Origin of the sequence: Pseudomonas sp. MWU12-2029, assembly GCF_023242425.1 — a bacterium.
In the GTDB taxonomy this organism is placed as follows: Bacteria; Pseudomonadota; Gammaproteobacteria; order Pseudomonadales; family Pseudomonadaceae; genus Aquipseudomonas; species Aquipseudomonas kribbensis.
In genome coordinates, this window is record NZ_JALJDY010000014.1 from 1 (window position 1) to 57,671 (window position 57,671).

A 57,671-nucleotide genomic window follows, 5' to 3' on the forward strand; every position below is an offset into this window, starting at 1 on the left:
AGCACTGAGCTGGACATCGTTGCCGACCTTGAACATCTGATCGACATCCAGCGCGGTTCCCGTCCAGAACTGCTCGGCCCAGCGTTCATAGTTGTTGAGGCAGAGACGGAACTCCTGAAACAGTTTCTCGGCGTCGGGCTGGTCAGGGTTCAGCGCAGCGACCACCAGCAAACCGATGCTGTTGTTCAGTTTCAGGAGCCGATCAGATGGAAGCATTCGCAGTCACTCGCGCGCATCAAGGGGATGGCGCGAAACTTTGCGGGGGATCAAACAGGAAAGAAGTCAGGCAAGTAAGCGATGTCTGTAGGGCAATTCTCTAAATGCGATTCGGCGGACAACCGACATTGCCCGTTGCTCAACCTTGGCCGCGATCGTTATGCTGCTGAACCCTTTAATCAGATCCGAGCAGCGGTACCCGATACCGCCTGGGATGTTTTTGATAACGGATCCGATGATGAATGCACCGCTAAAGGCGTTCGGCCCGATCAAGGCCGTGATTTTCGATATGGACGGTTTGCTGCTGGACACCGAGGGCATCTACACCGAGGTCACCTCGCTGATTGCCGAGCGTTACGGACGCACCTTCGACTGGAGCATCAAGCAGAACATCATCGGTCGCGGTGCCGGAGATCTGGCGCGCTATGTGGTCGAAGCGCTGGATCTGCCGATCACCGCCGAAGAGTTTCTGGTGATTCGCGAGCCGCTGATGCGCGAGCGTTTTCCCACCGCGCAAGCGATGCCGGGTGCCGAGGAACTGATCCGTCACCTCAAGGCGCACAACATTCCGATTGCCGTCGGTACCAGTTCGTCGCGTCAGTCGTTCGGTCAGAAAACCACGTTGCACCGCGACTGGTTTGCGTTGTTCGACTTCATCGTTACCGCCGACGACCCGGAAGTCGGTGCCGCCAAACCGGCGCCGGACATTTTCCTCACCGCCGCTCGCCGTCTCGGTGTGGCGCCGGAAGATTGTCTGGTGTTCGAGGATTCGCCGTTTGGCGTGACAGCCGCGAAAGCAGCCGGCATGACCGCCATCGCGATTCCCGATGCCGCCATGGCCGATGAAAAATACGCACACGCCGACGGGATTCTTCGTACGTTGAAAGCGTTCACGCCGAGTGCCTGTGGTTTGCCGGCGCTGGACTGGGCCTGATCAAACCGCAAACATAAAAACGCCGCCCCTCTGTTAAAGGAGGGGCGGCGTTTTTCGTTATCGATAATCTGATCAATCAGGCGCCGAAACCACCGTCGATACTCAGGCTCGCACCGGTGATGTAACCGGCCTCCGGGCCTGCGAGGTAGGCGACGAAGCTGGCGATTTCCTCGGCTTTGCCGTAACGACCGACCGCCATGAGCGGAATCAGGCTTTCGGCAAAGTCGCCGTGGGCCGGGTTCATATCAGTGTCCACCGGGCCGGGCTGCACGTTGTTGATGGTGATGCCCCGTGGGCCGAGGTCGCGGGCCAGGCCTTTGGTCAGGCCCACCAGGGCGGATTTGCTCATCGCATACACGCCGCCACCGGCGAAGGGCATGCGGTCGGCGTTGGTGCTGCCGATGTTGATGATGCGCGAGCCTTCGCCCATGTGTCTGGCGGCTTCCTGACTGGCGATGAACACGCTGCGCACGTTAATTGCCAGGGTCTGGTCGAAGTCTTCCAGTTTGAAGTCTTCCAGCGGGGCGACGGCCAATACGCCGGCGTTGTTGACCAGAATGTCGAGGCGGCCAAAGGTTTCGACGGTGGCGTTCACGGCGTTGCGGATGGCGCTGGCGTCGGCGCTGTCGGCCTTGATCGCCAGGGCTTTGCCGCCGCTCGCGGTGATGCTGTTTTGCAGTTCTTCAGCCTTGGCGGCGGAGCTGACGTAGGTGAAGGCAACCGCGGCGCCTTCGGCGGCCAGGCGCTTGACGATGGCGGCACCGATGCCGCGAGAGCCGCCTTGAATCAGAGCGACTTTACCGCTGAGGTGTTGAGTGGTCATGTTCGATCTCCAGAAATTTCAAGGCAGGCTGCCTTGGTGTGGTGTCGAGTATCTGCCCCTCGCCACCGGGCGAGTAGACCGTGGTTGCTATAGTCTGTGTAAACCAAAAGTATGGAATGGCGGCCATGGAAACCTTCAGCAGTATCGAATGCTTCGTGCGTAGCGCCGAAGTCGGCAGCTTTGCCGAAGCCGCGCGTCGCCTGAGCCTGACACCGGCCGCCGTGGGCAAAAGCGTGGCGAAACTGGAAGCGCGCCTTGGCGTGAGGCTGTTCCAGCGTAGCACCCGAAGATTGACCCTGACGGAAGCGGGGCAATTGTTTCTGAGTGAGGTCAGCGGCAGCCTGACCACCATCCAGAATGCCGTGAGCAATCTGGCCAGCGCCGGCGGTCAACCGGCCGGCACGCTGAAAGTCAGCATGGGCACGGTGTTCGGCCGCTTGTACATCGTGCCGTTGCTGGGGGGATTCCTGACAAGGTTCCCGGCGATCAACCCGGACTGGCACTTCGATAACCGACAGGTCGATCTGATCGGCCAGGGTTTCGATGCGGCGATTGGCGGGGGCTTCGAGCTGCCCCAAGGGGTGGTTGCGCGCAGGCTGACGCCGGCGCATCGGGTGTTGGTGGCTTCGGCGGATTATCTGGATCGGCACGCGCCGATCAGCGAACCGGACGACCTCAAGCTGCACGAGGGCATCCTGATCCGCTCTCCGCAGACCGGTCGTGTGCGTTCCTGGCAGTTGACCCATCGCACCCGGCAACACAGCCCGTTGACCCTCACGGCGCGAATGACCATGAGCGATTCCGAAGCCGCCTGCGCCACGGCGGCGCAGGGATTGGGGATTGCGTTGGTGAGCATGCCGTTCGCCGTCGGCTATCTGGAGGCGGGAACGTTACAGCGGGTCTTGCCCGACTGGTACGTCGACGACGGCAACATCTCCATCTATTACGCCGAACACAAACTGCTGCCGGGCAAGACCCGGGCGTTCGTCGATTTCATCATCGAACAATTTGCAACCCAGGGGCTCGCCGAGCGGTTCAACGCGCAAAACGTGCTGGCCAGCCGATGATGGTTTTCGGCCGTGGGGTCGCATACGTCCGCACCTTGGACGTTGATAGCCCCAGTCGAACCAGCGATTCGGCGATGGTCACGGCAGCGGTGACGCCATCGATCACCGGTACGCCGGTACGCTGACGGATCTTTTCATCGAGCCCGGCCATGCCGCCGCAACCGAGGCAGATCACCTCGGCTTTATCCTGAGTCACCGCCAGTTCGGCCTGATGCACGATTGCTTCCAGCGCTCGCTGAGGTTCGTGTTCCAGCTCCAGAACCGCCAGGCCGCTGGCCCGCACCGAGGCGCAGCGATCCCACAGGCCGGACAGTTTCAGCCGATCCTCGATCAACGGCACGGTGCGATCGAGGGTGGTGACCACCGAATAGGCATGGCCGAGGAACATCGCGGTGCTGGCCGCCGCATCGGTGATGTCCACCACCGGAACGTTGAGCAATTCCTGCAAGCCTTCACGGCCATGTTCGCCGTAGCCGGCCTGGATTACTGCGTCGAACGGCTGGTCGTAGGACATCACCCGGTCCATCACGGCGATGGCGGCCAGATAACTTTCGAAATTGCCTTCGACTGAATTAGCCCCGAAGTACGGCGTCAGACCGACGATCTGGGTGCCGGGGGAAGCCACAGCCTGCGCCGAACGGGCGATGGCCTGGGTGATGGATTCAGTGGTGTTGACGTTGACCACGAGAATTCGCATGGGAAGTCCTTATTACGGTTGGTTCTGCGGCCCCGCGAAGGGCCGCCAAAAGATTCAATGGCTGACGTTGTCGACGGCGATGGCTTCGCCGTCCACGTCGGCGTAGTGCGGCTGGCGTTTGGCGACGATCAGATAAAGCATCCCGGCAATGCCGGCACCGATCAGCCAGGAGAAGGGCGAAACGCTGTGGAACCCCGGCACCAGCGCCAGGACGATGGCGATCAGCGCGGCCGGAATGAACGCCGCCACGGCCCGCAGATTGACCCCGCGGCTATAGAAATACGCGCCGTTCGGGTCTTCGCTATATAGCTGCGGCACGTGGATCCGGCCTTTGCGGATCAGCCAGTAGTCCACCATGATCACGCCGTAGAGCGGGCCGAGCAGGGCGCCGAGGCCGGACAGGAAATACACGATCACCAGCGGGCTGTTGTAGAGATTCCACGGCAGGATCAGCACGGCGATGGTGGCGCTGATCAGCCCGGCGCGGCGGAACGTCAGGTACTTCGGCGCCAGGTTGCTGAGCACGAAGGCCGGGGCGACGAAGTTGGCCATGATGTTCACCGCTACGGTGACGATCAGGAACGCCAGGCAGCCGAGTACCAGAAAGAAGGTGTTGGGGATCGAGGCGATGATTTCGGTCGGGCTCTCGATGATCCGGCCGTTGATCTGAAATTGCGCACCGCACAGCAGGACGGTGATCCCGGCGAACACCAGAATATTCACCGGCAGGCCCCAGAAATTTCCGATCTTGATGGTTTTGCGGCACGGCGAAGAACGGGCGAAGTCGCAGAAGTTGAGGATCAGCGTGCCGTAGATCGCCAGCCACAAGGCGCCGCCGGCAAAGATGTTGCGCCACATCTCGCCGCCGGTCAGCGGTTCGCGGATCGACCAGGCAATGGTCGCGTTGGCCTGGGTGTACATCCACCCGGCGAGGCAGGCGACGGTCAGCAGAATCACCGGCCCGGCGAAGGCTTCGTAGCGGCGGACCATTTCCATGCCGTAGGCCAGAATCCCCAGTTGCACGAACCAGATCGCCACGAAACACACCCAGCCCAGGCTCGACAGGCCGAGGATCGAGTTGTGGTCGTAGTCGGCGAAACCGGGATGAATCGCCGTGAGCAGCACGCGAAATACCACCGACGCCAGGTACGTCTGAATCCCGAACCAGGCGATGGCGATCACCGCCCGGATCAATGCAGGAATCTGCGCCCCGTGGATGCCGAAACTGATGCGGCTGATAACCGGAAACGGCACGCCGGTTTTCTGCCCCATGTAGCCGGACAGATTCATGAAGAAATACACCAGCGCCGCGCCGATCCCCAGCGACAGCAGAATCTGCCAGCCACCCAGGCCCAAGGCGTACAGACCGATGGCAAACGAATAGTTGGCGATGTTGTGCACATCGTTGGTCCACAGAGCAAAGATGCTGTATTTGCCCCAGCGCCGTCCTTCGACCTTGGTCGGTGCGAGGTCGCTGTTGTGCAGACGCGGGCTCAATTGCAGCGGTGCGGCGATGCCGTCACCGGGCACGGTGTGATCGAGGGTTGAGGAGGAGGGCAGATTCAGCGCGATGTTGTTGTTCGAAAGACTCGTACGCATTCCGGCAGGCTCCTGATGTTCGGGCCGCGATGACTGTGCATGAGCGCTCGGGCTCGGCAGATCTTCGTCGCGACGCTGAAACATCACTGGTTACGGGGCATCTGCAGCCTGTACGGGATAGGGCGCTTCAGGCTTGCGGATCGAAAGTGTGGGTTCATGTTTTGCAGTTTTGTATACAAAACATGTATGCACTTAAGCCAGATCTGTGCCAGCCAGCGATCTATGAAAACCACCACTGATTTCGAAAAGTTATTGAATGGCGCCAAGTCTTTGAAATAAGGACGATATAAATTGACCGTTTGAACAGGTATTTATTTTTCGGAAGGGATTTTGGCGGACGCCGGAAGGGATCGCTTTGGCAGCGGGATGTAACTTTTCAGGGCGCGGAAATGAAAAGTGCACACATAAATGGCACCGATGGTGACATTCGTGTGTACACATTTTTCATGTCTGGCAGAGACAACTGTGGGGCGAGCGGTTTACGCCTTGCTGATGATATTCCCGGCGTGCAACCCGCATTCTTTCTGGGTCGCTTCTTCCCACCACCAGCGGCCTTCGCGCTCGTGCTGGTTCGGCAGGACAGGGCGGGTGCAGGGTTCACAGCCGATGCTGATGAAACCGCGTTCATGCAGGCTGTTGTACGGCAGCTCCAGCATGCGGATGTAGCCCCAGATTTCCTCGCTGGTCATCTGCGCCAGCGGGTTGAATTTGTACAGGGTGCGCTCCGGGGTGGAGAACGCGCTGTCGATTTCCATCACCGCGACCGCGCTGCGGGTGCCCGGGCTCTGGTCGCGGCGCTGGCCGGTGGCCCAGGCTTTGACGCCGGACAGTTTGCGGCGCAGCGGTTCGATCTTGCGGATACCGCAGCACTCGCCATGGCCGTCCTTGTAGAAACTGAACAGGCCTTTTTCCTTCACGAACGGTTCAAGTTTCGTGTAGTCCGGCGAGACCAGTTCGATGTCGATCTTGTAGTGCTCGCGCACCTGATCGATGAAGCGGTAGGTTTCCGGGTGCAGACGACCGGTGTCGAGACTGAACACCTTGACGTTCTTGTTCAGCTTCCAGGCCATGTCCACCAGCACCACATCCTCGGCGCCGCTGAAAGATATCCACAGGTCATCGCCGAACTCGGCGAACGCGAGCTTGAGGATGTCCTGGGCGGATTTGTTGGCATAGGTCGTGGCGAGTTCCACGACGTCGAACGTTGGGCTCATCAGGGCGGCTTCCTACAGGTCGGTGGCGCTGGGCGCTCTATATGGCGGCGATGTTAACAAAAAGCAACGCCTGTCGGGGCGGCCTCTGCGTTGCACGGTCCGGGTCGAGCCGCTAGAGTTCGGGCTCGCTCGACTCAATAAACATTACAAACGGAGTGTCCTGTGGAAATTGCCTGTCTTGATCTTGAAGGAGTGCTGGTACCGGAAATCTGGATCGCCTTCGCCGAAAAAACCGGAATCGAATCGCTCAAGGCCACCACCCGGGACATTCCCGACTATGACGTGCTGATGAAACAACGCCTGCGTATCCTTGACGAACATGGCCTCAAGCTTTCAGACATTCAGGAAGTGATCGCCACCCTCAAGCCGCTGGACGGCGCGGTGGAGTTCGTCAACTGGCTGCGCGAGCGCTTTCAGGTGGTGATTCTTTCGGACACCTTCTACGAATTTTCCCAGCCGCTGATGCGTCAGCTGGGCTTTCCGACCTTGCTTTGCCATCGACTGATTACCGACGACAGCGGGCGGGTGACGAGCTATCAGTTGCGTCAGAAAGATCCGAAACGTCAGTCGGTTCTGGCCTTCAAGAGCCTGTATTACCGGGTGATTGCGGCAGGGGATTCCTACAACGACACCAGCATGCTGGGTGAAGCGGATGCGGGGATTCTGTTCCATGCGCCGGATAACGTGATCCGCGAGTTCCCGCAGTTTCCGGCGGTGCATACGTTTGCCGAGTTGAAGCAGGAGTTTCTCAAGGCTTCGAACCGCGATCTGAGCCTGTAAGTCATGCTGTGGCGAGGGCGCAACCGCCCTCGCCGCAAGCGTCAGAGGTTCTGCAGGGTTTCAAGCAGGACTCTGACCTTGGTAATCGACTCCTGATACTCCGCCTCCCAATCCGAATCGGCCACGATCCCGCCACCGCCCCAGCAGCACACCTGCCCATCCTTCACCAGCAGACTGCGAATGGCGATGGAGCTGTCCATCTCGCCGCGCACGTCCAGGTACAGCAACGAGCCGCAATACAAGCCGCGTCGAGTCGGCTCCAGTTCATCAATGATCTGCATCGCACGAATCTTCGGCGCGCCGGTGATCGAGCCACCGGGGAAGCTGCCGGCAATCAGATCCAGGGCATCGCGATCCACCGCCAGCTCACCGGTCACGCTGCTGACCAGGTGATGCACGTTCGGATAGCTTTCCAGGCTGAACAGCTCCGGCACCCGCACGGAGCCGATGCGGCAAGTGCGGCCCAGATCGTTGCGCAGCAGGTCGACGATCATAAGGTTCTCGGCGCGATCCTTGGGGCTGGCCAGCAGTTCGGCGGCGTTGGCCGCGTCTTCGGCCGGGGTCGCGCCACGGGGGCGGGTGCCTTTGATCGGGCGGGTTTCCACCTGACGCTGGCTGACTTTGACAAAGCGCTCGGGCGATAGACTCAGCACCGCGTTGCCGTCGGGCAGGCTCTGGAACCCGGAAAACGGCGTCGGGCAGGCCTCGCGCAATTTGCAGTAGGCCAGCCATGGATCGCCCTGGCACGGCGCGCGGAAACGCTGGGCGAAGTTGACCTGATAGCAGTCGCCGGCCTGGATGTATTGATGAATGCGTTCGAGCGCCTGGCGATAGTCGTCGGCCGAAAGGTCGGCGGTCATCGGCGTGTTCAGCTTGAACGGCGTCAGCTTGGCGGCCGCCGGTTGGATGAACAGATCGACCAACCGTTGTTTCTCGCTGTCGCTTACCGACGGATGAAACACCAACTGGCTGGTGGCTTTCTGGTGATCGCTGATCAACGCCCAGTCATACAGGCCAAAACGCGCATCCGGCAGTTGCAGATCATCCAGCGCCTGACTTGGCAGATTTTCCAGATGCCGACCGAAGTCGTAACTCAGGTAACCGATCAGGCCGCCGGCGAATGGCAGCTCGTATTCCGAAGGCAGCTGTGCCTCGCCGAGGCGCGCCAGATTGTCTCGCAGGCGTTGCAGGAAATCGTCGCCACGCTCGTCGGGCAACACCGCCAGTTGTTCCAGCGGCCACGCACTGAGAAGGTCATAACGGCCACGGTCGGCACTCGGTCGGCCGCTGTCGAGCAGCACGGCGCCGGGCGCATGGCGGATTGCCGCGAAATAGTCGGCGGGGTTGGCGCGGTAGGGCAGCGGGTGTACGGAACAGGTCAACATGGGCGGGGCAGATCGGCCATCGAGGCGGGGTGGGGATTGTAGTCCCCTCAGGGAATTGCTCCTAGAGGGGATGTCGGGGATTGGCAGATCGGGAGCAGGTAACGCGACTCAGCCTTCGACCACCGGAATATGCCCGAACAGTTCCTGAGCAAACGCTACCCGCTCTTCAACCGTTTCAGTCACGCCGCGGGTCTTGAGATCCTCCAGATGCGCTTCCACCGCATGGGTGCGCGCAGTCAGCCCGCAGTCATTGGCAATCTGGATATTCAGCCCCGGCCGCGCGTTCAGCTCCAGAATCAGCGGGCCTTTCTCCTGGTCCAGCACCATGTCCACGCCGATGTAACCCAGGCCACACAGCTCATAGCAACCGGCGGCGAGCCTCATGAAACCGTCCCAGTAGGGCAGTTGCACGCCGTCCACCGCGTTGGTGGTGTCCGGGTGTTTGGCGATGATGTTGTTCAGCCAGGTGCCGCGCAGGGTCAGGCCGGTCGCCAGGTCGACACCGACGCCGATGGCGCCCTGGTGCAGGTTGGCCTTGCCGCCGGACTGCCGGGTCGGCAGGCGCAACATGGCCATCACCGGGTAGCCCATCAGCACGATGATGCGGATGTCCGGCACACCTTCGTAGCTGATGCTCTTGAAGATCTGGTCCGGAGTCACCCGATATTCGATCAGTGCCCGGTCACGGTGGCCGCCGAGCGAATACAGGCCGGTGAGGATGCTGGAGATATGGTGCTCCAGCTCCTCGTGGGTGAGGATCTTGCCCGACACCGTGCGATAGCGACCTTCGAAACGGTCGGCGATGACGATGATGCCGTCACCGCCGGCGCCCTGGGCCGGCTTGATCACGAAGTCGTTGCGCCCGCCGATGATCTCGTCGAGCTTGTCGATTTCCTTCTCCGTGGAAATCACGCCATACAGTTCCGGCACATGGATGCCGGCCTTGATCGCGCGCTCCTTGGTGATGATCTTGTCGTCGACAATCGGGTACAGACTGCGCTTGTTGTACTTGAGCACGTAGTCCGCGTTACGCCGATTGATGCCCATGATGCCCCGGGCTTCCAGGGCCTTCCAGGTCTTCCAGAAACCGAACATCAGGCGTCAGCCTTCTTCAGGAAAGCCTTGAAGCGCACCAGTTCGGTCAGGCGATAACCGCGATAGCGACCCATGGCCAGCATGAAGCCCACCAGAATCAGCAGGATCGCCGGGAAGGTGAACACGAAGTACACCAGCTCCGGAACGGTCATGATCAGGTGCGCTAGGGACGCCGCGAACAGCGTGCCGATCGCCACTTTCAGCGCATGGCTGGCGCCGCGTTCTTCCCAGGTGATCGACAGGCGTTCGATGGTCATGGTCAGAATCACCATCGGGAACAGCGCCACCGACAGGCCGCGTTCCAGACCGAGCTTGTGGCTGAACAGACTGATCGCCGCGATCAGCACCACCACGAACGTCAGCACCACCGAGAGTCGCGGCAGCATTTGCAGCTTCAGGTGTTCCAGATACGAGCGCAGTGACAGTCCCAGCGCCGTGATCACGGTAAACAGCAGGATGCCGAAGCCCAGCTGCGTCTCGCGGAAGGCCAGGGCGATCAGCACCGGGGTGAATGTGCCGAGGGTCTGCAGGCCGACCAGGTTGCGCAGGATCAGGATCACCAGCACGCCGATCGGGATCATCACCATGATCATGAACGTCTGCTGGGTCTGCAGCGGCAGGCCGTACAGCGAGTATTCGAGGAAGTTGGCGTCGGTGTTTTCGTCGGTCAGCTTGGCCAGACGAATCGCGTTCATCTCGCTGTTGTTCAGGCTGAAGGTCACGTTGGCTTTCTTCGCGCCGTCGACGGTGATCAGGTTTTCATCGCCGGTCCACCACAGCAGGCGGTCGGTCGGCAGGCCTTGTTCGCCGGTTTCCGGGTTGAAGTACAGCCAGTCGTTGCCGTTGAAACTGCGCAGCCACAGTTCAGGGGTTTGCGGCTGATCGGCGACGAGGCGGATGGTGTGGACTTTCTCGACAGGAACGTGGGCGATGGACAGCAGCAGTTCAACGATTTTTGCCTTGTGGGCCGTCGACGGATCGCCCGCCAGCAGCAGTTTCACGTTGTCGTCGTTGGTGTTGTTGACACGTTTGATGGCTTCGCCGATGAAAGTTTCGACGTCGGCAGAATGCTGGCGGATCGGGGCGAGCAGGGCTTCGGCGGCGATTTTTTCCGGGCCTTCGATGGCCATGCTGTCGCGGAAAGTCGGGCCTTTGACCTTGGTTTTCTCGGCGGTGTAACGCTTGGTCAGCACCAGACGGTAATAAAGGGTCTGGTTGCCCTTGGCCCGGCGCGCCGACCAGGTGACCTTGCGGTTGCCGTCGACACGGTTGACCGCCACGCCATAGTTGTTGGAGATAAAGCTCTCATTGAGACTGACGTAATCGCGGCTCAGGGGCGGCACGAACATCTGGATCTTCACCGGATCCTTGGTGCTGGCGACGAACTCGACCTTGGCGTCGATGTTCCACAAGTCGTCGGTGGCGTCTTCGGTCACCGGAATGCCGAGCACGAAAATCTGATAGGCCGTAACCGAAACGCCCAGGAGCACCAGGATGGTGATCAGGATTTTCAGGTGGAAGGTTAGAGAACGCATGGAAATTACTCGGCGGTATGAGCGGCGATGGCGCAGGCGGGTTTGCCGGCAGCGTATTTAAGACTGGGATCGACCAGCGCATCGAAGCGTTTCAGCGCCTCGGAGCCGATCAAAAGCGGGTATTGGAACGCACTGCGGTCGGTCAGGTTCACTTCGATGCTGCGCATCGCCGAACCCATGCAGATATCCAGCTCGATCACCGGGCGTGCGGTGTACTTCTTGCCTTCTTCCGGGTCGTAGTCGCCGGCGCGGCGCTTGATCTTGCTGACCCGGGCCAGCGGCCGTTCGATCGGGTGTGAATGCGCGGCGTCGATGGCCAGGTAGAAACGCACCCAGGATTCACCGTTGCGCTTGAAGCGTTTGATGTCGCGGGCGCTCAGGGAGGCGGTTTTCGCCCCGGTATCGAGTTTCGCTGCCACTTCCAGGTTGATCCCGTCGAGGGCGGCGTACTCGTTGAGGCCGTACACAGTCTTTTCCCCCGCCACAGCCAGGCCGGGCAGGCAAAACAGATAGAAAAAGGTGGGGAAGGGCTTGAGTCTCATAAATCCTGGCGAGCAGCGTTCCGTTCTCGGTTCAGGGCCACGGCATCAGGAGATCCTGTCTGCGCGCGCCTTCGTGTGCCTATCAGCTTTTTATGACAAGCCGTGCAAGTGACTGGCAAATGCGGGCGGCATTCTAGCACGGTGGTTTTATGGCGCCAGCGCCCGAGCGGGTCTATAACCCTTGGGGCTGATATCCGGCGTTATTAGACGATTGTCGACAATATCCATTTATCCTTTGACTGACGCAGGCTGATTCGCTAGTTTTTGCCGCATTGGATTTGAAGGTGTCGACAATATGCTGGATCAACTCGATCCCCCGGTCATCAGCGGTGACGATTCGGAAACCCTGTCCGAAAACGTCTTCCGGCGTATCCAGGCCGCCATCGTCAAAGGCGAAATCGCCCCGGGCAGCAAGATCTCCGAGCCGGAACTGGCACGCACCTACGGCATCAGTCGCGGGCCGCTGCGCGAGGCGATTCATCGTCTGGAAGGCCAGCGCCTGCTAGTGCGCGTGCCGCACGTCGGTGCGCGAGTGGTCTCGTTGAGCCATGCCGAACTGCTCGAACTCTACGAAATCCGCGAATCCCTCGAAGGCATGGCCTGCCGTCTGGCGGCCGAACGCATGAGCGTCGAAGAAATCGACGAACTGCGCAGGGTGCTGGAAACCCACGAGCGCGATGCGGCGTTTCAGGCCGGCGTCGGCTACTACCAGCAGGAAGGCGATTTCGACTTTCACTACCGGATCATCCAGGGCAGCGGCAACCGCACCCTCACGCAAATGCTCTGCGGCGAGCTCTATCAACTGGTGCGCATGTACCGCATCCAGTTTTCCACCACGCCCAACCGCCCGCGCCAGGCCTTTGCCGAACACCACCGGATTCTCGATGCCATCGCCGACCGTGACGGCGAGCTCGCGGAATTGTTGATGCGCCGCCACATCGGCGCCTCGAAACGCAACATCGCCCGTCATTACCAGGACGGCGCCGACAATAAGACAGCCACTGAACGAGGTGAGTCATGAGTTCCAACAAGAGCACTCCAGGCCAGCGTTTCCGCGATGCGGTCGCCAGCGAACATCCGTTGCAAGTGGTCGGCGCGATCAACGCCAACCACGCGCTGCTGGCCAAGCGCGCCGGTTTCAAGGCGATTTACCTGTCCGGTGGCGGGGTGGCTGCCGGCTCCCTCGGCGTGCCGGACCTGGGCATCACCGGCCTGGATGACGTGCTGACCGACGTGCGTCGCATTACCGACGTCTGCGACCTGCCGCTGCTGGTGGACGTGGACACCGGTTTCGGCGCCTCGGCGTTCAACGTGGCGCGTACCGTGAAGTCGATGATCAAGTTCGGCGCCGCGGCGATCCACATCGAAGACCAGGTCGGCGCCAAGCGCTGTGGCCACCGTCCGAACAAAGAGATCGTCACCCAGCAGGAAATGGTCGACCGCATCAAGGCCGCCGTCGATGCCCGTACCGACGACAGCTTCGTGATCATGGCCCGCACCGACGCGCTGGCCGTTGAAGGCCTGGAGTCGGCACTGGATCGCGCCGCCGCGTGCATCGAGGCCGGCGCCGACATGATCTTCCCGGAAGCCATCACTGAACTGGAGATGTACAAACTGTTCGCCAACCGTGTGAAAGCGCCGATCCTGGCCAACATCACCGAATTCGGCTCGACGCCGCTGTACACCACCGAGCAGTTGGCCGGAGCGGATGTGTCGCTGGTGCTGTACCCGCTGTCGGCGTTCCGTGCGATGAACAAGGCGGCGGAAAACGTCTACACCGCGATCCGCCGCGACGGCACCCAGCAGAATGTCATCGACACCATGCAGACTCGCATGGAGCTCTACGATCGCATCGATTACCACACCTTCGAGCAGAAGCTCGACGCGTTGTTTGCGGCGAAGAAGTAAGCCGCAACCGTACTCCCTAACAAATTCAAGATTGGAGACAACAATGGCCGAAGCAAAAGTACTCAGTGGCGCCGGGCTCCGGGGCCAGGTTGCCGGGCAAACCGCACTGTCCACCGTGGGCCAGGCCGGAGCCGGGCTGACCTATCGCGGCTACGACGTGCGCGAACTGGCAGCAGACGCACAATTTGAAGAAGTGGCGTACCTGCTGCTCTACGGGGAGCTGCCGACCAAGGCCCAGCTCGCCGAGTATCAAGGCAAGCTGAGCAAGCTGCGCGATTTGCCGCAAGCGCTGAAAGAAGTGCTGGAGCGCATCCCCGCCGACGCCCACCCTATGGACGTGATGCGCACCGGCTGCTCGTTCCTGGGCAACATTGAGCCGGAGAAGGACTTCTCCGAGCAACGCGACAAGACCGACCGCCTGCTGGCCGCGTTCCCGGCGATCATGTGCTACTGGTATCGCTTCAGCCACGACGGCAAACGCATCAACTGCGTGAGCGACGAGCCGTCCATCGGTGGTCATTTCCTGCACCTGTTGCACGACAAGAAACCGAGCGAGCTGCACGTCAAAGTGATGAACGTCTCGCTGATCCTCTACGCCGAGCACGAGTTCAACGCCTCGACTTTCACCGCCCGGGTGTGCGCTTCGACCTTGTCCGACCTGTATTCCTGCGTCACTGCAGCCATCGGCTCGCTGCGCGGCCCGCTGCACGGCGGCGCCAACGAAGCGGCGATGGAAATGATCGAGCGCTTCTCGTCGCCGGAAGAGGCGATCAAGGGCACCCTCGGCATGCTCGAGCGCAAGGACAAGATCATGGGCTTCGGCCACGCGATCTATAAGGACAGCGATCCGCGCAACGAGGTGATCAAGGGCTGGTCGAAAAAGCTCGCCGACGAAGTGGGCGACAAGGTGTTGTTCGCGGTATCGGAAGCCATCGACAAGACCATGTGGGAGCAGAAGAAACTGTTCCCCAACGCCGACTTCTACCATGCCTCGGCGTACCACTTCATGGGCATCCCGACCAAGCTGTTCACCCCGATCTTCGTCTGCTCGCGCCTGACCGGCTGGGCAGCGCACGTGTTCGAACAGCGCGCCAACAACCGCATCATCCGTCCAAGCGCCGAGTACACCGGCGTCGAACAGCGCACGTTCGTGCCGATCGAACAGCGCTGACCGGGGAGGGCGCCGGTACAGGCGCCCCCTCTTTGAAACTACCGTGACCGAGTCCTGACCGATGAACACAGAATTTCGCAAGAACCTGCCCGGCACGCCGCTGGACTTTTTCGACGTCCGTGCGGCTGTCGATGCGATCCAGCCCGGCAGCTACGACACCCTGCCGTACACCTCTCGCGTGCTGGCGGAAAACCTCGTGCGTCGCTGCGACCCGGCCACGCTCACCGATTCCCTGAAGCAACTGATCGAGCGCAAACGCGATCTCGACTTCCCGTGGTTCCCGGCCCGTGTGGTGTGCCACGACATTCTCGGCCAGACCGCGCTGGTGGATCTGGCCGGCCTGCGTGACGCCATTGCCCAGCAGGGCGGCGACCCGGCGCAAGTCAACCCGGTGGTGCCGACGCAACTGATCGTCGACCACTCGCTGGCGGTGGAGGCAGGCGGTTTTGACAAGCAGGCGTTCGAGAAGAACCGCGCCATCGAAGACCGTCGCAACGAAGACCGTTTCCACTTCATCAACTGGACCAAGAAGGCGTTCAAGAACGTCGACGTGATCCCGCCGGGCAACGGCATCATGCACCAGATCAACCTGGAGAAAATGTCCCCGGTGATCCAGGTGCGCGACGGCGTGGCATTCCCGGACACCTGCGTCGGCACCGACAGCCACACCCCGCACGTCGATGCGCTGGGCGTGATCGCCATCGGTGTCGGTGGGCTTGAAGCCGAGAGCGTGATGCTCGGCCGCGCGTCGTGGATGCGCCTGCCGGAAAGCGTCGGCGTCGAACTGACCGGCAAGCTGCAACCGGGCATCACCGCCACCGACATGGTGCTGGCGCTGACCGAGTACCTGCGCAAACAGAAAGTGGTCGGTGCATGGCTGGAGTTCTTCGGCGAAGGTGCTTCGGCATTGACCCTCGGTGACCGCGCGACTATCTCCAACATGGCCCCGGAATACGGCGCTACCGCGGCGATGTTCTACATCGACCAGCAGACCATCGATTACCTGAAACTCACCGGTCGCGAAGACCAGCAAGTGCAACTGGTCGAGCAATACGCCAAGCAGATCGGCCTGTGGGCTGACAGCCTGAAAGGCGCGCAGTACGAGCGCGGCCTGACCTTCGATCTGTCTTCGGTGGTGCGCAACATGGCCGGCCCGAGCAACCCGCATGCCCGGGTGGCGGTGTCGGATCTGGCGGCCAAAGGGATCGCCGGTCAGTGGGAAGACGTGCCGGGGCAAATGCCTGACGGCGCGGTGATCATCGCTGCCATCACCAGTTGCACCAACACCAGCAACCCGCGCAACGTGATCGCCGCCGGCCTGCTGGCGCGCAACGCCAACAAGCTCGGCCTGACTCGCAAACCGTGGGTCAAGTCGTCGCTGGCGCCGGGCTCGAAAACCGTGGCGCTGTACCTCGATGAGGCGGGGCTGACCACGGAGCTGGAGCAACTCGGTTTCGGCGTCGTCGCGTTTGCCTGCACCACTTGCAACGGCATGTCCGGTGCGCTGGATCCGGTGATCCAGCAGGAAATCATCGACCGCGATCTGTACGCCACCGCCGTGCTGTCCGGCAACCGCAACTTCGACGGCCGGATTCATCCGTACGCCAAGCAGGCATTCCTCGCTTCGCCGCCGCTGGTGGTGGCCTACGCGATTGCCGGCACCATCCGTTTCGACATCGAGAAAGATGTACTGGGCGTGGTCGACGGCAAGGAAATCCGCCTGAAGGACATCTGGCCGAGCGACGAGGAAATCGACGCGGTGGTGAAGTCGTCGGTGAAGCCGGAGCAGTTCCGTCAGGTCTACATCCCGATGTTCGCTATCCACGAAGACACCGGCCCGAAAGTTACGCCGCTGTACGACTGGCGCGAGATGAGCACCTACATCCGCCGTCCGCCGTACTGGGAAGGCGCACTGGCCGGAGCGCGTCCGCTCAAGGGCATGCGCCCGCTGGCGGTGCTGCCGGACAACATCACCACCGATCACCTGTCGCCGTCGAACGCGATCATGCTCGACAGCGCCGCCGGCGAATACCTGGCGAAAATGGGGCTGCCGGAAGAGGACTTCAACTCTTACGCGACCCACCGTGGCGACCACCTGACCGCACAGCGCGCAACGTTTGCCAACCCGAAACTGTTCAACGAAATGGTCGTGGAAAACGGCAAGGTCAAGCAGGGCTCGCTGGCTCGCGTGGAGCCGGAAGGCAAAGTAATGCGCATGTGGGAAGCCATCGAAACCTACATGGAACGCAAGCAGCCGCTGATCATCATCGCCGGCGCCGACTACGGTCAGGGCTCGTCCCGGGACTGGGCGGCCAAAGGCGTGCGTCTGGCGGGTGTGGAAGCGATTGCCGCCGAAGGTTTCGAGCGCATTCACCGCACCAACCTGGTGGGCATGGGTGTGTTGCCGCTGGAGTTCAAACCGGGCACCGACCGCAAGACCCTGGGCATCGACGGCAGCGAAACCTACGACGTGATCGGCGCCCGCACGCCACGCGCCGAACTGACGCTGGTGATCCATCGCAAGAACGGCGAGCGCGTCGAAGTGCCGGTGACCTGCCGCCTCGATACCGCCGAAGAAGTGTCGATCTACGAGGCCGGCGGCGTGCTGCAGCGCTTCGCCCAGGACTTCCTCGAAGAATCGGCGGTTGCCGTTTAAATCAATCGATGTGGGCATGGGACTTCAAGTCCCATGCTTTCGTTAAGGAGCACCATGGCTCACGCACCGCAAATAAAAATCCCCGCCACCTACATGCGCGGCGGCACCAGCAAAGGCGTGTTTTTCAGCCTCACCGACTTGCCTGAAACGGCGCAAATTCCCGGCCCGACCCGCGATGCTTTATTGCTCCGGGTAATCGGCAGCCCCGACCCGTACGACAAACAGATCGACGGCATGGGCGGTGCCACGTCGAGCACCAGCAAAACCGTGATCCTGTCGAAAAGCATCAAGGCCGATCACGACGTCGATTACCTGTTCGGTCAGGTGTCCATCGACAAACCGTTCGTGGACTGGAGCGGCAACTGCGGCAACCTGTCGGCGGCGGTCGGCTCGTTCGCCATCAGCAACGGCCTGGTGGACGCCAGCCGCATTCCGCACAACGGTGTGGCGGTGGTTCGCGTGTGGCAGGCCAACATCGGCAAAACGATCATTGCCCACGTGCCGATCACCAACGGCGAAGTCCAGGAAACCGGAGATTTCGAACTCGACGGCGTGACCTTCCCTGCTGCCGAAGTGCAGGTCGAATTCATGGACCCGGCGGCGGAAGAAGAGGGCGGCGGTGGCTCGATGTTCCCCACCGGCAACCTGATCGACGAACTGGAAGTGCCGGGCGTCGGCACCTTCAAGGCGACCATGATCAACGCGGGTATCCCGACGATCTTCGTCAACGCCGAAGACATCGGTTACACCGGCACCGAATTGCAGAGCGCGATCAACAGCGATCCGAAGGCTTTGCAGATGTTCGAGACCATCCGTGCTTACGGTGCGCTGCGCATGGGCCTGATTTCCAACATTGACGAAGCGGCCAAGCGTCAGCACACGCCGAAGGTGGCTTTCGTGGCTCGGCCTGCGGATTACGTGGCGTCCAGTGGCAAGGCGATTGGCGCCGGGGATGTGGATCTGCTGGTGCGGGCGTTGTCGATGGGCAAGTTGCACCACGCGATGATGGGCACGGCGGCGGTGGCGATTGGTACTGCGGCGGCGATTTCCGGGACCTTGGTGAACCTCGCGGCCGGTGGCGTTGAACGCAATGCCGTGCGCTTCGGGCATCCGTCCGGGACGTTGCGCGTCGGGGCCGAGGCCAGCCTGGAAAACGGTGAGTGGGTCGTGAAGAAAGCGATCATGAGCCGAAGTGCGCGGGTGTTGATGGAAGGTTACGTCCGCGTGCCTGGAGATTCGTTCTGACGGACAGTCGCCGAGAGCGAGCCTGATCGCTCTCGGCGCTTTGCGTATTTCAATAACAAGAAAAATTAGCCCTGAACCGAGGTCCCATCAACGAACCACTTTGAAGAGTGAATCGAACATGAGCGCCAACGTCGACCTGAACAACCGCCCCGACTACGACCATGTCCTGCAGGACATCGCCGATTACGTCCTCACCTACAAAATCGAATCCGCCGAAGCCCTCGACACCGCCCGCAACTGCCTGATGGACACCCTGGGCTGCGGCCTGCTGGCCCTGCGTTTCCCCGAATGCACCAAACACCTCGGGCCCATCGTCGAAGGCACCGTCGTGCCATTCGGCGCGCGAGTCCCCGGCACGTCCTATCGCCTCGACCCGGTAAAAGCCGCGTGGGACATCGGCTGCATCGTGCGCTGGCTGGATTACAACGACACCTGGCTCGCCGCCGAATGGGGGCATCCGTCGGACAACCTCGGCGGGATTCTCGCGGTGGCCGATCATTTGTCGCAAAAGCGTCTGGCCAATGGCGAAGCGCCGCTGACGGTGCGCGATGTGCTCGAAGCGATGATCATGGCCCACGAGATTCAGGGCGTGATTGCACTGGAAAACTCCTTCAATCGCGTAGGTCTCGACCACGTGATTCTGGTGAAAGTCGCCTCGACCGCCGTTGTCGCCAGGCTGATGGGTGCCAATCGCGAGCAATTGCTCTCGGCGTTGTCCCACGCATTTGCCGATGGTCAGGCGTTGCGCACTTACCGCCATGCGCCGAATGCCGGTTCGCGCAAATCCTGGGCAGCGGGGGATGCTTCGAGTCGCGGGGTGCGTCTGGCGGATATCGCGATGCGCGGCGAGATGGGCATTCCCGGCGTGTTGACGGCCAAGCAGTGGGGCTTCTACGACGTGCTGTTCAGCCACACCAACAACGATCTGGCGCTCAAGCCTGAAGGCAAACGCGCCTTCAGCTTCTCGCGTCCTTTCGGCAGTTACGTGATGGAAAACGTGCTGTTCAAGATCAGCTTCCCCGCCGAGTTCCACGCGCAAACCGCCTGCGAAGCCGCGGTAACCCTGCACCCGCAGGTGCGCAATCGTCTGCATGAGATCGACCGGATCGTCATCACCACCCACGAATCGGCGATCCGCATCATTTCCAAGGTCGGCCCGTTGGCCAATGCCGCCGACCGCGATCACTGCATCCAGTACATGACCGCTGTGCCGCTGGCGTTCGGCAATCTGGTGGCCGAGCAGTACGAAGACGATTTCCACGCGGCCCATCCGATCATCGATGTGCTGCGCGAAAAAATGGTCATCGTCGAGGATTCGCGCTTTACCCGCGAATACCTCGAAGCCGACAAGCGCTCGATTGCCAATGCGGTGCAGGTGTTTTTCAAGGACGGTTCCAGCACCGAAAACGTGGTGGTGGAATACCCGATCGGTCACCGTCGGCGCCGGGCCGAGGGCATTCCGTTGCTGGAGGACAAGTTCAGGGCGAACCTGGCCACGCGTTTCACCGGCCAGCGCAGCGCCGAGATCCTTGCGCTGTGCAAGGATCAGGCGCGACTTGCGGCGACGCCGGTGAACCGTTTTGTCGACTTGTTCGTGATCTGAACCGCCGGGATTGTCGAGGGCTACAGGCTGCCCTCGACATCCTCCAGGCTGAACGTTTCGGTGTGGTCGTCGTAGGAGAAAATCTCGGCGTAACGGCCCCAGGCAATCACGATTTCCAGGTTTTTCTCGACGAAGGCTTCGGTCAGCGAGTCTTCCAGTTCCTGCTCGAAACGCACCCGTGGCGCCCGGTGGCCGTTGCGTTCCAGCAATACCTGGCGGATTCGCGCGGCCAGCGGTATGTAGCGGATCAGATGTTCGGCAAACAGAGTCTTGCGCTCTTGCGTGCCATAGTCGGCGAACAGTTTGCCGGCGTCGGTCAGCGTGATGTCCGCGCCCTTGAGTTCGGCGAAGCCCAGGTATTCGAGCATCTCGGCCACCGGAAACAGGTCGTCCACTTCCAGCAAACGCCGCTCGGCCACGTTGGGCAGGCCGGCGTGGCCGTTGTAGGGCTCGGCCGCCAGGGTTTCGATCAGGCCTGCCATCAGGTTGGTGGACACTTCCTGCAGCGGACTGCTGATCTTCAACTCGGGTTTGCCGGTGCTGGCGTCGGCACTGCGGCGGTCGGTCATCTGCGCGTAGATGTCATCGACCATTTGCCGGAAGGCCGGGTCGAGGCGATTGCGCGGATGGGCGAAGGGCACCTTGATTTCCGCCACCAGCCGCCCAGGGTTGGACGACAGCACCATAATGCGGTCGCACATCAGCACCGCTTCTTCGATGTTGTGGGTCACGATCAGGATCGATTTGATCGGCAGTTGCTTGCCGCTCCACAGGTCCAGCAGATCGTTTCTCAGGGTTTCGGCGGTCAGCACGTCCAGCGCCGAGAAAGGTTCGTCCATCAACAGCAGCGTCGGGTTGACCACCAGCCCGCGAGCGAATCCCACGCGCTGGCGCATGCCGCCGGACAGTTCGCGAGGGTAGGCGTTTTCGAAACCGTCCAGGCCGATCAGGTCGATGGCGGCCAGCGCACGCTTGCGTGCCTCTTTACGTTCGACCTGCAAGGCCTGCAGGCCGGCCTCGACGTTTTCCAGCACCGTCAGCCACGGGAACAGGGCAAAGGTCTGGAACACCATGGCCACGCCTTCGGCCGGGCCGTCCAGCGGTTTGCCGTTGTACAGGACTTCTCCGGATGAGGGCTCGATCAGCCCCGCGATGATCCGCAGCAGGGTGGATTTGCCCGAGCCGGAGCGGCCAAGCATGCCGACGATTTCGCCTTCGTGCAGGGCCAGATTGACCCCGCTGAGCACTTGCAACTCGTCCTTGCCCTTGCCGAACACTCGGTTCACGTCAGTAAGCGAGTAGATTTCGGGTGTGGCGCCAGTGTGTTCGGTATAGGTATTCATCACATCGAATCCCGTCAGTTCAGGCGAAGTTTGTTTTCGGCCATGGCGTACATCGGCCGCCAGACCAGGCGATTGAAGGCCACGACGAAGAACGCCATGACCACCACGCCGAGGGTGATTTTCGGGAAGTCGCCGGCGGCCGTGGTTTGCGCGATATAGGCGCCGAGGCCATGGGCGACGACCTTGTCCTGTCCCCAGGAAACGAATTCGGAAACGATGCTGGCGTTCCACGCGCCGCCCGAAGCGGTGATGGCGCCGGTCACGTAATACGGGAAGATCCCCGGCAGCATCACCTTGCGCCACCACAGCCAGCCGCGAATGCGGAAGTTGGCGGCGGCTTCCTTGAAGTCATTGGGGAAGGCGCTGGCCCCGGCGATCACGTTGAACAGGATGTACCACTGCGTCCCGAGCACGATCAGCGGGCTTAGCCAGATGTCCGGGTTCAACTGATAACGCAGGATCACGATGACGAACACCGGGAACAGCAGGTTCGCCGGGAACGCCGCGAGAAACTGCGCCAGCGGCTGGATCTTTTCTGCCAGGGCCGGACGCAGGCCAATCATCACGCCCAGCGGCACCCAGATCAGCGAGGCGATAAAGATCAACCCGGCCACCCGCAACAGGGTGTACAGCCCCAGCAGCAACACATGCCCGACTTCGGCGAACGTCACTTCCGTGCCGACATACAGCACGATGTGGTACAGCGCATACGCGGTCAGCAGTGCGATAAACGAGCCCCAGATCCAGTCGATGGCCTTGGTGGTGGCGGGGCTTTCCGAGGTCATGACTTTGCGCGCCGAACGCGGCAGGTTCAGGCGCATGTTGCCGAGGCGGCTGATGGCGCGGCTGATCGGACGCAGAATGCGCTGGATCATCCGGGTGCGCTGGATCAGATTCAGTACCCAGGACTCCGGTGCTGCGGTTTGCGAGGCGGTGTTTTCCATGCGGAATTTGTCGGCCCAGGCCACCAGCGGGCGGAACAGGAACTGGTCATAGATCAGGATGACCAGGATCATCGTCAGGATGACGTAGCCCACCGCGTGCATGTCTTTTTGCGCGATGGCCAGGGCCAGGAACGAGCCGATCCCGGGCAGGGTGATGGTCTGGTCACCCACGGTGATCGCTTCCGAGGCCACCACGAAAAACCAGCCGCCGGACATGCTCATCATCATGTTCCAGACCAGCCCGGGCATCGCGAAGGGCACGTCGAGCTTCCAGAATTTCTGCCAGCCGGACAGTTGCAGGTTGGTCGAGACCTCCACCAGATCCCCCGGCAGCATGCGCAGCGACTGATAGAAGCTGAACGTCATGTTCCACGCCTGACTGGTGAAAATGGCAAAAATCGCAGCGAATTCCGCGCCCAGAACCCGACCGGGAAACAGCAACAGAAAGAAGGTCACGGTGAAGGAGATGTAACCCAGCACCGGCACCGATTGCAGGATGTCCAGCACCGGCACCAGCAGTTTTTCGGCCCGGCGGCTTTTCGCGGCCAGCGTGCCGTAGAGCAGTGTGAACACCAGGGCCGCGACCATCGCCGCGAGCATGCGCAAAGTGGTGCGCATGGCGTATTCCGGCAGGTTGGCGGGGTCGAGCGAGACCACTTCACTTTGCAGCGTGCCGATCGGGGCCCAGGTTTCCCGGGCACCGATCGAGAAAAACAGCAGGAAGCCGATCACCAGCGGCATGGCGATCAAGTCCCAGCGATTGGGCAGCAGGCGTCGGGTCGAGGCCGGTATGTAGTGACGGAACACTTTATTCATAAGCAGTGATTCCTGCAGTGCTCTGAATGGAGGCGCGGCAGTCTGAGCGTAGCTTCAGTCTGCACGACGCACCCGGGAATGAACGGACGCTCATTCCTTGACTTCAATGGGGAGGCTGGATGCTGCGGGCCCGGTGAATTCAACGGGCCGAGAGGGTTGGCGCATCCGGTTTGCGGCCGGATACGCAACTTGCGCGGATTGTATATTTCGGAATGTTACAGAGTCGTAAAAAACACGGCCCGGGACCGGGCTTGTGAGACTTCATTCAGCCTGCGGACAGGTTGGCCGCGTCGGGGTTACTTGAACCGCCGTTCCACGCCTTTTTCCACGAGGATCTTCGCCGAAATCTCTTCCACGGAAAAATGCGTGGAGTTGATGTGCGGGATGTTTTCGCGACGGAACAGGTTCTCCACCTCACGCACTTCGAATTCGCACTGGGCGTAGCTCGAATAGCGGCTGTTGGGTTTGCGTTCGTTGCGGATCGCGGTGAGGCGGTCCGGATCGATGGTCAGGCCGAACAGCTTGTGCTGGTGGGCGCGCAGGGCGGCCGGCAATTGCAGGCGCTCCATGTCGTCTTCGGTCAGCGGATAGTTGGCCGCGCGGATGCCGAACTGCATCGCCATGTACAGACACGTCGGCGTCTTACCACAACGCGACACCCCCACTAGTATCAGGTCGGCCTTGTCGTAATAGTGGGTGCGCGCGCCGTCGTCGTTGTCGAGGGCGAAGTTCACCGCCTCGATCCGCTCCATGTAGTTGGAGTTGTGGCCGATCGAATGAGATTTGCCGACGGTGTAGGAAGAATGCTCGGTCAGTTCCTGTTCGAGCGGGGCGAGGAACGTCGAGAAAATGTCGATCATGAAACCATTGGAGGTTGCGAGAATCTCACGGATGTCCTGATTGACGATGGTGTCGAAGATAATCGGCCGGAAACCATCGGTTTCAGCGGCTTTGTTGATTTGTTGTACCATGGCCCGCGCTTTGTCCGCGTTGTCGATGTAGGGCCGCGTGAGTTTGGTGAAGGTAATGTTTTCGAACTGCGCCAGAAGGCTTTGACCCAGGGTTTCGGCAGTAATGCCGGTGCCATCGGAGATAAAGAAAGCAGATCGTTTCATTTGCACCTTGGGCCTTAAGCTAGTGACGAATCTTGGATATGATAGGCGCGATTTGTCGGCCGCCAATGGCCCGCATTCTCACTTATTTTCCAGGTCCAGGCCATACAACCGGCCGATGCTCCCCCGAGCCGCCGGTTTCTGAGCTTTTCCAACACAGTTAGTGGAGAGATCACCTTGGTAGAGTACGTAGTTTCCCTCGATAAGCTCGGCAAACACGATGTTGAGCATGTGGGGGGCAAGAACGCATCCCTGGGCGAGATGATCAGCAACCTGGCCGGTGCCGGTGTGTCGGTCCCCGGCGGTTTCGCCACCACCGCGCAGGCCTATCGCGACTTTCTCGAGCTGAGCGGCCTCAACGACCAGATCCACAAGGCTCTCGACGCCCTGGACGTCGATGACGTCAACGCGCTGGCCAAGACCGGCGCCCAGATCCGCCAATGGATCATGGAAGCCGAATTCCCTGAAAAACTGAACACCGAGATCCGCACCGCGTTCGCCGCGCTGTCGGCCGGCAATCCCGATGTGGCCGTGGCCGTGCGTTCCTCCGCCACCGCCGAAGACCTGCCGGACGCTTCGTTCGCCGGTCAGCAGGAAACCTTCCTGAACATCCGTGGCGTGGAAAACGTCATCCGCGCGGCCAAGGAAGTGTTCGCTTCCCTGTTCAACGACCGTGCCATTTCCTACCGCGTGCACCAGGGCTTCGACCACAAACTGGTCGCCCTGTCTGCCGGCGTGCAGCGCATGGTGCGTTCGGAAACCGGCACCGCCGGCGTGATGTTCACCCTCGATACCGAATCCGGCTTCCGTGACGTGGTGTTCATCACCGGCGCCTACGGCCTGGGCGAAACCGTCGTACAAGGCGCGGTGAACCCGGACGAATTCTATGTCCACAAGGGCACGCTGGAGGCCGGTCGTCCGGCGATCCTGCGTCGCAACCTGGGCAGCAAGGCCATCAAGATGATCTACGGCGACGAGGCCAAGGCCGGTCGTTCCGTGAAGACCGTCGATGTCGACAAGGCCGACCGCGCACGTTTCTGCCTGACCGACGCTGAAGTCAGCGAACTGGCCAAGCAGGCGATGATCATCGAGAAGCACTACGGCTGCCCGATGGACATCGAATGGGCCAAGGACGGTGACGACGGCAAGCTGTACATCGTGCAGGCCCGTCCGGAAACCGTGAAGAGCCGCACCCAGGCCAACGTCATGGAACGTTACCTGCTGAAGGAAACCGGCACCGTGCTGGTGGAAGGCCGTGCCATCGGTCAGCGCATCGGCGCGGGCAAGGTGCGGATCATCCGCGACGTGTCGGAAATGGACAAAGTCCAGCCGGGCGACGTGCTGGTCTCCGACATGACCGACCCGGACTGGGAACCTGTGATGAAACGCGCCAGCGCCATCGTCACCAACCGTGGCGGCCGTACCTGCCACGCGGCGATCATCGCCCGTGAGCTGGGTATTCCTGCAGTCGTCGGTTGCGGCAACGCCACCCAGCTGCTGAAGGATGGCCAGGGCGTGACCGTGTCCTGCGCCGAAGGCGACACCGGTTACATCTTCGAAGGCGAACTGGGCTTCGACATCAAGAAGAACTCCGTGGACGCCATGCCGGAGCTGCCGTTCAAGATCATGATGAACGTCGGCAACCCTGACCGTGCCTTCGACTTCGCGCAGCTGCCGAACGCCGGTGTGGGCCTGGCTCGTCTGGAATTCATCATCAACCGCATGATCGGCGTCCACCCGAAAGCGCTGTTGAACTACGACGGCCTGCCGCAGGACATCAAGGAAAGCGTCGACAAGCGCATCGCCGGTTACGACGATCCGGTCGGCTTCTACGTCGAGAAACTGGTCGAAGGCATCAGCACCCTGGCGGCTGCGTTCGCACCGAAGAAGGTCATCGTGCGTCTGTCGGACTTCAAGTCCAACGAATACGCCAACCTGATCGGCGGCAAGCTGTACGAGCCGGAAGAAGAAAACCCGATGCTGGGCTTCCGCGGCGCTTCGCGTTACATCAGCGAATCGTTCCGTGACTGCTTCGAGCTCGAATGCCGTGCACTGAAACGTGTGCGCAACGAGATGGGCCTGACCAACGTCGAAATCATGGTGCCGTTCGTCCGTACCCTGGGCGAAGCGAGCCAGGTGGTCGATCTGCTGGCAGAAAACGGCTTGAAGCGCGGCGACAACGGCCTGCGCGTGATCATGATGTGCGAACTGCCGTCCAACGCGATCCTGGCTGAAGAATTCCTCGAATTCTTCGACGGTTTCTCGATCGGTTCCAACGACCTGACCCAGCTGACTTTGGGGCTGGACCGTGACTCCGGGATCATCGCGCACCTGTTCGACGAGCGTAATCCGGCGGTCAAGAAGCTGTTGGCCAACGCGATTGCCGCGTGCAACAAGGCCGGCAAGTACATCGGTATCTGCGGTCAGGGCCCTTCGGACCACCCGGACCTGGCCAAGTGGCTGATGGAGCAGGGCATCGAAAGCGTTTCCCTGAACCCGGACACCGTGCTGGAAACCTGGTTCTTCCTGGCCGAAGGTCAGGCGGAATAAGCCGTGAATGAAGCCCCGGCCCTCTGAACCGGGCCGGGGCTTTAAGATTTAAGTAGGGCGAGCTCTCCGGATGCCGCCCTTTTTTGTGCAAGAGCATTATGCAAAGCAGCAGCAACCTTTTTCCTGTCGCTCTGATCAGCGCCGAACGCCGTGGTGATCTGAGCGAAGACATCTACCGTTTGAAACCGGGCAATAGCCCCGACTGGTCCGTGGAAATCGCGGTGACCCGTCTCGGCATGGCCGATGAGCCGGCGACACGCGGTGTGCCGGTGATCTTGCTGCATGGCAGCTTCTCCAACCGACGTTTCTGGTTTTCCCCGAAAGGCCTGGGTCTGGGCGCTTACCTCACGCGCCTGGGCTTCGATGTTTGGATCCCGGAAATGCGTGGCCACGGCATGTCTCAGCGTAACGAGGACTACCGCCGCAACCGCGTCGCCGACTACGCCCGTTACGATCTGCCGGCCATCGCCGCGTTCGTGCGTGAACAGAGCGGGCAGATTCCGCACTGGATCGGTCATTCGCTGGGCGGCATTACGCTCGCGGCCGCGTTGGGCGGTGAATACCTCGGTGAACCGGCCGTGGCGTCGGCAGCGTTTTTTGGCACGCAGGTCAGTCGCACTTACTGGCCGCTTAAGATTCCACCGGTGGAGTGGAGCGGGCGCTTCATTCTCAAGCGCTTTGCCCAGTTGTCCGGCTCGCGGCTCAAGCGTGGCCCGGAGGACGAACCGATCGGTCTCGCGCTGGAAAGCATGCGCTGGTACGGCCTGTTCGGGCGCTTCGGTGACAAGGACAAGGATTGGTGGGCGGGTCTTGCCGACGTTCAGGTGCCGGTGTTGGCGGTGACGGCGGCCGGCGATCATCAGGATCCGGCCTGGGCCTGCCGCAAGCTGTTCGAGCAAATCGGCTCCGAGCACAAGCAATTCATCAATCTGGGGCGCGAGCAGGGCTTCAGCGAAAATTTCGGCCATGTCGAGATGCTGGTGAGCAAGGCCGCCCAGGCTGAAGTCTGGCCGCTGGTGGCGCGCTGGTTGGCGGATCAGCACACGCCATTGGTCGGCGAAAAGGTGGATCTGGCGGCGGCAGGATGAGCGGAAGGCTCTGAAAAGGGCATTTCGTTCGAGTCCGCTTGCGGCTAAGATATGACGCATTGGACGGTTCCGGTCACATTTGGTGGCTGTTTCGCTATTACGTTTCAGCTTGTGTTCAGGTTCGCTCAGCGACCATTGCATGAACTAAGGTAAACAGCGACCGCCGGATCTCGTTTCAAAAGAGTGCGACATCCTTGATCGTCTTCCTTGTTACAGGAGTTATTCGATGAACCATTACCTCACGCCTGACCTGTGCGACGCCTATCCGGAGCTGGTGCAGGTGCTGGAACCGATGTTCAGCAATTTCGGCGGCCGTGATTCCTTCGGCGGCGAAATCGTGACCATCAAATGCTTCGAAGACAACTCGCTGGTCAAGGAACAGGTCGAACTCAAGGGCAACGGCAAGGTGCTGGTGGTCGATGGCGGCGGTTCCCTGCGGCGTGCGCTGCTGGGCGACATGCTGGCCGACAAGGCCTCGAAAAACGGTTGGGAAGGGCTGGTGATCTACGGTTGCATCCGTGACGTGGATGTCATCGCCCAGACCGATCTCGGCGTGCAGGCACTGGCCAGCCACCCGATGAAGACCGACAAGCGTGGTATCGGCGACCTCAACGTGCCGGTGACTTTCGCGGGTGTCACCTTTCATCCGGGCCAATACATTTATGCGGACAACAACGGCGTGATCATCTCGCCGAGCCCGCTGAAAATGCCTGAATAAAACGCGGCAACTACCGGGGTGAGGATGTTCGAGGAAGAAAACGCGCAATGGGGGCTGGTGCATGCCCTGGTGCTGGACGGTAAAGGCGGTGCGCGTTCGATAGCCCGGACTGAACTCGACGAACTGCAGCTGCAGGCCCATGAAAGCCTGTGGCTGCACTGGGATCGCAGTCATCCGCAGACCCAGACCTGGCTGCGCAAATCCAGCGGACTCAACGAATTCACCTGCGATCTGCTGCTGGAAGAGAACACCCGCCCGCGGCTGTTGCCGTTGCCCGAATCCGAATTGCTGCTGTTTTTGCGCGGGGTCAACCTCAATCCCGGTGCCGAGCCGGAAGACATGGTCTCGGTGCGGATTTTCGCGTCGGCCCAGCGTGTGATTTCCCTGCGTCTGCGCCCATTGCGCGCCACTGATGAACTGCTGGCGATGCTGGGGGAGGGCAAGGGCCCGAAAACCTCGTCCGAACTCATTCTTTATCTGGCGCAATACCTCACCAACAAGGTGCAGGATCTGGTCACTTGCCTCTCGGAAGTGGTCGATGACGAGGAAGAAAAGCTGGATGCCGACGAACGGTATACTCCCGAGCACGGAGCGGTTTTGCACATCCGTCGCCGGGCGGCCGGACTGAAGCGTTTTCTCGCACCGCAGCGGGATATTTTCGGACAGCTGACGCGGATAAAACTGCCGTGGTTCGTCGATGACGACGCGGACTACTGGAACGAATTGAACAACAGCCTGACCCGCTATCTCGAAGAGCTCGAATTGACCCGAGAGCGCGTGGGGCTTGTGCTGGACACCGAAGACCGGCGTTTGAGCGTGCGCATGAATCGCACCATGTACCGCTTCGGGATCATCACCGGGATCTTCCTGCCGATGAGTTTTCTTACCGGCCTGCTGGGGATCAATGTCGGCGGTATTCCGCTTTCCGGAAACCCTTACGGCTTCCTGGTGGCGTGCCTGCTGATGGTTCTGGTGGCCCTCGGACAATGGTGGTTGTTCCGCCGATTGCGCTGGGTATGACGATGCATCATGTGACCCGACCAAATCTGCCCGCGTCTTTCACAGACATCACGAGAGGTGCGTATGCACGATCCGTTTGAACAGTCTTTGCGCGACATGCTCAACGCCTCGCCGTCCGGCCGCGACGACGATGCCTGCCTGGGCCGCGTACTCAAAACCGCCAACCGCCAGGTCGGCGCCGGTGATCTGTTCAGCCTGCTGGGCCGCTGGCTGCCCGCGCTGATGATCGCCCTGAACAACGGCTCGGCTCATGTCGCGCCGGTTTCCCGTCTCCGTAAACCTAACGCTCGCACTGCTGATAAGGCTGATTGAATATGGAACTTGATCTCTGGACTCAGAGCCTCGTCACGGCAATGACTGCGTTGTGGACCAAAGTCGCTAATTTCATCCCGAACCTGTTCGGCGCACTGGTGGTGCTGCTGTTGGGCTTCGTCGTGGCCAAGCTGCTGGACACCTTGCTGTCCAAGTTGCTCGCCAAACTCGGCCTCGACCGCCTGATGGGTGGCACCGGCCTGACCAAATTGATGTCCCGTGCGGGACTGCAAGTGCCGATTTCGACCCTGATCGGAAAGATCGTCTACTGGTTCGTTCTGCTGATTTTCCTGGTTTCTGCGGCAGAATCCCTTGGACTTGAGCGAGTTTCAGCTACGCTGGACATGTTGGCGCTGTATGTGCCGAAAGTTTTCGGCGCTGCGCTGGTATTGCTGGTGGGGGTATTGCTGGCGCAACTGGCCAACGGTCTGGTACGCGGTGCGGCAGAAGGCGTCGGACTGGACTACGCTTCAGGACTTGGGCGTATTGCCCAGGGCCTGGTGATCATCATCAGTATCTCGGTCGCGATCAGTCAGCTCGAGGTCAAGACCGACCTGCTGAACCATGTGATCGTCATCGTATTGATTACCGTTGGTCTGGCGGTTGCGCTGGCCATGGGTTTGGGAAGCCGGGAAATTGCCGGTCAGATTCTTGCGGGAATCTATGTGCGTGAGTTGTATCAGGTTGGGCAACAAGTGCGTGTTGGCGAGGTCGAAGGCCAGATCGAAGAGATCGGCACGGTTAAGACCACATTGCTGACCGATGAGGGTGAGCTAGTCTCTCTCTCCAATCGGATCCTGCTGGAACAGCATGTGAGTAGCCGCTAATCCGGCAAACCCTGCTAATGTATGCCGCCGCAAAATGCCAGCTGATGCTGGCAGCGGTGGACATTGACCTGACTGTCGGCACGACTTGTTTTGAATAAAGCCCAAACGCTATCCACGCGCTACGACCCCCGCGAGCTCTCTGATGAGGAGTTGGTCGCGCGCTCGCATACCGAGCTGTTTCACGTGACGCGCGCCTATGAAGAACTGATGCGGCGTTACCAGCGAACACTATTTAACGTTTGTGCGCGGTATCTTGGGAACGATCGCGACGCAGATGATGTCTGTCAGGAAGTGATGCTGAAGGTGCTGTACGGCCTGAAGAACTTCGAGGGGAAATCGAAGTTCAAGACATGGCTATATAGCATCACTTACAACGAATGCATCACGCAGTATCGGAAGGAACGGCGAAAGCGTCGCTTGATGGACGCACTGAGTCTTGACCCCCTCGAGGAAGCGTCCGAAGAAAAGGCGCCGAAACCCGAGGAGAAGGGCGGACTTGATCGCTGGCTGGTGTATGTGAACCCGATTGACCGTGAAATTCTGGTGCTACGTTTTGTCGCAGAGCTGGAATTTCAGGAGATCGCAGACATCATGCACATGGGTTTGAGTGCTACAAAAATGCGGTACAAACGTGCTCTAGATAAATTGCGTGAGAAATTTGCAGGCATTGCTGAAACTTAGTTCAGCGCAAATATCTCTTACGTGTAGGCAAGTTCTGATAGACTTGCCGCCGAGTTGTCCCCCGGTTTGCGGGACTGCTTCACAATCACCAGATGGGGATTTAACGGATGAAACTGAAAAACACCTTGGGCTTGGCCATTGGTTCTTTGATTGCCGCTACTTCGTTCGGCGCACTGGCACAAGGCCAAGGCGCAGTTGAAGGCGAACTGTTCTACAAGAAGCAGTACAACGACAGCGTTAACCATGTCGAAGACGGCTTCAACCCAGGCGCCTCTATCGGTTACTTCTTGACCGACGACGTATCGTTGAACTTGACCTACGACAAGAACAACCACACCCGTTCGAACGACGGCACCGGCAGCCAGAAGCTGGGTGGCGACAACTTCGGTCTGAACGCTCAGTACCACTTCAACAACGCTGGTGACGCTCTGCGTCCTTACGTTGCTGGCGGTGTGAAGCACGGCAGCCTGACCAACGTAGCCGCTGACGGCCACACCGGTCGCGATCAGTCGACCTACCTGACTGCTGGCGCTGGCGTTAAGTACTACTTCGCTGAAAACTTCTACGCCCGTGCTGGTGTAGACGCTGACTACAAACTGGACAACGGTCGCTGGAACTACGCTCCAGTAATCGGTCTGGGCGTGAACTTCGGTGGCGGCAACAAGCCTGCTGCTGCTCCAGTTCCAGCACCAGCTGAAGTCTGCTCCGACAGCGACAACGATGGCGTTTGCGACAACGTTGACAAGTGCCCGAACACCCCAGCCAACGTAACTGTTGACGCTGATGGCTGCCCGGCAGTTGCTGAAGTTGTTCGTGTAGAGCTGGACGTGAAGTTCGACTTCGACAAGTCGGTCGTCAAGCCAAACAGCTACGCTGACATCAAGAACCTGGCTGACTTCATGAAGCAGTACCCATCGACTCACACCACTGTTGAAGGTCACACTGACTCCGTCGGTCCTGACGCTTACAACCAGAAACTGTCCGAGCGTCGTGCAAACGCCGTTAAGCAAGTTCTGGTTAACCAGTACGGTGTTGAATCGTCCCGCGTTCAGTCGATTGGCTACGGCGAAACCCGTCCAGTTGCTGACAACAAAACCGAAGCTGGCCGCGCCGTTAACCGTCGCGTAGAAGCTCAGGTTGAAGCTCAAGCTAAGTAATTAGCTCGCTGCTTTGAGAAAAGCCCGGCTTATGCCGGGCTTTTCTTTGTCTGCGATTTGGTAAAAACCAGATGATCAGGCTGACTGATCGGCTGGCCAGGCGAGCAAACCGGGTCGGGCCGCAGAGGCTGCCACCGCACCAATCACCAGAATGGCCGGACTCTTGAGCTGGAACCTGCTGGCCGCTTCCTCCATCCCCGTCAGATCGCTCCGGCATTCCCGTTGCTGCGGCAGGGAGGCGTTCTCGATCATCGCCACCGGCGTCTCCACCGCCATCCCGCCTGCCAGCAATTGCTCGCGAATCTCGCTGAGCCTGGCCACTCCCATGTAGATCACCAGCGTCGTGCCGCTTTGCGCCAGAGCCTGCCAGTTCAATTGGCTGTCGTCCTGGGTGTGCGCGGTGACCAGCGTTACACCCCGTGCCACGCCGCGCAAAGTCAGCGGAATATCACACTGCGTCGCCCCGGCCAGCCCGGCAGTGATGCCATTGACCAACTCCACTTCAACCCCGCGCTCATGCAGCCACTGCGCTTCCTCGCCGCCACGGCCGAAGATGCAGGGATCGCCGCCCTTGAGGCGAACCACGCATTTACCCTGACGCGCATAACGCAGCATCAGCCGATGAATGAATGCCTGAGGCGTCGAGCGGCAGCCGCCTCGCTTGCCGACCGGAATGATCCGCGCGCCAGGGCAGTGCTCCAGCACTGCGTCATTGACCAGATCGTCGATCAGCACCACATCCGCTTCGTGCAGGGCACGCACGGCTTTGAGCGTCAGCAATTCAGGGTCGCCAGGACCTGCGCCCACCAGCCAGACTTTTGCGTTCATGGTGTTTTCCTCTTCAGATAACGGCGACCGGCCGTGCTTCGGCGGCCAGCAAACGCTTGATTTCCGGGACGCAGGAACCGCATTGCGTGCCGCAGCCCAGTGTGTTTTTCAAACCCTGCAAATCCAGACCTTCACGAATCCCGGCGCAGACCGCGCTATGGCTGACGTTCCTGCAATTGCACAAGGTCTTGTCGGCAACGCTTTGCACGCCGGCATTACCCGGCGGCGCGCTCATCGGCGCCAGCAGCCAGCGCCGCAGTTGTTCATCTGCGCGGCCCTCCAGCCACAGGCCTTGCAGCCAATGCTGGGCGAGGGTCTCGCCAGCGAGGCGGATCGCCGTGATTCGCCCGCTCTCGATGCGTACCCGTTTGCCGATGGCCCGGCGCGGATCGTCATAGGCCAGCACCGGGCCTTCGATCAGGGCCAGGCACTGATCGATTTCGCGCAGCAATTGCGGATCCGGTGCGGCGGCGCTGGCAGCGCGTATCAGCAACGCCGGACGCTCGCGACCGACAAGGCTGAGGCTGACGTAGGAAAACGCCTCACACAGCGGTCGAAGCGCCTCAAAGTGCCGTTGAACATCGCCCTCGATCAGTGCGAAAAGCTGCCAGGGCAGATTCACCGGCTCCAGGCGTACACCGCTGTGCTTGAGTTCCGGTTGTTTCGACAAGGGATCGAATGCGGGCAGGGTCAGGCAATTCACGCCGCCCTTGAGGAAACGATCGCCCCAGTGCATTGGCAGAAACGCCTGGCCCGGACGCACGCTGTCATCGCTGGCGACTGCCACGATTACCGCGCCCCGACGACTTTTCAGATTCACCAGATCCCCCGGTTGCAAACGGTGCCGGCGCAATTCGTCCGGGTGCAGACTCAGCACGGCTTCGCTGACATGCCCGAACAGCTGCGCCGCTGTGCCGGTGCGGCTCATACCGTGCCATTGATCACGCAGGCGACCGGTGATCAGGGTCAGTGGAAAGCGTGCGTCGCGTTGTTCCTTGGCCGCACGGTAAGGATCGGCAATGAACTGCGCGCGACCGCTGGACGTAGGAAATACGCCGTCGCCGTACAGCCGTGGCGTGCCTTGCCGGGCGCCCTGAGGAAACGGCCATTGCTGCGGCCCGATTTCGTCGAGCAATTCATGACTGATTCCGGAGAGGTCCAGATCGCGGCCACGGGTCAGTGCTTTGAATTCATCGAACAATTGCGCAGGGCGATCAAACGCAAACAGGCTCGGCTGTTGCGGGCGCAGACGTTTTTCCAGGCGTTGTGCGAAATCCACCGTGATCGCCCAGTCCGGTCGCGCTTCACCCGGTGCGGCAATGGCTTTGCGGACGTGGGAAATGCGCCGCTCGGAGTTGGTCACCGAGCCTTCCTTCTCACCCCAACTGGCCGCCGGCAACAGCAGGTTGGCAAACGCTGCGGTTTCGGTGGTGCGAAATGCTTCCTGCAATACCACGAAGGGGCAGGCGTCCAGCGCTGCGCGCACGGCGTTCTGGTCCGGCATCGATTGCGCCGGGTTGGTGCAGGCAATCCACAACGCCTTGATCTTGCCGTTGCGCACCTGTTCAAACAGCTCAATGGCGCTGAGACCGGTGTTTTCCGGTAGCGAATCCACGCCCCAATACGCCGCCACTTCTGCGCGGTGCTCCGGGTTGGCAGCCTCACGATGACCGGGCAACAGGTTGGAGAGGCTGCCGGTTTCCCGCCCGCCCATGGCATTCGGCTGACCGGTCAGGGAGAAAGGTCCTGCACCGGGCCGGCCGATTTGCCCGGTGGCCAGGTGCAGATTGATCAGGGCGCTGTTCTTCGCGCTGCCGGCGGTGGACTGATTCAGGCCCATGCACCACAGCGACAGAAAGCTCGGCGCGGTGCCGACCCATTCGGCGCATTGCTGCAGCTGCTCGACGCTGATTCCGCACAACTGCGAAACCATGGCCGGCGTGTAATCGCGCACCAGGCTTTTCAGCTCGGCGAGGCCTTCGGTGTGAGCCTGGATGAAGTCGCGGTCGATCCAGTCTTCCCACAACAACAGATGCAAAATCCCATGGAACAAAGCGACATCGGTGCCCGGCAGAATGGCCAGATGCAGGTCGGCGAGGTCGCAAGTGTCGGTGCGTCGAGGGTCGATGACGATGACTTTCATCTGCGGGCGGCGGGATTTGGCTTCTTCGAGGCGGCGGAAAAGTACCGGATGGGCGTAGGCCATGTTGCTGCCGACGATCATCACGCAGTCGCTCAGCTCCAGGTCTTCATAGCTGCACGGTGGTGCGTCGGCGCCGAGGCTGCGCTTGTAGCCGACCACTGCCGAAGACATGCAAAGCCGCGAGTTGCTGTCGATGTTATTGGTGCCGACCAGCGCCCGCGCCAGTTTGTTGAAGGCGTAGTAGTCCTCGGTCAGCAACTGCCCGGAGATGTAGAACGCCACGCTGTCCGGGCCATGTTCGGCGATGGTTTCGGCGAACACATTGGCGGCGTGTTCCAGCGCGGTGTCCCAGTCGCAGCGGCTGCGCGCAAGGCCTTTGCCCAGGCGCAATTCCGGGTACAACGCCCGCGCCGCCAGATCGCCGGTCAGGTGCAGGGTCGAGCCCTTGCTGCACAATTTGCCGAAGTTGGCCGGGTGCGCCGGATCGCCGCTGACGCCGAGGATGCGCTCGCCGTCATGCTCAATCAGCACGCCGCAGCCGACCCCGCAATAACAGCAGGTCGAGGCGGTCGTCTGGCGGTTCATCAGACGGCGTCCCGCAGGGCCAGTTGTACACGGCCGTTTTCGACCCGGGCCGGGTGATGGTGCGCGCAACCGACGTCCGGCGCCTGGGCTTCGCCGGATTGCAGGTCGATCTGCCAGTTGTGCAGCGGGCAGGCTACGCGCTTGCCATAGATCAGGCCCTGTGACAACGGGCCGCCCTTGTGCGGGCAGCGGTCGTCGAGTGCGAAAACTTCGTCGTCGCTTGTGCGAAAGATCGCTATGTCACCTTTGGGCCCGGCGATGATCCGCGAACCGAGGGCATTGATCTCTTCCAGGGCACAGATATCGAGCCAGTTCATGCCGGCACCTCCAGGTTTTTCACGGGAATTACGTCGAACTCTTTCTTCAGTTGCGGCTGGGCGAGGCGTTCTTTCCACGGGTCCTGTTCGAACGAGAGGGAAAATTGCAGGCGCTCGTTCAGGGCCTTGCGGCGCTCGGGATCTTCCAGCACGGCTTTCTTGATGTGCTCCATACCGACCCGTTGCAGGTAGTGCACGGTGCGTTCGAGGTAGAAGGCTTCTTCGCGGTACAGCTGCAGGAATGCGCCGTTGTATTCGCGCACTTCCTCGGCGGTCTTGAGCTTGACGAAGAACTCGGCGACTTCGGTCTTGATCCCGCCGTTGCCACCGATGTACATCTCCCAGCCGGAATCGACGCCGATGATTCCTACGTCTTTAATCCCCGCTTCCGAACAGTTGCGTGGACATCCGGAGACCGCCAGCTTCACTTTGTGCGGCGACCACATGTTGAACAAGTCATGTTCGAGGTCGATGCCCAACTGAGTCGAATTCTGTGTGCCGAAGCGGCAGAACTCGCTGCCGACGCAGGTTTTCACGGTGCGGATGGATTTGCCGTAGGCGTGACCGGACGGCATGTCGAGGTCTTTCCACACACCGGGCAGGTCCTGTTTCTTGATCCCCAGCAAGTCGATGCGCTGGCCGCCGGTGACCTTGACCATCGGCACCTGATATTTGTCCGCTACGTCGGCGATCCGTCGTAGTTCCGAGGGGTTGGTCACGCCGCCCCACATCCGTGGCACCACCGAGTAGGTGCCGTCCTTCTGGATGTTGGCGTGGGCCCGTTCGTTGATCAGGCGCGACTGCGGATCGTCCTTGGCCTCACCGGGCCAGGTGGAAATCAGGTAGTAGTTGAGGGCCGGGCGGCAGGTGGCGCAGCCGTTCGGGGTGCGCCAGTTGAGGTAGCTCATGGTGCTGGCGATGGTCAGCAGGTGCTGCTCGCGGATGGCCTGGCGGATCTGGCCATGGTTGAGGTCGCTGCAGCCGCAGATGGCTTTTTCGCTTTTCGGTTTGACGTCCGCCGCGCCGCCGACGGTGTTGATCAGGATCTGCTCGACCAGCCCGGCGCAGGAGCCGCAGGAGCTGGCCGCCTTGGTGTGTTTCTTCACCTCATCTACGCTGAACAGGCCGTGTTCCTGAATCGCCTTGACGATGGTGCCCTTGCACACGCCGTTGCAGCCGCAGACTTCGGCGTTGTCGGCCATGCTCATGGCTTTGTCCTGGCCTTGATGTCCTACGTCGCCTAAAGCGTTTTCTCCAAACATCAGGTGATCGCGGATCTCGCCGATGGCGTGATTCTCACGAATCTGCCGGAAATACCAACCGCCATCTGCCGTATCGCCGTACAGACAGGCGCCGACCAGCACGTCATCCTTGATCACCAGTTTTTTGTACACCCCGCCGATCGGGTCGGAGAGGGTGATGGTCTCGGTGCCTTCGCCGCCCATGAAATCGCCAGCGGAAAACAGGTCGATGCCGGTGACTTTCAATTTGGTCGAAGTCACCGAGCCCTGATAACGGGCAAAGCCCAGTTGCGCCAGGTGGTTGGCGCAGACCTTGGCCTGTTCGAACAGCGGCGCCACCAGGCCGTAGGCAATGCCACGGTGGCTGGCGCATTCGCCGATGGCATAGATGCGCGGGTCGTAGGTTTGCAGGGTGTCGTTGACCAGAATCCCGCGATTGCACGGGATGCCGGCCTTTTCCGCCAGTTCGGTATTGGGGCGGATACCGGCGGCCATGACGACGAGATCGGCAGGAATGATGTCGCCGTTCTTGAATTGCACCGAGCCGACCCGGCCGTTGCCGGCGTCGTGCAGGGCCTGGGTCTGTTCGCACAGGCGAAAGTGCAGGCCACGGGATTCGAGGGCGGTTTGCAGGAGCTGGCCGCTGGTCTTGTCCAGTTGCCGCTCCAGCAGCCATTCGCCGAGGTGCACCACGGTGACGTGCATGCCGCGCAGCATCAGGCCGTTGGCCGCTTCGAGGCCGAGCAGGCCACCGCCGATCACCACGGCGTGCTTGTGGATCTTGGCGGTGTCGATCATCGCCTGGGTGTCGGCGATGTCGCGGTAACCGATCACGCCCTGCAAGGTGTTGCCGGGGATCGGCAGGATGAACGGGGTCGAGCCGGTGGCGATCAGCAGGCGATCGTATTCGGCTTCGGTGCCGTCCTCGGCGATCACCCGGCGCTTGACTCGGTCGATCTCCACCACTTTGCGGTTGAGCAGCAATTTGATGCCGTTTTCCAGGTACCAGTCGAGGTCGTTGAGCACGATCTCTTCGAAGGTCTGCTCGCCGGCCAGTACCGGTGACAGCAGGATGCGGTTGTAGTTGGTGTGGGGTTCGGCGCCGAAGACCGTGATGTCGTAAAGCTCGTTGCTCAGCTTGAGCAGTTCTTCCAGGGTACGGACCCCGGCCATGCCATTGCCGATCATCACCAGTTTGAGTTTTTTCATCAGGTTCTCCGGGGAGCTTCGGGCTTGCCTCTTGTGGGCAGTCAGGCCTTGCTCGACAAAAATGGCGCAAACAAAAAAGGCGTCCCGCCAGTTACCTAGCGAGGACGCCTTTGTCCTTGTCCCGTACTCTCGGGAAGCCTGGCCTTCGTCGTTGAAGGTCGGGCTTTATGTCAGTTGAAAACGATAATGCAGTGGTTGTGCCAAGTCGCGGTGAGCCCCGAATTCACTGGGATAGTTATGGAATTGGCCAGATGTTCATTGTGGTTTTTGCACTGAATGGAAGCGGCACGCCCGTTAATGGAGCGCTGGATTAGCCATGAAACAACAGAAACATCAGCACCAGATTGCCCAGCAGCGCCAGCAACGCCAATGTTCGCCAGACCTTAAGCGGCTCCCGTTCAAGCAAGGGGCGAGGGCGTACATTCAGGCTGCGGCGCTCACCCTGTTCCAGCGTCAGCAGCCATTCCTCGGCGGTTTCATAGCGTTGCAAAGGATCGGCCGAGACGCCACGTTCCAGACACTGCGCCAGCCATTCCGGCAGATCCGGCCGGTAACGAGCCGCACTTACCGGCACCCCGAAACGCGGACGCTGAAAGGCTTCGATTTCTCCGTAGGGGAAATGCCCGGTGAGCAGGAAATACAACGTCACGCCCACCGCATACAGATCCTGACGAGCCTCGGGCGCATCACCCCGAAAAGACTCCGGGGCGATATAACTCGGGGTTCCCGGCAGCGTCGACGGCGTGTCCTGCGACAGGCCGGGGCAATAGGCCAGACCGAAATCCAGCAGACGCAACTCGCCGTCGTCCCCCAGCAGCAGGTTTTCCGGTTTGATGTCGCGGTGCAGGATCTGCCGCCGATGCAGCAGACCGACGGCCCGTAACAGGCGTTCGGCCACATCCTGCCACTGAGCCAGCGGCAGTGGGCCGGTTCGCTCGAACAACTGCGCCAATGTAATTCCCGAATATTCACGCATCACGTAGTACAAATGCTGACGCTGACTGCCGCCATGGACTTCAGGGAAATGTCGCCCGGCCACACGTTTGAGAAACCATTCCTCCGCCAGCAATGCCTGGCCTGCGTGGGCATCGTCCGCCAGCCGTGTGGGCAAGGTCTTCAACAGCCACACCTGGCCTTGGTTATCGAGGATGCGATACAGCAGCGATTGCTGGCTCTGGCCGACGATGCCTTGCACCTGCCAGCCTTCGAAGGTCTGGCCCGGTTTGAGCGTCGGGGGCAGCGGCCATTGCTGCAACTGGATCAGCGCATCGCCGATGCTCGCTTCCCCCACGGCATCCACCCGCACCAGCAGGGCGCTGGCGTTGTCCTGGCTGCCGGCCAGATGCGCGGCGTTGACCAGCGTTTGTGCCGCACTGTGCAGATCCGGTTGATCGCGCAGGATTCCGGCGATGGCCGTGTCGCCAAGCACGGCCCAGACACCGTCGCTGAGCAGCACGAAGCTTTCGCCCTCACACAGCTCACCGTCGAGAAAATCCAGCACCAGATGCTGATCCAGGCCCAGTGCACGCTTGAGCACGTGCTGCATGCCCGGCTGCTCCCAGACGTGATCCTCGGTGATCCGCTGCAGGGTGTCGGCGTGCCAGCGATAGACCCGACAATCCCCCACATGCGCCAGCGTGAAGCGTCTGCCGCGCAGGACCAGCGCGCTGACGGTGGTAAGCAACGGCTGGCCACCGCCATTGGCTTGCAGCCAGCGATTTTGCGCGAGCAGCAGGCGATCCAGCGCCTGGGCCGCGCTCCAGGTTTGCGGGGTGGCGTAGTAGTCCAGCGCCAGCGCCTGCAAGGTCGAGCGCGCAGCCAGACCGCCATCGGCGCACTGGCTGACACCGTCGGCGATGGCGAACAGAAACCCCTTGCTGGCGGCCAGCGCCGGGGCCGGCGTGACCAGGCGCAAGGCGTCCTGATTTTCCGCGCGTGGTCCGGTGGCGCTGGCTTCAGCGAAGCTCAGTTGCAGAGCCATGCGGGCCTCAGACCCGGGCAGCGGTCACGGCCGCCGAACCCCAGGTGGTTCTCCAGCGGCGTTTGACCCCGTGCAGGCCGAACCACGCCAGCACGCCAAGGCTGGCGAACAACCACAGGGCCAGTTGATAACTGCCGGTGCTCTGTTTGATCGCACCCATGCCGGCCGCCAGGGCAAACCCGCCGATGCCGCCGGCCATGCCGATCAGTCCGGTCATCACGCCGATTTCGCGACGGAAACGTTGCGGCACCAGTTGGAACACCGCGCCGTTACCCGCGCCGAGACCGAGCATGGTGCAGACGAACAGTGCCAGCGCCGCGTAGGAACTGGGCAGGTTGAAGCCGACAGCCGCGATGCAGACCGCCGCCACCGTATACATCGCCAGCAATGTGCGAATCCCGCCGAATCGATCGGCCAGCGCGCCGCCCAGCGGGCGCATCAGGCTGCCGCCGAACACGCAGGCGGCGGTGTAGTAACCAGCGGTGACCGGGCTCAAGCCGTATTGATCGTTGAAGTAGCCGGGCAGGGCGCTGGCCAGGCCGATGAAGCCGCCGAAGGTGACGCTGTAGAAAAACATGAACCACCAACTGTCGCGGTCGCCCAGAGCCTTGAAGTAGTCGGCCATGGATTTGGCTTTTGGTCGCTCCGGGGCGTTTTTCGCCAGCCACGCAAACAGCACCAGTGTCAGGATCAGTGGGATGAGGGCGAAACCGAACACATTGCTCCAGCCGAACGCCGCTGCCAGTACCGGAGCGATCAGTGCCGCGAACACGGTGCCGGAATTGCCGGCCCCCGCGATTCCCATCGCCTTGCCCTGATGCTCGGGCGGATACCACTGAGAGGCCAGCGGCAGCGCTACGGCGAACGAAGCGCCGGCCATGCCGAGGAACAGGCCGAGCAACAAGGCTTGTTCGTAGCTGTGGATGCCAAGTTTCCAGGCACCGAACAGCGCGCCAATCACGATCACCTGACCGATCAGGCCGGCGGTTTTCGGCGACAGGCGATCGGCGAGCATGCCCATCGCAAAGCGCAATACGGCGCCGGCCAGAATCGGCGTGGCCACCACAAGACCGCGCTGTTGGGTGGTCAGGTGCAGGTCGGCGGCGATCTGCACCGCCAGCGGGCCAAGCAGGTACCAGACCATGAAGCTCAGGTCGAAATACAGGAAGGCCGCGAACAGGGTCGGGGTGTGGCCGGATTTCCAGAAGCTTTTATTCATCGCGCACCTCAGCGGTAGAGAATCTCGAGAAGGAGTCAGAACCAGCACAGTGGGGCGCCGCCACGGCCGCACCACCGGCCCCGGTCAATGGGGCCAAAACGCAAAAACGCCGCTACCCGGATCGCCGAAAGGGGCGAAGAAGGTGAGCGACGTCTTTGTCGTGGGTGGGGCAACCGCCGTTGGTTACCTGTAGGAATTACTTAGCGAGATCTGTGCCAGCTCAGCCAAGCAACTCGCTCATGGCAATGATCTGCTCCGCCACCTGAATCAGTTTCTGCTGGCGGCTCATGGCCTGGCGGCGCATCAGGGTGTAGGCCTCTTCTTCGTTGCAGTCCTTCATTTTCATCAACAGCCCCTTGGCCAGTTCGATGCGCTTGCGCTCGGCCAGTTGCTGGTCGCGGGCCTGAAGCTGGGCGCGCAGGGCCTGGTCGCTTTCGAAGCGGGCCATGGCCACGTCGAGAATCGGTTGCAAGCGTTGTGCGTGAATGCCTTCGACGATGTAGGCACTGACCCCGGACTTGATCGCCTGACGCATCACGCCCGGGTCATGCTCATCGGTGAACATCACGATCGGCCGGGGTTGGTCGCGGCTGACCAGCACCACTTGTTCCATCACATCGCGGCCTGGTGACTCGGTATCGATCAGGATCACGTCCGGGCGCACCGTTTCGACGCGCGCCGGCAGGTCGATGGTCAGGCCGGACTCGTCGATGACCTCGAAACCGGCCTCGGTCAGCGCAGCTTTCAGGCGGCCGACTTTCTTCGCCGTGTCGTTGATCAGCAGAATGCGCAGCATGTTCGCGGTCTCCTGTCAGCGGTGGGCGAGAAGGGGAGCGAGGTCGCTCAATGCATGCAATTTGAAGCTTCGGGCGTAGGCAGCCGGGTCGCTGCCGTCCCAGACCTTGCCGTCGATCAACTGGCTGCTACGCAAGTCCTCGGTGCCGACCGGCACACCGACCGCGCTGGCGGCGTCGCGGTACAGCGCCAGTTGCTGCACCTGACGTGCAACGGCGAGGTAGTCCGGGTCGTCGCGCAGCAAACCCCAGCGGCGGAACTGGGTCATGAACCACATGCCGTCCGACAGATACGGCAGATTCACCGCGCCATCGCCGTGAAAGCGCAGGGCGTGCGGGTCTTGCCAGCGGTTGCCCAGACCGTCGTCGTAGTCGCCGAGAAAGCGTGGTTCGATGCAGGAAACCGGGGCGTCGAGGTACTCGGCGGCGCTGAGCAGGTGCGCGGTGCTGCGGCGGTTTTCCAGGCTTTCTTCGATGAAACGGCTGGCTTCGAGGATCGCCATCACCAGCGCCCGGGCAGTGTTGGGGTATTGCTCGACGAAGGCGCGGGTGCAGCCGAGAACCTTTTCCGGGTGATCGGGCCAGATGGTCTGGCTGGTCGCCAGGGTGAAACCGAGATTCTGCTGCACGGCGCTGGCGGCCCAAGGCTCGCCGACGCAGAAGCCGTCGATGCGACCTGCCTGCAGGTGCGCGACCATTTGCGGCGGCGGCACCACCACGCTGTCGACATCCTGCAACGGATGAATCCCCTGACTCGCCAGCCAGTAATACAGCCACATGGCGTGAGTGCCGGTGGGGAAGGTCTGGGCGAAGGTGAGCCTTGCGCGGGTTTGGTGCACATGGCGGTGCAGCGCCTCAGGACCGGTCACGCCCAGTCCTTGCAAGCCGTGGGACAGGTTGAGGCTCTGACCGTTCTGGTTCAGCCCCATCAGCACTGCCATGTCGGTGGAAGCAACGCCGCCGATGCCCAGATGTACCGCATAGATCAGACCGTACAGGCTGTGGGCGGCGTCGAGTTCGCCGCTGGCCAGATTGTCCCGCAGGTTGGCCCATGAGCTCTGGCGCTTGAGGTTCAGGGTCAGGCCGTAAGGCTGGGCAAAGCCCTGGGTGGCGGCGACCACCACCGAAGCGCAGTCACTCAGGGCCATGAAACCCAGGTTGATCGCGCTTTTTTCCGGGGCATCGCTGCCGTTGACCCAGGCCAGTGGCCCGATGGAGGTTTGAGTCATGAAAAACCACCTTCAAAAAAAACGTCGTCCGAGGCTTTGCCCGCGCAAAACCGAGAGACGACGCCATTGTCCTTGCCTGCACGTCACCATTGGCCTGCGAGCTGATATCGGGGAAGGTGCAAGGCATATGCCAGCGCAGCGGATTTGCGCATGCGCCTCGCGCGGCGGGGCGATGCCCGGCTATAATCGCCGCCTCTTTTCGCCGCCCGAGTCATAGCCGCCCATGTACACCCTGGCCCGTCAGCTGTTGTTCAAACTTTCCCCGGAAACCTCCCACGATCTGTCGCTGGATCTGATCGGCGCGGGCGGGCGTTTGGGCCTCAACGGCTTGCTGTGCAAGGCGCCGGCGTCGCTGCCGGTGAATGTCATGGGCCTGCAGTTCCCGAACCCTGTCGGTCTGGCGGCTGGTCTGGACAAGAACGGCGCGGCTATCGACGGCTTCGCGCAGCTGGGTTTCGGTTTTGTCGAAATCGGCACCGTGACTCCGCGTCCGCAGCCGGGCAACCCGAAACCACGGATTTTCCGCCTGCCGGAAGCCGAGTCGATCATCAACCGCATGGGTTTCAACAACCTCGGTGTGGACAACCTGTTGGCGCGGGTGGCGGCGGCCAAATACAAGGGCGTGCTGGGGATCAACATCGGCAAGAACTTCGACACCCCGGTCGAGCGTGCGGTGGATGATTACCTGATCTGCCTGGACAAGGTTTACGCCCACGCCAGTTACGTCACGGTCAACGTCAGTTCGCCGAACACTCCGGGCCTGCGCAGCCTGCAATTCGGCGATTCGCTCAAGCAGTTGCTGGCGGACTTGGCCACACGTCGCGCCGAACTGGCCCTGCGCCACGGCAAGCATGTACCGCTGGCGATCAAGATCGCGCCGGACATGACCGACGAAGAAACCGCGCAAGTCGCCCAAGCGCTGATCGAAACCGGGATGGACGCGGTGATTGCCACCAACACCACCCTCAGCCGCGTGGGCGTCGAAGGCATGGAACACGGTGACGAGGCGGGCGGTCTGTCCGGTGCGCCGGTGCGTGAGAAGAGCACCCATACCGTGAAAGTGCTGGCCTCCGAGCTGGGCGGCAAACTGCCGATCATCGCGGCGGGCGGTATCACCGAAGGCAAGCATGCGGCCGAGAAGATCGCTGCCGGCGCGAGCCTGGTGCAGATCTACTCCGGCTTCATCTACAAGGGCCCGGCGCTGATCCGCGAATCCGTGGACGCCATCGCCGCCAAGCGCTGATCTTCGGACTTAAACGGCAGGCATAAAAAAGGGCTCCTCGAAGGAGCCCCTGGGCCGTAGCCCGCCGTCCGGGAAGGACGTGCATGGTGATCAGGGTGTTGCGAAATCAGATTGTCGTGTCGGAATAAATGCCCTGTGTCAGCCGACGGCGTGAAGTTCGTTGAGTCTGTGGATTCCCGCAGTGCCGGTCATACCGTCCCAGTTGTCGCCGCGTCCTTCTCGCCAGCCGTTGATCCAGGCTTGACGTACCGACGGTAGAGTAAATGGGCAAAGCTCACGGGATTTGCCACCAACGCCATATTGATATCCGCGCAAAAATGCTCTTTCCAACGGATCACGCTTAAGTCTTCTCATAGGGTGTTTCCCTCACTTGTTGACTGTTTTTGTCGCGTCGACCTCAATTGAGGTCTGGCAGAAAAACTCTGCCGTTGGCGGCTCGCTGCCGGCGTGGCGAGCCAAGGTGTTGACGCCGTTGCGACGTCAACCTGTGTCCAGTTCTAACCAATGAGTCACATCGAGGGAATGACCGTTTTGTCATAAGGACGTAACGAAAAGGGTGCTATGGCGATAAGTAACGGCAGGTTTCATGAATGTTTATTCACCAAACCCCGGTATGATCGGCCCTGCGCTGTATGACAGGTTTAATGCCTTAGTGAGAATGACCCACGTTTACCGTCGGGTATTTTTCGACGAAGGGTTGCTTTGAGTCATTTTGTTGCATCAACTTTTTTATCTGTCCCGGCATCTAAGCTCCTTTGACCCGAGCAGCGGGGATGGAACGGCACACCTTCGTGCCACGCGGGCGCTCTTGTAGAAAAGCGCCTGATTGAAAACCGGATCGGCAATGCGTTGCCGGTTCATTAGCCAAAGGCTCTGGAAAAACCATGTCCGACCGTTTCGAACTCTTCCTCACTTGCCCCAAAGGCCTTGAAGGCCTGCTCATCGAGGAAGCCGTCGGGCTTGGCCTTGAAGAAGCCCGCGAGCACACCTCCGCCGTGCGTGGCATGGCGACCATGGAAACCGCTTATCGCCTGTGCCTCTGGTCGCGTCTGGCCAACCGCGTGTTGCTGGTGCTCAAGCGCTTCCCGATGAAAAACGCCGAAGATCTGTACCACGGCGTGCTCGACGTCGACTGGCAGGACCACATGCTCGCCGACGGCACCCTGGCTGTTGAATTCAGCGGCCACGGCTCGGGCATCGATAACACCCATTTCGGCGCCTTGAAGGTCAAGGACGCCATCGTCGACAAACTGCGCACCCCACAGGGTGATCGCCCGAGCATCGACAAACTCAACCCGGACCTGCGCATTCACCTGCGCCTGGATCGCGGCGAAGCGATTCTGTCCCTCGACCTCTCCGGCCACAGCCTGCACCAGCGCGGCTACCGTCTGCAGCAGGGCGCTGCACCGCTGAAGGAAAACCTCGCAGCCGCGATCCTGATCCGTTCCGGCTGGCCGCGCATTGCTGCCGAAGGTGGCGCGCTGGCTGACCCGATGTGCGGTGTCGGCACGTTCCTGGTGGAAGCCGGCATGATCGCTGCCGATATGGCGCCGAACCTGCGTCGCGAGCAGTGGGGCTTCACCGCCTGGCTCGGTCACGTCCCGGCGCTGTGGAAGAAGTTGCATGAAGAAGCCGTCGAGCGTGCCGCCGCCGGTCTGGCCAAGCCGCCGCTGTGGATCCGTGGTTATGAAGCCGACCCACGGCTGATTCAGCCGGGCCGCAACAACGTCGAGCGCGCCGGCCTGAGCGAATGGATCAAGATCTATCAGGGCGAAGTCGCGACGTTCGAACCGCGTCCGGACCAGAACCAGAAAGGTCTGGTGATCTGCAACCCGCCGTACGGCGAGCGTCTGGGCGATGAAGCCAGCCTGTTGTACCTCTACCAGAACCTTGGCGAGCGTCTGCGTCAGGCCTGCCTGAACTGGGAAGCGGCGGTGTTCACCGGCGCGCCGGACCTGGGCAAGCGCATGGGCATCCGCAGCCACAAACAGTATTCGTTCTGGAACGGCGCGCTGCCGTGCAAGTTGCTGTTGATCAAAGTCCTGCCGGATCAGTTCGTCACCGGCGAGCGTCGTACCCCGGAGCAGCGTCAGGCCGAACGCGAGCAGGCTGCCTACGATCAGGCGCCGAACGAGCCGCAAGAGCGCAAGTACAACAAGAACGGTAACCCGATCAAACCGACGCCGGCGCCGGCTCCGGTGGTCGAGCAGCCGCGCCTGAGCGAAGGCGGGCAGATGTTTGCCAACCGCCTGCAGAAGAACCTCAAGGCGATGGGCAAGTGGGTCAAGCGCGAAGGCATCGACTGCTACCGCGTCTACGATGCGGACATGCCGGAATACGCCATGGCCATCGACCTGTACCACGACTGGGTGCACGTTCAGGAATACGCCGCGCCGAAGTCGATCGACCCGGAAAAGGCCTCGATCCGCATGTTCGATGCGCTGGCGGCCATCCCGCAGGCACTGAACATCGACAAGAGCCGCGTGGTGGTCAAGCGCCGCGAGCGTCAGAGCGGCACCAAGCAGTACGAACGTCAGGCGGCCCAGGGCAAGTTCAACGAAGTCACCGAAGGCGGCGTGAAGCTGCTGGTGAACCTCACCGACTACCTCGACACCGGGCTGTTCCTCGATCACCGGCCGATGCGCATGCGGATCCAGAAAGAGGCGGCCGGCAAGCGCTTCCTCAACCTGTTCTGCTACACCGCGACTGCCAGTGTGCACGCAGCCAAGGGCGGCGCGCGCAGCACCACCAGCGTCGACCTGTCGAAAACCTACCTCGACTGGGCGCGCCGCAACCTGTCGCTCAACGGTTTCTCCGACAAGAACCGTCTGGAGCAGGGCGACGTGATGGCGTGGCTGGAAAGCAGCCGGGACGAGTACGACCTGATCTTCATCGACCCGCCGACCTTCTCCAACTCCAAGCGCATGGAAGGAATCTTCGACGTGCAGCGTGACCAGGTACAGTTGATCGACCTGGCCATGGCCCGTCTGGCAGCCGGCGGCGTGTTGTACTTCTCCAACAACTTCCGCAAGTTCCAGCTGGAAGACAACCTGGCCGAGCGTTACGCGGTCGAGGAAATCACCGCCAGCACCATCGATCCGGATTTCGCCCGCAACGGCAAGATCCACCGCGCCTGGAAAATCACGGCTCGTTGACGCTCTGCATAATTGGATCCACAGAGCCTTGATTTTAAAGGTTCTTGGATCCGATCAGAGCTAGCCAAATTAATGGCTAATAGCTATAACTCACTCACGGCCAATGGGGTTATCCCGTAAGTACTGGCGTAGTGAGTGGCCCATATGTCGTTGCACCCCGTGCGCCCCAAGATCCTGGGTTTCATCAGCGAAGAAGTCTCGGCCTGGCTGGTCGCGCTGCTGGTATTGCTCGCCGGCGGGATTCTCACGGGGCTGCTGGCCTGGGCCACCCTCAATCAGTTTCACAGCCAGTTGCGCCAGCGTTTTCAACTGCTGGCCAATGAGCGTTACAGCCGTATCGAAGAACGCTTTCAGGACCAGGAGCAACGCCTCGACGGCCTGCGCCGGTTCTTCGCCAACTCCGAATCGGTGTCCCGCGCCGAATTCGACGGCTACACCCAACCTTTATTACTGCGCACCCAGGCCTATTCGTTTGCCTTGCGGGTGAGCGGTGCCGAGCGCGCCGCGTTCGAGCAGCGGGTGCGTGACGAAGGCATTACCACCTTCAGCGTGCGCGAACTCAATACCCGCGGCGAACTGCAACTGGCCGCCGCCCGGGATGAATACGTCGTCGTGGTGTACAGCCAGACCCAGAGCCGCCTCGGCTCCCCGCTGGGTTATGACTTGCTGGCCCAACCGTTGCGTCGTTCGACCCTCGAGCGCGCCGACCAGCTCGGCGGTCTGGCGGTGTCGCAGCCGATGCATCTGGTCAGTATCGAACCGGCCTATGCGCGAGGCGTGCTGCTGGTGGCGCCGGTGCGGCGCGAGGGTGAGCCCAAATCCTTCGGTTATGTGATGGCGGTGATCAGCATGCGCCAGTTGCTTGCCGACGGGCTGCCTGACGCGCTGCATGATTACCTCTCGGTGCGCATCCTCGATCTGTCGACCAATGATCAGCACGAGGTGCTGTTCGAGTCGACCAATGATCCGGCGCCCAGCGATCTGTCGACCACCCGGCTGGTGCGCATGGCCGACCATGATTATCAGGTCGATATCTCGCCCAGCGAGTCCTTCCTGCAGGCCAACCATTCGTCGGTTGGCAGCGTGGTGATTCTCGGCGGTCTGCTCAGCCTGCTGCTCAGTGCGCTGCTGTATGTGCTCGTCAGTCAGCGTCAGCGGGCCTTGCGCATGGTCGAGCTGCGCACCCAGGAGCTGCATGAGCGCGAGCAGGAACTGCGGGGCACCCATGGCCAGTTGCGCGGGGTGCTCAACGCGGCGACTCAAGTGGCGATCATCGCCACCGACCTGCGCGGCGTGATCAACACCTTCAACCCCGGCGCGGAGCAGATGCTCGGCTATCGCAGCGCCGAGGTGGTTGGCCACATGACCCTGGAAAACCTGCATTTCCCCCGTGAGCTGATCACCCGAGCGGCGGAGCTGAGCGCCCGCTATGGCAAGGCCATCCCGACCTGCCAGGCGATGCTGGTGGAGGGCGGCGAAGTCGGCGGGCATGAGGCGCGCGAGTGGACGCTGGTGCGCAAGGATGGCAGTCATCTGCCGGTGAACATGCTCGCCACCCCGGTGCTGGACGAGCAAGGGCTGTGGGTCGGGCACCTGGCGATCTGCATCGACATCACCGAACGCAAGCGCGTACACGAAGCGCTGGCGGCGCGGGACGTGCTGTTGAAGAAGCTCAGTGCCCACGTTCCCGGCGGCATCTATCAGTTCAAGATGGAATTCGACGGGCGCTTCAGCGTGATCTACGCCAGCGACGGCATTCGCGAGATCTACGAGCTGGAACCCGACGTGTTGCTGCTCAATGCCGAATCAATCTTCACCCGGATTCATCCGCAGGACGTCAGCCGCGTGCGCAAGTCGATCCGTGCCTCGGCGGACAACCTCAGTCCGTGGCGTGAAGAGTACCGCGTGCAATTGCCCGAGCGCGGCCTGCGCTGGGTGCGCGGCGAAGCGACCCCGGAGGAGCTGCCGGGCGGTGGCGTGCTCTGGCATGGCTACATTTCGGACATCTCCGACCTGAAGCGCGTGGAGGAAGAACTGCGCGCACTGTCGGTGACCGATGCGCTGACCGGCATTCACAACCGGCGTTATTTCCAGGAGCGCCTGACCACCGAAATGGCCCGGGTCGAGCGTGGGGGCGGCGAATTGTCGGTGATCATGCTCGATATCGACCACTTCAAACGGATCAACGATCAGTACGGCCACGCGGTCGGCGACCGGGTGTTGCAGGCGGTTTGCGAGCGCATCGGCCATCGCCTGCGGCGTACTGACGTGTTCTGTCGTCTGGGTGGTGAGGAGTTCATGGTGCTGTGCCCGGACATCGACGGTGATCACGCGTACATGCTGGCCGTGGAGTTGTGGCAAGGCTTGCGCGGGGCGCCGGTGGATGTGGTCGGTGTGGTGACCGCGAGTTTCGGGATTGCCAGCTGGCGGCCGGGAGAGGGCGCTGACTCGCTGTTGTTGCGGGCGGATTCGGGGGTTTACGCGGCGAAGCAGGGCGGGCGGGACCGGGTCGAGCGGCAGATGCACTGATCCGGTTTGCCGGTGAACACTTGTGGGAGCGAGCTTGCTCGCGAAGGGGCCAGCAAAGTCGACATCTTTATCGACTGACTGGACGCCTTCGCGAGCAAGCTCGCTCCCACAGTGTTTTTTGGTGTGCTTACAGAACCGAAGCGGTCTGCGGCGCTCGCGGCTGTTTGTAGAGATCCAGCAGCACCTGATCCAGCACCGACGACGCACCGAACGGCGCCTTGTCGTTGAGGATCGCCACCACGGCCCAGGTGTTGCCGTTCACGTCGCGGCTGAAGCCGGCGATGGCGCGCACGGTGTTCAGGGTGCCGGTCTTGACGTGGGCTTCGCCGCGCATCGCGGTGGTCTTCAGGCGTTTACGCATGGTGCCGTCCATGCCGGCGATCGGCAGCGAGCTGATGTATTCGGCCGCGTAAGGGCTGTGCCACGCGGCTTGCAGCATCGCGGCCATTTCCCGGGCGCTGACCCGCTCGGCACGGGACAGGCCGGAACCGTTCTCCATCACCAGGTGCGGCGCGGTGATGCCTTTTCTCGCCAGCCACTGGCGGACCACGCGCTGCCCGGCCTTGGCGTCATCGCCGTCGGCTTCGTTGCGGAATTTCTGGCCAAGGCTCAGGAACAGCTGCTGGGCCATGGTGTTGTTACTGTATTTGTTGATGTCGCGGATGATTTCCGCCAGATCTGGCGAGAACGCACGGGCCAGCACCTTGGCGTTGCTCGGCGTCGGGGCCAGACGGTCCTTGCCCTGGATGCTGCCGCCCAGTTCCTTCCAGATCGCCCGTACGGCACCGGCGGTGTAGGTCGCGTGGTCGAGCAGCGACAGGTAAGTCTGCGAGCTGCAGCCTTCACCCAACTGACCGGCCACGGTCACCGTCACGCTGCCATCGGCCTGCGTCACCGGGTTGTAGCGAACGCCGCCAGTGCATTGCTTGGAGTTGAGCGCCTTGACGGTGTTCTCGATCTTGATGCTGGCAATCGGCGGTTCTACTGAAATCAGTACCCGGCCGCCGTCATTGCGGGCCACGAAGCGCAGGGCTTTGAGGTTGACCAGCAGCGAGTCGGGCTTGACCAGGAACGGCTTGTTCTCGTCATTGCCGTCATCGTTGAACTCAGGCAGTTGCGGCTGAATGAAGAAGCTGCGGTCCAGCACCAGGTCGCCGGTGATCTGGGTCACGCCGTTGGCGCGCAGGTCGCGCATCAGCAGCCAGAGTTTTTCCATGTTCAGCTTCGGATCGCCGCCACCCTTGAGGTAGAGGTTGCCGTTGAGGATGCCGCCGCTCAGGTCGCCGTCGGTGTAGAACTCGGTTTTCCACTGATGGTTGGGGCCGAGCATTTCCAGCGCCGCGTAGGTGGTCACCAGTTTCATGGTCGAGGCCGGGTTGACCGACACATCGGCGTTGTAAACGGTCGGCGTGCCCGGGCCGTCCAGCGGCACCATCACCAGCGACAGGGCAGTAGGCTGCAGCTTGCTGGCCTTGAGGGCTTTTTCGACGTTGGGGGTCAGGGACGTGTTGATGGTGGCAGCGGAGACGGGCAGGGCCAGGGGAAGAAGAAGGCCGGCCAGGAGCAGAGGACGCAACGATTTGATCATATGAAATAAAACCCTACAGCCGAGGGGAAAAAGACGAGGACATGGATGAAAAGGCCCTCAGTGGTCATGAAAGTGTCGGCATTATGCCCCAAGGTGTAACAGCTTGTGCCTTTCCCAAGGGGCCCAATCGGTTATTTTTTTACGGGCGGTCGTACGCACGTCCCGGATAGGCGGGCAATCGCCGCCTTAAACTGGTAAAGTGCCGGCCGTTATTACTTAAGAGGATTGTTCCAATGGCGACTAACCGTTCCCAGCGTCTGCGCAAAAAACTGTGCGTCGATGAATTTCAAGAGCTGGGTTTCGAACTGAACCTGGGCTTCAAAGAAGACCTGTCCGAAGAAGCCATTGACGCTTTCCTCGAAGCATTCATCAAAGAAGCCATGGAAGCCAACGGTCTGGGCTATGTCGGCGGCGAAGACTTCGGTCTGGTTTGCCTGCAGAAGCGTGGCTCGGTCTCCGAAGAGCAGCGCGCTGCTGTCGAAGCCTGGCTGAAAACCCGCTCCGAGCTGACCACCACTGAAATCAGCCCGCTGCTGGACGTCTGGTATCCGGAAAAGCCGATCAACGCGGCCAAGTGATACTGAAAAAAACGGCGACCCTCGGGTCGCCGTTTTTTTATGCCTGCTTTTTAACGGGTCATGCCTTGCGCCAGTTCAGAATCAGCAAGGTCAGCACCCCCGCAACAATCCCCCAGAACGCCGAACCGATGGAAAACAGCGTCAGCCCCGACGCCGTGACCATGAAGGTGATCAGCGCCGCTTCCCGTTCCTTCACCTCGGTCATGGCAATGCTCAAGCCATTGATGATCGAGCCGAACAGCGCCAGTGCGGCAATCGACAGCACCAGCTCCTTGGGCAACGCGGCAAACAGTGCCGCCAGCGTGGCGCCGAACACTCCGGCAATCCCGTAGAAAATCCCGCACCACACGGCGGCGGTGTAGCGTTTGTTGCGATCCTCATGGGCGTGGGGGCCGGTGCAGATCGCGGCGCTGATCGCTGCGAGGTTGATGCCATGGGAACCGAACGGCGCCAAAAGCAGCGAGGCAATGCCTGTGGTGGTGATCAACGGCGAGGCCGGGACGTTGTAACCATCGGCGCGCAACACGGCGACGCCGGGCATGTTCTGCGAGGTCATCGCCACCACAAACAACGGAATGCCGATACTGATGGTCGCGGCGAGGGAGAAGTGCGGCGTGGTCCAGACCGGCGTCGCCACTTCCAGGTGAAAACCGCTGAAATCCAGCAGCCCCATGAAGCCCGACAGCGCGGTGCCGATCAGCAGCGCGGCAAGCACCGCATAACGCGGCGTCAGGCGTTTGACCAGCAGATAAGTGAAGAACATCCCCAGCACCAGCCCGGTGCGGTGCTGCGCGGCGACAAAGATTTCGCTGCCGATCTTGAACAGAATCCCCGCCAGCAACGCGGCGGCGAGGGAGGCCGGGATCTTTTTCACCAGCCGTTCGAAGCTGCCGGTCAGGCCGCAAATGGTCACCAGCAGCGCACAAGTGATATAGGCGCCGATGGCTTCGCCGTAGGTGACGCCGCCGAGGCTGGTGATCAGCAGCGCTGCTCCGGGGGTCGACCAGGCGATGGTGATCGGCGTGCGATAGCGTAGCGAGAGGCCGATCGAACACACCGCCATGCCGATGGAAATTGCCCAGATCCACGAGGAAATCTGCCCGCTGGTCAGGCCCGCGGCTTGCCCGGCCTGGAACATCAGCACCAGCGAACTGGTGTAGCCGGTCATCATCGCGATGAAACCGGCGACGATGGCGGAGGGCGATGTGTCCGCGAAGGGGCGCAGTCGGGTGTGGGTGATTTCGTTCATGACAGCGGCGTTCCTTGTTCAAGCCACGGATTTCGGGTTTAAGCCTAAACTCAAACGTAACGATGCGTTGCAATACAGCCGAAGTCACAAACAGCCGTACAGTCGTGTTGCCACCTTCCATTGTGTACAATCGCGCTGTTTTTTACGCGATACTTGCCAGCGACCCACTGTGCCGTATTACAGTCACGGTCAATTCGCCGCCGCTCTTCCCGACTCGAGTGCCCATGAACGAACAGTTGCAACCCCTCAAGAAACAACCGCGAGCAGGCAAAGCCGGCCGCAGCGGAACCCAGGACGATATTGTCTATGCGCATATCTTCGAGGCCATCCTCGAACAGCGCCTGGCGCCCGGTACAAAGTTGAGCGAAGAAGCGCTGGGGGAAATTTTCGGGGTCAGCCGCACCATCATTCGCCGCGCGCTCTCGCGTCTGGCCCATGAAGGTGTGGTGCTGTTGCGGCCGAACCGTGGCGCGGTAGTGGCGAGCCCGAGCGTCGAAGAGGCGCGTCAGGTGTTCCTCGCCCGGCGTCTGGTGGAGCGCGCAATCACTGAACTGGCGGTGCAGCACGCCACCGCCGAACAGATCGCCGAATTGCGGCAGATGGTCAACGACGAACGCGATAGCTTCTCCCGTGGCGATCGCGGTGCCGGTATCCGTCTCTCCGGCGAATTCCACCTGAAACTGGCCGAAGCGGCGAAGAACGCACCGTTGATCAGCTTCCAGCGCAGCCTGGTTTCGCAGACTTCGCTGATCATCGCCCAATATGAAAGTGGCAACCGGTCGCACTGTTCCTACGACGAACACACCCAGTTGATCGACGCCATCGAAGCGCGCAACGGCGAGCTGGCGGTGGACCTGATGATGCATCACATGGATCACATCGACAGCAAGCTCAACCTCGACGAGGAAAGCGCTTCGGACGATCTGCATGCGGTGTTCTCGCACCTGTTGCAGACCAAGAAGCCGGGGCGTCCGGCGGCCAAGCTCTGAGCTGGCACCGTGTCGTGCCCATCGCGAGCAGGCTCGCTCCCACAAGGGAATGCGTTGCAAATGTGGGAGCGAGCCTGCTCGCGATAGCTTTCTGACAGGCAATAAAAATCCCCCGGACTGAAAAGTACCGGGGGATTTTTTATGCCTTGGGAAAACTCAGCGCTGGTGCACCAGCGCACCCGCCGCATAGGTCTGGGCCACGGTGCGGTCATCGCCCAGGGTCATCAGCACGAACAACGTTTCGGCAATGTTGTTGGACTGTTTCAGGCGGTAGCTCAGCAGCGGCGTGGCGTTGTAGTCGAGTACCAGGAAGTCGGCGTCGGAACCCGGTTGCAGGTTGCCGATCTTGTCTTCCAGGCGCAGTGCCCGCGCGCCGCCGAGGGTGGCGAGGTACAGCGACTTGAACGGGCTCAGGCGTGCACCTTGCAGTTGCATCACCTTGTAGGCTTCGTTCAGGGTCTGCAGCAGCGAGAAACTGGTGCCGCCGCCGACGTCAGTGCCGAGGCCGACGTTCAGTTTGTGCTTCTCGGCCATCGGCAGGTTGAACAGGCCGCTGCCGAGGAAGAAGTTCGAGGTCGGGCAGAACGAGATCGCCGAACCGGTTTCCGCCAGGCGCGCGCATTCGTCGTCGCACAGGTGCACGCCGTGGGCAAACACCGAACGCTCGCCGAGCAACTGATAGTGATCGTAGACGTCGAGGTAACCCTTGCGCTCCGGGAACAGCTCCTTGACCCATTCGATTTCCTTGAGGTTCTCGCTGATGTGGGTCTGCATGTACAGATCCGGGTATTCAGTCAGCAACTGGCCGGCGAGGGTCAGTTGTTCCGGGGTGCTGGTCGGGGCGAAGCGCGGGGTTACGGCGTAGTGCAGGCGGCCCTTGCCGTGCCAGCGCTCGATCAGCGCCTTGCTGTCGACGTAGCTGGATTCGGCGGTGTCGGTCAGGTAGTCCGGGGCGTTGCGGTCCATCATCACCTTGCCGGCGATCATCCGCAGGTCGAGCTTCTCGGCGGCTTCGAAGAACGAGTTCACCGACTGCGGGTGCACGCTGCCGAACACCAATGCGGTGGTGGTGCCGTTGCGCAGCAGTTCCTTGATGAAAATATCCGCCACTTCATCGGCGTGGGCCTTGTCGCCGAACTGGCTTTCGCACGGGAAAGTGTAGGTGTTCAGCCAGTCCAGCAGTTGCTCGCCGTAGGCGCCGACCATGCCGGTCTGCGGCAGGTGGATGTGGGTGTCGATGAAACCCGGGGTGATCAGTGCATCCTTGTGATGCGTGATCTCGATGTCCGCCGGCAGGGTCGGCAGCAGTTCGCTGGCGTGGCCGAGGGCGCTGATCTTGCCGCCATCGACCACCAGCAGGCCGTCCTCGAAATACTCGTAGGAGGCTTCGATGCCGACCTCGGCTGGGTCGGCGATGCTGTGCAGGATGGCGGCGCGGTAGGCTTTGCGAGTCAGAGGCATGAGATTTCTCTAATCAGTTTGAGGCTTTGAGTGTGGCGGCCTGACTGCGGCGCGAAACCGGCAGCAGTTTGGCAATCGGTTCGGCGCTGGCGGTGTGCTGGCCGAAATTGGCGTTATAGGTGGCGATGATTTCGCCGGCGATGGAGATGGCGATTTCCACAGGCAATTTGCCTTTGACTTCGCTGATGCCCATCGGGCAGCGCATGCGTTGCACGACACTGGCGTCGAAACCACGATCACGCAGGCGATGTTCGAACTTGGCGCGTTTGGTCTTCGAACCGATCAGGCCGAACCA

At 61.3% G+C, this 57,671-nt stretch carries 47 protein-coding genes (1 of these 47 running past the window's edge); 22 read left to right on the plus strand and 25 right to left on the minus strand.

The annotated features are described in order from the left end of the window. A partial coding sequence (locus M5B44_RS26420; protein WP_248741032.1) for a hypothetical protein occupies positions 1-216 on the minus strand: 216 nt, incomplete at its 3' end. A 238-nt stretch (positions 217-454) separates the two neighbouring features. Between M5B44_RS26420 and M5B44_RS26425 the strand changes: the two genes are divergently transcribed. Continuing rightward, on the plus strand, positions 455-1,150 hold the full coding sequence (locus M5B44_RS26425; RefSeq protein WP_007960113.1) for an HAD-IA family hydrolase: 696 nt from the start codon (positions 455-457) through the stop codon (positions 1,148-1,150). Between the two features lie 76 nt (positions 1,151-1,226). Here the strand turns inward: M5B44_RS26425 and M5B44_RS26430 are convergent, their stop codons facing one another. Next, complete coding sequence (locus M5B44_RS26430) at positions 1,227-1,973, minus strand: 3-oxoacyl-ACP reductase family protein (protein WP_248741033.1); 747 nt, start codon at positions 1,971-1,973, stop codon at positions 1,227-1,229. A 125-nt stretch (positions 1,974-2,098) separates the two neighbouring features. Between M5B44_RS26430 and M5B44_RS26435 the strand changes: the two genes are divergently transcribed. After that, the gene (locus tag M5B44_RS26435; protein WP_248741034.1) at positions 2,099-3,040 is read left to right on the plus strand and encodes a LysR family transcriptional regulator; all 942 of its coding nucleotides are present in this window, start codon (positions 2,099-2,101) and stop codon (positions 3,038-3,040) included. Here the strand turns inward: M5B44_RS26435 and M5B44_RS26440 are convergent. The 3 genes from M5B44_RS26440 to M5B44_RS26450 form a co-directional block, all read right to left on the minus strand. Further along, positions 3,009-3,737, minus strand: coding sequence for an aspartate/glutamate racemase family protein (locus M5B44_RS26440; protein WP_248741035.1), 729 nt, complete (start codon positions 3,735-3,737; stop codon positions 3,009-3,011). The two genes, M5B44_RS26435 and M5B44_RS26440, sit on opposite strands and share 32 nt — an antisense overlap. Before the next feature lie 54 nt (positions 3,738-3,791). Further along, entirely contained in the window at positions 3,792-5,336 is a 1,545-nt protein-coding gene (locus M5B44_RS26445) for an NCS1 family nucleobase:cation symporter-1 (RefSeq protein WP_248741036.1), read from the minus strand. A 479-nt stretch (positions 5,337-5,815) separates the two neighbouring features. Next, positions 5,816-6,550 carry a phosphoadenylyl-sulfate reductase gene (locus M5B44_RS26450; RefSeq protein ID WP_085711886.1) on the minus strand — a complete coding sequence of 245 codons (735 nt, stop codon included), beginning with the start codon at positions 6,548-6,550 and terminating at the stop codon, positions 5,816-5,818. Positions 6,551-6,712: 162 nt separating this feature from the next. On the opposite strand from M5B44_RS26450, the gene thrH reads away from it, so the two are divergent. Beyond that, entirely contained in the window at positions 6,713-7,330 is a 618-nt protein-coding gene (gene thrH, locus M5B44_RS26455; protein WP_011333236.1) for a bifunctional phosphoserine phosphatase/homoserine phosphotransferase ThrH, read from the plus strand. Between the two features lie 41 nt (positions 7,331-7,371). On the opposite strand, the gene pabB is transcribed toward thrH, so the two are convergent. The 4 genes from pabB to M5B44_RS26475 all read right to left on the minus strand — a co-directional run bounded on the left by pabB (position 7,372) and on the right by M5B44_RS26475 (position 11,887). Next, positions 7,372-8,715, minus strand: coding sequence for an aminodeoxychorismate synthase component I (pabB, locus tag M5B44_RS26460; protein ID WP_248741037.1), 1,344 nt, complete (start codon positions 8,713-8,715; stop codon positions 7,372-7,374). Between the two features lie 108 nt (positions 8,716-8,823). Further along, complete coding sequence (locus M5B44_RS26465; protein WP_085711889.1) at positions 8,824-9,810, minus strand: alpha-L-glutamate ligase-like protein; 987 nt, start codon at positions 9,808-9,810, stop codon at positions 8,824-8,826. Further along, on the minus strand, positions 9,810-11,345 hold the full coding sequence (locus M5B44_RS26470; protein ID WP_085711890.1) for an inactive transglutaminase family protein: 1,536 nt from the start codon (positions 11,343-11,345) through the stop codon (positions 9,810-9,812). The genes M5B44_RS26465 and M5B44_RS26470 overlap by 1 nt, the downstream gene beginning before the upstream one ends. A gap of 5 nt (positions 11,346-11,350) precedes the next feature. Continuing rightward, positions 11,351-11,887, minus strand: coding sequence for an ATP-dependent zinc protease (locus M5B44_RS26475; RefSeq protein ID WP_065258027.1), 537 nt, complete (start codon positions 11,885-11,887; stop codon positions 11,351-11,353). A gap of 298 nt (positions 11,888-12,185) precedes the next feature. On the opposite strand from M5B44_RS26475, the gene M5B44_RS26480 reads away from it, so the two are divergent. The 6 genes from M5B44_RS26480 to prpD all read left to right on the plus strand — a co-directional run bounded on the left by M5B44_RS26480 (position 12,186) and on the right by prpD (position 20,470). Continuing rightward, entirely contained in the window at positions 12,186-12,908 is a 723-nt protein-coding gene (locus M5B44_RS26480; protein WP_169432611.1) for a GntR family transcriptional regulator, read from the plus strand. Further along, positions 12,905-13,795: a methylisocitrate lyase gene (gene prpB / locus M5B44_RS26485; RefSeq protein ID WP_085711892.1), complete on the plus strand. Its 891-nt coding sequence runs from the start codon at positions 12,905-12,907 to the stop codon at positions 13,793-13,795. The genes M5B44_RS26480 and prpB overlap by 4 nt, the downstream gene beginning before the upstream one ends. 43 nt (positions 13,796-13,838) lie before the next feature. Further along, positions 13,839-14,966, plus strand: coding sequence for a 2-methylcitrate synthase (gene prpC, locus M5B44_RS26490; protein ID WP_248741038.1), 1,128 nt, complete (start codon positions 13,839-13,841; stop codon positions 14,964-14,966). 61 nt (positions 14,967-15,027) lie between these two features. After that, positions 15,028-17,622, plus strand: a complete 2,595-nt coding sequence (acnD, locus tag M5B44_RS26495; RefSeq protein WP_248741039.1) for a Fe/S-dependent 2-methylisocitrate dehydratase AcnD — start codon at positions 15,028-15,030, stop codon at positions 17,620-17,622. A 54-nt stretch (positions 17,623-17,676) separates the two neighbouring features. After that, on the plus strand, positions 17,677-18,867 hold the full coding sequence (prpF, locus tag M5B44_RS26500; RefSeq protein ID WP_248741040.1) for a 2-methylaconitate cis-trans isomerase PrpF: 1,191 nt from the start codon (positions 17,677-17,679) through the stop codon (positions 18,865-18,867). 118 nt (positions 18,868-18,985) lie between these two features. Continuing rightward, positions 18,986-20,470, plus strand: a complete 1,485-nt coding sequence (prpD, locus tag M5B44_RS26505) for a 2-methylcitrate dehydratase (protein WP_248741041.1) — start codon at positions 18,986-18,988, stop codon at positions 20,468-20,470. A gap of 20 nt (positions 20,471-20,490) precedes the next feature. Here prpD and M5B44_RS26510 read toward each other — a convergent pair whose 3' ends face one another. From M5B44_RS26510 to M5B44_RS26520, 3 genes are all read right to left on the minus strand, one after another. Continuing rightward, positions 20,491-21,813 carry an AAA-associated domain-containing protein gene (locus M5B44_RS26510; protein ID WP_248741042.1) on the minus strand — a complete coding sequence of 441 codons (1,323 nt, stop codon included), beginning with the start codon at positions 21,811-21,813 and terminating at the stop codon, positions 20,491-20,493. A gap of 14 nt (positions 21,814-21,827) precedes the next feature. Next, the gene (locus M5B44_RS26515) at positions 21,828-23,573 is read right to left on the minus strand and encodes an ABC transporter permease (RefSeq protein ID WP_248741043.1); all 1,746 of its coding nucleotides are present in this window, start codon (positions 23,571-23,573) and stop codon (positions 21,828-21,830) included. A 296-nt stretch (positions 23,574-23,869) separates the two neighbouring features. Beyond that, positions 23,870-24,688: a pyruvate, water dikinase regulatory protein gene (locus tag M5B44_RS26520; protein ID WP_085711899.1), complete on the minus strand. Its 819-nt coding sequence runs from the start codon at positions 24,686-24,688 to the stop codon at positions 23,870-23,872. Positions 24,689-24,862: 174 nt separating this feature from the next. Between M5B44_RS26520 and ppsA the strand changes: the two genes are divergently transcribed. The 8 genes from ppsA to M5B44_RS26560 all read left to right on the plus strand — a co-directional run bounded on the left by ppsA (position 24,863) and on the right by M5B44_RS26560 (position 33,038). After that, on the plus strand, positions 24,863-27,235 hold the full coding sequence (ppsA, locus tag M5B44_RS26525) for a phosphoenolpyruvate synthase (RefSeq protein WP_085711900.1): 2,373 nt from the start codon (positions 24,863-24,865) through the stop codon (positions 27,233-27,235). A gap of 98 nt (positions 27,236-27,333) precedes the next feature. Then, positions 27,334-28,323 carry an alpha/beta fold hydrolase gene (locus tag M5B44_RS26530; RefSeq protein ID WP_248741044.1) on the plus strand — a complete coding sequence of 330 codons (990 nt, stop codon included), beginning with the start codon at positions 27,334-27,336 and terminating at the stop codon, positions 28,321-28,323. Positions 28,324-28,549: 226 nt separating this feature from the next. Further along, a complete protein-coding gene (rraA, locus tag M5B44_RS26535; protein WP_085711902.1) occupies positions 28,550-29,041 on the plus strand; it encodes a ribonuclease E activity regulator RraA in 492 nt (163 codons plus the stop codon). Between the two features lie 24 nt (positions 29,042-29,065). Beyond that, positions 29,066-30,061: a zinc transporter ZntB gene (locus M5B44_RS26540; RefSeq protein ID WP_248741045.1), complete on the plus strand. Its 996-nt coding sequence runs from the start codon at positions 29,066-29,068 to the stop codon at positions 30,059-30,061. 63 nt (positions 30,062-30,124) lie between these two features. Next, entirely contained in the window at positions 30,125-30,373 is a 249-nt protein-coding gene (locus M5B44_RS26545; protein WP_065259737.1) for a CrfX protein, read from the plus strand. A gap of 2 nt (positions 30,374-30,375) precedes the next feature. Beyond that, positions 30,376-31,200 (plus strand): mechanosensitive ion channel family protein, encoded by an 825-nt coding sequence (locus tag M5B44_RS26550; RefSeq protein ID WP_065259736.1) that lies wholly within the window; start codon positions 30,376-30,378, stop codon positions 31,198-31,200. Positions 31,201-31,290: 90 nt separating this feature from the next. Next, on the plus strand, positions 31,291-31,881 hold the full coding sequence (gene sigX / locus M5B44_RS26555; RefSeq protein WP_011333251.1) for an RNA polymerase sigma factor SigX: 591 nt from the start codon (positions 31,291-31,293) through the stop codon (positions 31,879-31,881). A 107-nt stretch (positions 31,882-31,988) separates the two neighbouring features. Beyond that, a complete protein-coding gene (locus M5B44_RS26560) occupies positions 31,989-33,038 on the plus strand; it encodes an OmpA family protein (RefSeq protein ID WP_248741046.1) in 1,050 nt (349 codons plus the stop codon). A 75-nt stretch (positions 33,039-33,113) separates the two neighbouring features. Here M5B44_RS26560 and cobA read toward each other — a convergent pair whose 3' ends face one another. The 8 genes from cobA to M5B44_RS26600 form a co-directional block, all read right to left on the minus strand. Beyond that, a complete protein-coding gene (cobA, locus tag M5B44_RS26565) occupies positions 33,114-33,866 on the minus strand; it encodes a uroporphyrinogen-III C-methyltransferase (RefSeq protein ID WP_248741047.1) in 753 nt (250 codons plus the stop codon). A 13-nt stretch (positions 33,867-33,879) separates the two neighbouring features. Next, positions 33,880-36,594 carry a nitrate reductase gene (locus M5B44_RS26570; protein WP_248741048.1) on the minus strand — a complete coding sequence of 905 codons (2,715 nt, stop codon included), beginning with the start codon at positions 36,592-36,594 and terminating at the stop codon, positions 33,880-33,882. Continuing rightward, positions 36,594-36,911, minus strand: a complete 318-nt coding sequence (gene nirD / locus M5B44_RS26575; protein WP_007951992.1) for a nitrite reductase small subunit NirD — start codon at positions 36,909-36,911, stop codon at positions 36,594-36,596. The genes M5B44_RS26570 and nirD overlap by 1 nt, the downstream gene beginning before the upstream one ends. Next, positions 36,908-39,361: a nitrite reductase large subunit NirB gene (nirB, locus tag M5B44_RS26580; RefSeq protein WP_248741049.1), complete on the minus strand. Its 2,454-nt coding sequence runs from the start codon at positions 39,359-39,361 to the stop codon at positions 36,908-36,910. The genes nirD and nirB overlap by 4 nt, the downstream gene beginning before the upstream one ends. Before the next feature lie 310 nt (positions 39,362-39,671). Continuing rightward, positions 39,672-41,342: a bifunctional protein-serine/threonine kinase/phosphatase gene (locus M5B44_RS26585; RefSeq protein ID WP_248741050.1), complete on the minus strand. Its 1,671-nt coding sequence runs from the start codon at positions 41,340-41,342 to the stop codon at positions 39,672-39,674. Positions 41,343-41,349: 7 nt separating this feature from the next. Then, the gene (locus M5B44_RS26590; protein ID WP_248741051.1) at positions 41,350-42,561 is read right to left on the minus strand and encodes a nitrate/nitrite transporter; all 1,212 of its coding nucleotides are present in this window, start codon (positions 42,559-42,561) and stop codon (positions 41,350-41,352) included. Positions 42,562-42,781: 220 nt separating this feature from the next. Next, on the minus strand, positions 42,782-43,357 hold the full coding sequence (locus M5B44_RS26595) for an ANTAR domain-containing response regulator (RefSeq protein ID WP_134826004.1): 576 nt from the start codon (positions 43,355-43,357) through the stop codon (positions 42,782-42,784). 15 nt (positions 43,358-43,372) lie between these two features. Next, entirely contained in the window at positions 43,373-44,584 is a 1,212-nt protein-coding gene (locus tag M5B44_RS26600) for a CmpA/NrtA family ABC transporter substrate-binding protein (RefSeq protein ID WP_248741052.1), read from the minus strand. Positions 44,585-44,807: 223 nt separating this feature from the next. Between M5B44_RS26600 and M5B44_RS26605 the strand changes: the two genes are divergently transcribed. After that, positions 44,808-45,827: a quinone-dependent dihydroorotate dehydrogenase gene (locus M5B44_RS26605; protein WP_248741053.1), complete on the plus strand. Its 1,020-nt coding sequence runs from the start codon at positions 44,808-44,810 to the stop codon at positions 45,825-45,827. Between the two features lie 138 nt (positions 45,828-45,965). On the opposite strand, the gene rmf is transcribed toward M5B44_RS26605, so the two are convergent. After that, positions 45,966-46,181 carry a ribosome modulation factor gene (rmf, locus tag M5B44_RS26610; RefSeq protein WP_003223300.1) on the minus strand — a complete coding sequence of 72 codons (216 nt, stop codon included), beginning with the start codon at positions 46,179-46,181 and terminating at the stop codon, positions 45,966-45,968. Between the two features lie 530 nt (positions 46,182-46,711). Here rmf and rlmKL point away from each other — a divergent pair. After that, entirely contained in the window at positions 46,712-48,982 is a 2,271-nt protein-coding gene (gene rlmKL, locus M5B44_RS26615) for a bifunctional 23S rRNA (guanine(2069)-N(7))-methyltransferase RlmK/23S rRNA (guanine(2445)-N(2))-methyltransferase RlmL (protein WP_248741054.1), read from the plus strand. Positions 48,983-49,126: 144 nt separating this feature from the next. Further along, positions 49,127-51,511, plus strand: a complete 2,385-nt coding sequence (locus M5B44_RS26620) for a diguanylate cyclase (RefSeq protein WP_248741055.1) — start codon at positions 49,127-49,129, stop codon at positions 51,509-51,511. A 127-nt stretch (positions 51,512-51,638) separates the two neighbouring features. Here the strand turns inward: M5B44_RS26620 and dacB are convergent, their stop codons facing one another. Further along, positions 51,639-53,099 (minus strand): D-alanyl-D-alanine carboxypeptidase/D-alanyl-D-alanine-endopeptidase, encoded by a 1,461-nt coding sequence (gene dacB, locus M5B44_RS26625; protein WP_114882038.1) that lies wholly within the window; start codon positions 53,097-53,099, stop codon positions 51,639-51,641. Between the two features lie 233 nt (positions 53,100-53,332). On the opposite strand from dacB, the gene M5B44_RS26630 reads away from it, so the two are divergent. After that, complete coding sequence (locus M5B44_RS26630) at positions 53,333-53,677, plus strand: YggL family protein (RefSeq protein ID WP_085711916.1); 345 nt, start codon at positions 53,333-53,335, stop codon at positions 53,675-53,677. A gap of 58 nt (positions 53,678-53,735) precedes the next feature. Here M5B44_RS26630 and M5B44_RS26635 read toward each other — a convergent pair whose 3' ends face one another. Then, a complete protein-coding gene (locus M5B44_RS26635; protein ID WP_114882039.1) occupies positions 53,736-54,926 on the minus strand; it encodes a benzoate/H(+) symporter BenE family transporter in 1,191 nt (396 codons plus the stop codon). Between the two features lie 224 nt (positions 54,927-55,150). Between M5B44_RS26635 and M5B44_RS26640 the strand changes: the two genes are divergently transcribed. Continuing rightward, entirely contained in the window at positions 55,151-55,915 is a 765-nt protein-coding gene (locus M5B44_RS26640; protein WP_064378756.1) for a GntR family transcriptional regulator, read from the plus strand. A 156-nt stretch (positions 55,916-56,071) separates the two neighbouring features. On the opposite strand, the gene guaD is transcribed toward M5B44_RS26640, so the two are convergent. Both guaD and xdhC read right to left on the minus strand, forming a co-directional pair. Beyond that, positions 56,072-57,376, minus strand: a complete 1,305-nt coding sequence (gene guaD, locus M5B44_RS26645) for a guanine deaminase (RefSeq protein WP_085711918.1) — start codon at positions 57,374-57,376, stop codon at positions 56,072-56,074. Between the two features lie 13 nt (positions 57,377-57,389). Continuing rightward, positions 57,390-57,671: the final stretch of a xanthine dehydrogenase accessory protein XdhC gene (xdhC, locus tag M5B44_RS26650; RefSeq protein WP_248741056.1), read on the minus strand. Its footprint extends 576 nt past the window's final position; 282 of the gene's 858 nt are visible here — the last part of the coding sequence; its start codon lies beyond the right edge, outside the window; it ends in the stop codon at positions 57,390-57,392.

What these genes read in the sequence shown, in the direction of transcription:
- M5B44_RS26425 (WP_007960113.1), top strand. Translation starts at nt 455, where the DNA reads ATGAATGCACCGCTAAAGGCGTTCGGCCCGATCAAGGCCGTGATTTTC.
- M5B44_RS26430 (WP_248741033.1), bottom strand. Translation starts at nt 1,973, where the DNA reads ATGACCACTCAACACCTCAGCGGTAAAGTCGCTCTGATTCAAGGCGGC.
- M5B44_RS26435 (WP_248741034.1), top strand. Translation starts at nt 2,099, where the DNA reads ATGGAAACCTTCAGCAGTATCGAATGCTTCGTGCGTAGCGCCGAAGTC.
- M5B44_RS26440 (WP_248741035.1), bottom strand. Translation starts at nt 3,737, where the DNA reads ATGCGAATTCTCGTGGTCAACGTCAACACCACTGAATCCATCACCCAG.
- M5B44_RS26445 (WP_248741036.1), bottom strand. Translation starts at nt 5,336, where the DNA reads ATGCGTACGAGTCTTTCGAACAACAACATCGCGCTGAATCTGCCCTCC.
- M5B44_RS26450 (WP_085711886.1), bottom strand. Translation starts at nt 6,550, where the DNA reads ATGAGCCCAACGTTCGACGTCGTGGAACTCGCCACGACCTATGCCAAC.
- pabB (WP_248741037.1), bottom strand. Translation starts at nt 8,715, where the DNA reads ATGTTGACCTGTTCCGTACACCCGCTGCCCTACCGCGCCAACCCCGCC.
- M5B44_RS26465 (WP_085711889.1), bottom strand. Translation starts at nt 9,810, where the DNA reads ATGTTCGGTTTCTGGAAGACCTGGAAGGCCCTGGAAGCCCGGGGCATC.
- M5B44_RS26470 (WP_085711890.1), bottom strand. Translation starts at nt 11,345, where the DNA reads ATGCGTTCTCTAACCTTCCACCTGAAAATCCTGATCACCATCCTGGTG.
- M5B44_RS26475 (WP_065258027.1), bottom strand. Translation starts at nt 11,887, where the DNA reads ATGAGACTCAAGCCCTTCCCCACCTTTTTCTATCTGTTTTGCCTGCCC.
- prpB (WP_085711892.1), top strand. Translation starts at nt 12,905, where the DNA reads ATGAGTTCCAACAAGAGCACTCCAGGCCAGCGTTTCCGCGATGCGGTC.
- prpC (WP_248741038.1), top strand. Translation starts at nt 13,839, where the DNA reads ATGGCCGAAGCAAAAGTACTCAGTGGCGCCGGGCTCCGGGGCCAGGTT.
- acnD (WP_248741039.1), top strand. Translation starts at nt 15,028, where the DNA reads ATGAACACAGAATTTCGCAAGAACCTGCCCGGCACGCCGCTGGACTTT.
- prpF (WP_248741040.1), top strand. Translation starts at nt 17,677, where the DNA reads ATGGCTCACGCACCGCAAATAAAAATCCCCGCCACCTACATGCGCGGC.
- prpD (WP_248741041.1), top strand. Translation starts at nt 18,986, where the DNA reads ATGAGCGCCAACGTCGACCTGAACAACCGCCCCGACTACGACCATGTC.
- M5B44_RS26510 (WP_248741042.1), bottom strand. Translation starts at nt 21,813, where the DNA reads ATGAATACCTATACCGAACACACTGGCGCCACACCCGAAATCTACTCG.
- M5B44_RS26515 (WP_248741043.1), bottom strand. Translation starts at nt 23,573, where the DNA reads ATGAATAAAGTGTTCCGTCACTACATACCGGCCTCGACCCGACGCCTG.
- M5B44_RS26520 (WP_085711899.1), bottom strand. Translation starts at nt 24,688, where the DNA reads ATGAAACGATCTGCTTTCTTTATCTCCGATGGCACCGGCATTACTGCC.
- M5B44_RS26530 (WP_248741044.1), top strand. Translation starts at nt 27,334, where the DNA reads ATGCAAAGCAGCAGCAACCTTTTTCCTGTCGCTCTGATCAGCGCCGAA.
- rraA (WP_085711902.1), top strand. Translation starts at nt 28,550, where the DNA reads ATGAACCATTACCTCACGCCTGACCTGTGCGACGCCTATCCGGAGCTG.
- M5B44_RS26540 (WP_248741045.1), top strand. Translation starts at nt 29,066, where the DNA reads ATGTTCGAGGAAGAAAACGCGCAATGGGGGCTGGTGCATGCCCTGGTG.
- M5B44_RS26545 (WP_065259737.1), top strand. Translation starts at nt 30,125, where the DNA reads ATGCACGATCCGTTTGAACAGTCTTTGCGCGACATGCTCAACGCCTCG.
- M5B44_RS26550 (WP_065259736.1), top strand. Translation starts at nt 30,376, where the DNA reads ATGGAACTTGATCTCTGGACTCAGAGCCTCGTCACGGCAATGACTGCG.
- M5B44_RS26560 (WP_248741046.1), top strand. Translation starts at nt 31,989, where the DNA reads ATGAAACTGAAAAACACCTTGGGCTTGGCCATTGGTTCTTTGATTGCC.
- cobA (WP_248741047.1), bottom strand. Translation starts at nt 33,866, where the DNA reads ATGAACGCAAAAGTCTGGCTGGTGGGCGCAGGTCCTGGCGACCCTGAA.
- M5B44_RS26570 (WP_248741048.1), bottom strand. Translation starts at nt 36,594, where the DNA reads ATGAACCGCCAGACGACCGCCTCGACCTGCTGTTATTGCGGGGTCGGC.
- nirD (WP_007951992.1), bottom strand. Translation starts at nt 36,911, where the DNA reads ATGAACTGGCTCGATATCTGTGCCCTGGAAGAGATCAATGCCCTCGGT.
- nirB (WP_248741049.1), bottom strand. Translation starts at nt 39,361, where the DNA reads ATGAAAAAACTCAAACTGGTGATGATCGGCAATGGCATGGCCGGGGTC.
- M5B44_RS26585 (WP_248741050.1), bottom strand. Translation starts at nt 41,342, where the DNA reads ATGGCTCTGCAACTGAGCTTCGCTGAAGCCAGCGCCACCGGACCACGC.
- M5B44_RS26590 (WP_248741051.1), bottom strand. Translation starts at nt 42,561, where the DNA reads ATGAATAAAAGCTTCTGGAAATCCGGCCACACCCCGACCCTGTTCGCG.
- M5B44_RS26595 (WP_134826004.1), bottom strand. Translation starts at nt 43,357, where the DNA reads ATGCTGCGCATTCTGCTGATCAACGACACGGCGAAGAAAGTCGGCCGC.
- M5B44_RS26600 (WP_248741052.1), bottom strand. Translation starts at nt 44,584, where the DNA reads ATGACTCAAACCTCCATCGGGCCACTGGCCTGGGTCAACGGCAGCGAT.
- M5B44_RS26605 (WP_248741053.1), top strand. Translation starts at nt 44,808, where the DNA reads ATGTACACCCTGGCCCGTCAGCTGTTGTTCAAACTTTCCCCGGAAACC.
- rmf (WP_003223300.1), bottom strand. Translation starts at nt 46,181, where the DNA reads ATGAGAAGACTTAAGCGTGATCCGTTGGAAAGAGCATTTTTGCGCGGA.
- rlmKL (WP_248741054.1), top strand. Translation starts at nt 46,712, where the DNA reads ATGTCCGACCGTTTCGAACTCTTCCTCACTTGCCCCAAAGGCCTTGAA.
- M5B44_RS26620 (WP_248741055.1), top strand. Translation starts at nt 49,127, where the DNA reads ATGTCGTTGCACCCCGTGCGCCCCAAGATCCTGGGTTTCATCAGCGAA.
- dacB (WP_114882038.1), bottom strand. Translation starts at nt 53,099, where the DNA reads ATGATCAAATCGTTGCGTCCTCTGCTCCTGGCCGGCCTTCTTCTTCCC.
- M5B44_RS26630 (WP_085711916.1), top strand. Translation starts at nt 53,333, where the DNA reads ATGGCGACTAACCGTTCCCAGCGTCTGCGCAAAAAACTGTGCGTCGAT.
- M5B44_RS26635 (WP_114882039.1), bottom strand. Translation starts at nt 54,926, where the DNA reads ATGAACGAAATCACCCACACCCGACTGCGCCCCTTCGCGGACACATCG.
- M5B44_RS26640 (WP_064378756.1), top strand. Translation starts at nt 55,151, where the DNA reads ATGAACGAACAGTTGCAACCCCTCAAGAAACAACCGCGAGCAGGCAAA.
- guaD (WP_085711918.1), bottom strand. Translation starts at nt 57,376, where the DNA reads ATGCCTCTGACTCGCAAAGCCTACCGCGCCGCCATCCTGCACAGCATC.